The sequence below is a fragment of the Streptomyces sp. NPDC023481 genome (assembly GCF_055560195.1).
Genome location: NZ_JBVHJE010000016.1, coordinates 167,774 through 225,444, shown reverse-complemented (window position 1 = coordinate 225,444; position 57,671 = coordinate 167,774). Strand labels below are relative to the sequence as shown.

41 protein-coding genes and 7 pseudogenes (2 of these 48 running past the window's edge) are annotated in these 57,671 nt (G+C 69.2%); 15 read left to right on the top strand and 33 right to left on the bottom strand.

Annotated features, from left to right (window positions below):
• Positions 1-1,251, bottom strand: the 5' portion of a protein-coding gene (locus tag ACZ3ZD_RS28515; protein WP_467403097.1) for an FG-GAP and VCBS repeat-containing protein. 105 nt of this gene lie to the left of the window's left edge; 1,251 of the gene's 1,356 nt are visible here — the first part of the coding sequence; its start codon is at positions 1,249-1,251; its stop codon lies beyond the left edge, outside the window.
• Between the two features lie 291 nt (positions 1,252-1,542).
• Positions 1,543-2,533 (bottom strand): annotated as a pseudogene (locus ACZ3ZD_RS28510) (IS5 family transposase).
• Between the two features lie 727 nt (positions 2,534-3,260).
• Between ACZ3ZD_RS28510 and ACZ3ZD_RS28505 the strand changes: the two are divergent.
• A pseudogene (locus ACZ3ZD_RS28505) lies at positions 3,261-4,673 on the top strand (helicase associated domain-containing protein); the annotation flags it as partial.
• A gap of 64 nt (positions 4,674-4,737) precedes the next feature.
• On the opposite strand, the gene ACZ3ZD_RS28500 reads toward ACZ3ZD_RS28505, so the two are convergent.
• The 3 genes and pseudogenes from ACZ3ZD_RS28500 to ACZ3ZD_RS28490 all read right to left on the bottom strand — a co-directional run bounded on the left by ACZ3ZD_RS28500 (position 4,738) and on the right by ACZ3ZD_RS28490 (position 6,188).
• Positions 4,738-4,923 carry a DUF1918 domain-containing protein gene (locus tag ACZ3ZD_RS28500; RefSeq protein WP_467403094.1) on the bottom strand — a complete coding sequence of 62 codons (186 nt, stop codon included), beginning with the start codon at positions 4,921-4,923 and terminating at the stop codon, positions 4,738-4,740.
• Positions 4,924-5,034: 111 nt separating this feature from the next.
• Positions 5,035-5,520, bottom strand: a complete 486-nt coding sequence (locus tag ACZ3ZD_RS28495) for a hypothetical protein (RefSeq protein ID WP_467403089.1) — start codon at positions 5,518-5,520, stop codon at positions 5,035-5,037.
• Positions 5,521-5,958: 438 nt separating this feature from the next.
• A pseudogene (locus tag ACZ3ZD_RS28490) lies at positions 5,959-6,188 on the bottom strand (hypothetical protein).
• Between the two features lie 880 nt (positions 6,189-7,068).
• Here ACZ3ZD_RS28490 and ACZ3ZD_RS28485 point away from each other — a divergent pair.
• From ACZ3ZD_RS28485 to ACZ3ZD_RS28475, 3 genes are all read left to right on the top strand, one after another.
• Positions 7,069-8,760 carry an acyl-CoA dehydrogenase family protein gene (locus ACZ3ZD_RS28485; RefSeq protein WP_467403085.1) on the top strand — a complete coding sequence of 564 codons (1,692 nt, stop codon included), beginning with the start codon at positions 7,069-7,071 and terminating at the stop codon, positions 8,758-8,760.
• 109 nt (positions 8,761-8,869) lie between these two features.
• Positions 8,870-9,157, top strand: a complete 288-nt coding sequence (locus tag ACZ3ZD_RS28480) for a hypothetical protein (protein WP_467403083.1) — start codon at positions 8,870-8,872, stop codon at positions 9,155-9,157.
• Between the two features lie 264 nt (positions 9,158-9,421).
• A complete protein-coding gene (locus tag ACZ3ZD_RS28475; RefSeq protein WP_467403080.1) occupies positions 9,422-9,673 on the top strand; it encodes an EF-hand domain-containing protein in 252 nt (83 codons plus the stop codon).
• A gap of 197 nt (positions 9,674-9,870) precedes the next feature.
• On the opposite strand, the gene ACZ3ZD_RS28470 is transcribed toward ACZ3ZD_RS28475, so the two are convergent.
• Together ACZ3ZD_RS28470 and ACZ3ZD_RS28465 are read right to left on the bottom strand one after the other, a co-directional pair.
• On the bottom strand, positions 9,871-11,517 hold the full coding sequence (locus ACZ3ZD_RS28470; protein WP_467403078.1) for a prenyltransferase/squalene oxidase repeat-containing protein: 1,647 nt from the start codon (positions 11,515-11,517) through the stop codon (positions 9,871-9,873).
• Positions 11,514-12,551 (bottom strand): terpene synthase family protein, encoded by a 1,038-nt coding sequence (locus ACZ3ZD_RS28465; RefSeq protein WP_467403076.1) that lies wholly within the window; start codon positions 12,549-12,551, stop codon positions 11,514-11,516. The genes ACZ3ZD_RS28470 and ACZ3ZD_RS28465 overlap by 4 nt, the downstream gene beginning before the upstream one ends.
• Positions 12,552-12,797: 246 nt before the next feature.
• Between ACZ3ZD_RS28465 and ACZ3ZD_RS28460 the strand changes: the two are divergent.
• Positions 12,798-12,937, top strand: a pseudogene (locus ACZ3ZD_RS28460) (IS5/IS1182 family transposase); the annotation flags it as partial.
• Positions 12,938-13,143: 206 nt separating this feature from the next.
• Here the strand turns inward: ACZ3ZD_RS28460 and ACZ3ZD_RS28455 are convergent.
• Positions 13,144-13,380 carry a hypothetical protein gene (locus ACZ3ZD_RS28455; RefSeq protein WP_467403074.1) on the bottom strand — a complete coding sequence of 79 codons (237 nt, stop codon included), beginning with the start codon at positions 13,378-13,380 and terminating at the stop codon, positions 13,144-13,146.
• A gap of 1,389 nt (positions 13,381-14,769) precedes the next feature.
• Here ACZ3ZD_RS28455 and ACZ3ZD_RS28450 point away from each other — a divergent pair.
• Positions 14,770-16,167, top strand: a complete 1,398-nt coding sequence (locus tag ACZ3ZD_RS28450) for an isopeptide-forming domain-containing fimbrial protein (protein ID WP_467403071.1) — start codon at positions 14,770-14,772, stop codon at positions 16,165-16,167.
• Between the two features lie 312 nt (positions 16,168-16,479).
• Positions 16,480-16,797 (top strand): annotated as a pseudogene (locus ACZ3ZD_RS28445) (IS5 family transposase); the annotation flags it as partial.
• 175 nt (positions 16,798-16,972) lie between these two features.
• Here the strand turns inward: ACZ3ZD_RS28445 and ACZ3ZD_RS28440 are convergent.
• The 8 genes from ACZ3ZD_RS28440 to ACZ3ZD_RS28405 all read right to left on the bottom strand — a co-directional run bounded on the left by ACZ3ZD_RS28440 (position 16,973) and on the right by ACZ3ZD_RS28405 (position 28,040).
• The gene (locus ACZ3ZD_RS28440; RefSeq protein WP_467403160.1) at positions 16,973-17,197 is read right to left on the bottom strand and encodes a hypothetical protein; all 225 of its coding nucleotides are present in this window, start codon (positions 17,195-17,197) and stop codon (positions 16,973-16,975) included.
• A 752-nt stretch (positions 17,198-17,949) separates the two neighbouring features.
• Positions 17,950-18,339, bottom strand: coding sequence for a hypothetical protein (locus ACZ3ZD_RS28435; protein WP_467403068.1), 390 nt, complete (start codon positions 18,337-18,339; stop codon positions 17,950-17,952).
• 217 nt (positions 18,340-18,556) lie between these two features.
• Positions 18,557-20,092, bottom strand: a complete 1,536-nt coding sequence (locus tag ACZ3ZD_RS28430) for an APC family permease (protein ID WP_467403065.1) — start codon at positions 20,090-20,092, stop codon at positions 18,557-18,559.
• 379 nt (positions 20,093-20,471) lie between these two features.
• Positions 20,472-22,055 carry an FAD-dependent oxidoreductase gene (locus ACZ3ZD_RS28425; RefSeq protein ID WP_467403062.1) on the bottom strand — a complete coding sequence of 528 codons (1,584 nt, stop codon included), beginning with the start codon at positions 22,053-22,055 and terminating at the stop codon, positions 20,472-20,474.
• 88 nt (positions 22,056-22,143) lie between these two features.
• Positions 22,144-23,931 carry a thiamine pyrophosphate-binding protein gene (locus ACZ3ZD_RS28420; protein WP_467403060.1) on the bottom strand — a complete coding sequence of 596 codons (1,788 nt, stop codon included), beginning with the start codon at positions 23,929-23,931 and terminating at the stop codon, positions 22,144-22,146.
• Positions 23,932-23,944: 13 nt separating this feature from the next.
• Entirely contained in the window at positions 23,945-24,625 is a 681-nt protein-coding gene (locus tag ACZ3ZD_RS28415; RefSeq protein ID WP_467403058.1) for a ThuA domain-containing protein, read from the bottom strand.
• A 110-nt stretch (positions 24,626-24,735) separates the two neighbouring features.
• A complete protein-coding gene (locus ACZ3ZD_RS28410) occupies positions 24,736-26,322 on the bottom strand; it encodes a GMC family oxidoreductase (protein ID WP_467403055.1) in 1,587 nt (528 codons plus the stop codon).
• A 212-nt stretch (positions 26,323-26,534) separates the two neighbouring features.
• Positions 26,535-28,040 (bottom strand): PucR family transcriptional regulator, encoded by a 1,506-nt coding sequence (locus ACZ3ZD_RS28405; RefSeq protein WP_467403053.1) that lies wholly within the window; start codon positions 28,038-28,040, stop codon positions 26,535-26,537.
• 176 nt (positions 28,041-28,216) lie between these two features.
• Between ACZ3ZD_RS28405 and hisD the strand changes: the two genes are divergently transcribed.
• A complete protein-coding gene (gene hisD / locus ACZ3ZD_RS28400) occupies positions 28,217-29,533 on the top strand; it encodes a histidinol dehydrogenase (RefSeq protein ID WP_467403050.1) in 1,317 nt (438 codons plus the stop codon).
• Between the two features lie 108 nt (positions 29,534-29,641).
• Here hisD and ACZ3ZD_RS28395 read toward each other — a convergent pair whose 3' ends face one another.
• Positions 29,642-30,778 carry a LacI family DNA-binding transcriptional regulator gene (locus ACZ3ZD_RS28395; RefSeq protein ID WP_467403048.1) on the bottom strand — a complete coding sequence of 379 codons (1,137 nt, stop codon included), beginning with the start codon at positions 30,776-30,778 and terminating at the stop codon, positions 29,642-29,644.
• 26 nt (positions 30,779-30,804) lie between these two features.
• Entirely contained in the window at positions 30,805-31,566 is a 762-nt protein-coding gene (locus tag ACZ3ZD_RS28390) for a DeoR/GlpR family DNA-binding transcription regulator (protein ID WP_467403046.1), read from the bottom strand.
• An 89-nt stretch (positions 31,567-31,655) separates the two neighbouring features.
• On the opposite strand from ACZ3ZD_RS28390, the gene ACZ3ZD_RS28385 reads away from it, so the two are divergent.
• The 3 genes from ACZ3ZD_RS28385 (at position 31,656) to ACZ3ZD_RS28375 (ending at position 34,638) form a co-directional block, all read left to right on the top strand.
• Positions 31,656-32,894 carry an MFS transporter gene (locus tag ACZ3ZD_RS28385; protein ID WP_467403044.1) on the top strand — a complete coding sequence of 413 codons (1,239 nt, stop codon included), beginning with the start codon at positions 31,656-31,658 and terminating at the stop codon, positions 32,892-32,894.
• Between the two features lie 102 nt (positions 32,895-32,996).
• Positions 32,997-33,989 (top strand): LLM class flavin-dependent oxidoreductase, encoded by a 993-nt coding sequence (locus tag ACZ3ZD_RS28380; RefSeq protein ID WP_467403042.1) that lies wholly within the window; start codon positions 32,997-32,999, stop codon positions 33,987-33,989.
• A gap of 37 nt (positions 33,990-34,026) precedes the next feature.
• Positions 34,027-34,638: an HAD family hydrolase gene (locus ACZ3ZD_RS28375; RefSeq protein ID WP_467403040.1), complete on the top strand. Its 612-nt coding sequence runs from the start codon at positions 34,027-34,029 to the stop codon at positions 34,636-34,638.
• A gap of 598 nt (positions 34,639-35,236) precedes the next feature.
• Here the strand turns inward: ACZ3ZD_RS28375 and ACZ3ZD_RS28370 are convergent.
• A complete protein-coding gene (locus ACZ3ZD_RS28370; RefSeq protein ID WP_467403038.1) occupies positions 35,237-36,145 on the bottom strand; it encodes an AraC family transcriptional regulator in 909 nt (302 codons plus the stop codon).
• A gap of 128 nt (positions 36,146-36,273) precedes the next feature.
• On the opposite strand from ACZ3ZD_RS28370, the gene ACZ3ZD_RS28365 reads away from it, so the two are divergent.
• The gene (locus ACZ3ZD_RS28365; RefSeq protein ID WP_467403036.1) at positions 36,274-37,053 is read left to right on the top strand and encodes an MBL fold metallo-hydrolase; all 780 of its coding nucleotides are present in this window, start codon (positions 36,274-36,276) and stop codon (positions 37,051-37,053) included.
• A 195-nt stretch (positions 37,054-37,248) separates the two neighbouring features.
• Positions 37,249-37,710: a hypothetical protein gene (locus tag ACZ3ZD_RS28360; RefSeq protein ID WP_467403033.1), complete on the top strand. Its 462-nt coding sequence runs from the start codon at positions 37,249-37,251 to the stop codon at positions 37,708-37,710.
• Positions 37,711-37,719: 9 nt separating this feature from the next.
• Here ACZ3ZD_RS28360 and ACZ3ZD_RS28355 read toward each other — a convergent pair.
• Positions 37,720-37,917, bottom strand: a pseudogene (locus tag ACZ3ZD_RS28355) (hypothetical protein); the annotation flags it as partial.
• A gap of 8 nt (positions 37,918-37,925) precedes the next feature.
• On the opposite strand from ACZ3ZD_RS28355, the pseudogene ACZ3ZD_RS28350 reads away from it, so the two are divergent.
• Positions 37,926-38,831 (top strand): annotated as a pseudogene (locus ACZ3ZD_RS28350) (PAS domain-containing protein); the annotation flags it as partial.
• Between the two features lie 436 nt (positions 38,832-39,267).
• Here the strand turns inward: ACZ3ZD_RS28350 and araD are convergent.
• The 9 genes from araD to ACZ3ZD_RS28305 all read right to left on the bottom strand — a co-directional run bounded on the left by araD (position 39,268) and on the right by ACZ3ZD_RS28305 (position 52,364).
• Positions 39,268-39,990 (bottom strand): L-ribulose-5-phosphate 4-epimerase AraD, encoded by a 723-nt coding sequence (gene araD / locus ACZ3ZD_RS28345; protein ID WP_467403031.1) that lies wholly within the window; start codon positions 39,988-39,990, stop codon positions 39,268-39,270.
• A gap of 31 nt (positions 39,991-40,021) precedes the next feature.
• Positions 40,022-41,539 (bottom strand): L-arabinose isomerase, encoded by a 1,518-nt coding sequence (gene araA / locus ACZ3ZD_RS28340; RefSeq protein ID WP_467403028.1) that lies wholly within the window; start codon positions 41,537-41,539, stop codon positions 40,022-40,024.
• 14 nt (positions 41,540-41,553) lie between these two features.
• Positions 41,554-43,242, bottom strand: a complete 1,689-nt coding sequence (araB, locus tag ACZ3ZD_RS28335; RefSeq protein WP_467403026.1) for a ribulokinase — start codon at positions 43,240-43,242, stop codon at positions 41,554-41,556.
• A gap of 149 nt (positions 43,243-43,391) precedes the next feature.
• The gene (locus ACZ3ZD_RS28330; RefSeq protein WP_467403023.1) at positions 43,392-45,197 is read right to left on the bottom strand and encodes an RICIN domain-containing protein; all 1,806 of its coding nucleotides are present in this window, start codon (positions 45,195-45,197) and stop codon (positions 43,392-43,394) included.
• A gap of 87 nt (positions 45,198-45,284) precedes the next feature.
• Positions 45,285-47,450, bottom strand: a complete 2,166-nt coding sequence (locus ACZ3ZD_RS28325; RefSeq protein ID WP_467403021.1) for a beta-galactosidase — start codon at positions 47,448-47,450, stop codon at positions 45,285-45,287.
• Between the two features lie 64 nt (positions 47,451-47,514).
• The gene (locus tag ACZ3ZD_RS28320; RefSeq protein ID WP_467403017.1) at positions 47,515-48,462 is read right to left on the bottom strand and encodes a carbohydrate ABC transporter permease; all 948 of its coding nucleotides are present in this window, start codon (positions 48,460-48,462) and stop codon (positions 47,515-47,517) included.
• Positions 48,459-49,394, bottom strand: coding sequence for a carbohydrate ABC transporter permease (locus ACZ3ZD_RS28315; RefSeq protein ID WP_467403148.1), 936 nt, complete (start codon positions 49,392-49,394; stop codon positions 48,459-48,461). Before ACZ3ZD_RS28315 ends, ACZ3ZD_RS28320 begins: the two co-directional genes overlap by 4 nt.
• Before the next feature lie 84 nt (positions 49,395-49,478).
• Entirely contained in the window at positions 49,479-50,873 is a 1,395-nt protein-coding gene (locus ACZ3ZD_RS28310; protein WP_467403015.1) for an ABC transporter substrate-binding protein, read from the bottom strand.
• Between the two features lie 357 nt (positions 50,874-51,230).
• The gene (locus tag ACZ3ZD_RS28305) at positions 51,231-52,364 is read right to left on the bottom strand and encodes a LacI family DNA-binding transcriptional regulator (RefSeq protein ID WP_467403011.1); all 1,134 of its coding nucleotides are present in this window, start codon (positions 52,362-52,364) and stop codon (positions 51,231-51,233) included.
• A gap of 354 nt (positions 52,365-52,718) precedes the next feature.
• Between ACZ3ZD_RS28305 and ACZ3ZD_RS28300 the strand changes: the two genes are divergently transcribed.
• On the top strand, positions 52,719-53,114 hold the full coding sequence (locus ACZ3ZD_RS28300; protein WP_467403007.1) for a hypothetical protein: 396 nt from the start codon (positions 52,719-52,721) through the stop codon (positions 53,112-53,114).
• Between the two features lie 537 nt (positions 53,115-53,651).
• On the opposite strand, the gene ACZ3ZD_RS28295 is transcribed toward ACZ3ZD_RS28300, so the two are convergent.
• From ACZ3ZD_RS28295 to ACZ3ZD_RS28280, 4 genes are all read right to left on the bottom strand, one after another.
• On the bottom strand, positions 53,652-54,422 hold the full coding sequence (locus tag ACZ3ZD_RS28295; RefSeq protein WP_467403005.1) for an SDR family NAD(P)-dependent oxidoreductase: 771 nt from the start codon (positions 54,420-54,422) through the stop codon (positions 53,652-53,654).
• A 31-nt stretch (positions 54,423-54,453) separates the two neighbouring features.
• Complete coding sequence (locus ACZ3ZD_RS28290; protein ID WP_467403002.1) at positions 54,454-55,455, bottom strand: transketolase family protein; 1,002 nt, start codon at positions 55,453-55,455, stop codon at positions 54,454-54,456.
• Positions 55,452-56,336 carry a transketolase gene (locus ACZ3ZD_RS28285; protein ID WP_467403000.1) on the bottom strand — a complete coding sequence of 295 codons (885 nt, stop codon included), beginning with the start codon at positions 56,334-56,336 and terminating at the stop codon, positions 55,452-55,454. The genes ACZ3ZD_RS28290 and ACZ3ZD_RS28285 overlap by 4 nt, the downstream gene beginning before the upstream one ends.
• Before the next feature lie 97 nt (positions 56,337-56,433).
• Positions 56,434-57,671: the 3' portion of an MFS transporter gene (locus tag ACZ3ZD_RS28280; RefSeq protein WP_467402996.1), read on the bottom strand. The gene runs 124 nt beyond the window's last position; 1,238 of the gene's 1,362 nt are visible here — the last part of the coding sequence; the start codon falls outside the window, past its right edge; it ends in the stop codon at positions 56,434-56,436.

Below are 57,671 nucleotides of genomic sequence, written 5' to 3'. Positions count from 1 at the left end.
GTACAGGTCGGCCTTTCCGTCACCGTCGGTGTCGCGCAGCCGTACCAGGCCGCCGAACTGCTCGTCGGCCGTCAACGCACCCGGGACGCCTCGGGTGTTGCGGGCGAACCACTGTGAGCCGGCACCGGTCAGACCTCCCGCCCGCCCCTTGAAGATGTGCACGCCGCCCGCGTACTCGTGGTCATCGATCTCCTCGCCCGGCACGCCGACCGCGAGATCCGCGTAGCCGTCGCCGTTGACGTCACCCGCCGAAATGGATGAGCCGAATCCGTCCCGGTTCTCGGGAGATCCGGTGACGCCACTGGTCGACTGGGTGAGGCGGGTGCTCCGGGACGGGCCGGCGGACGAGCCGTACCAGACGCTGACTCGGCCTTTGTGCTTCGAGTAGAGGGGTGTGCCGACGGCGATGTCGCCGTAGCCGTCCTTGTTGAAGTCGGCGATGACACCGTCGCCGCCGCGTTCGGAGCTGCCGCCGTTGCCGGATTCCGACTCCAGGCGAAGGCTCTTGCCCGGGGTGAGTGAGCTCGCGCCTCCCTTGATGAACCAGACGTCGGACGCGATGTATTCGCGGCTGACCACGTCACCGATGATCGCGAGGTCGGTTCTCTTGTCGCCGTTGACCTTGCCGGAGATCAGCGCGGCGGCGTAGAAGGACGATGTCTTGTCCAGCTTGGTCACGGTGCCGGTGGTACCGGTGCGCTTGAAGGGGCCGCGGTAGACGTAGGTCATGGACTCGTTGATGACGGCCAGGTCCTGCTTGCCGTCCCCGTTGAAGTCGCCGGTCGCCAGGTCCTTGCCCATGTAGTTGTTACGACCCGGGTTCTTGTTCGGCAGGGCCGTACCCGTGGACAGTCCGGAGGGGGACCCCCAAAGGATCGTCACGGCGCCCTGAAAATGGTTCTCGCCGGTCGCTGACACCGCGAGGTCGCCGTAACCGTCGCCGTCGAAATCCGCGGCGGCCCGCACCTCGCCGAACATGTCGTCGGCCTCGTCGGATCCGGGCACGCCAGGGCTCGCCTGAGTAATGCGCTGCTGCTTGGGGCCGGGCCCGGTTGCCGTGCCGAAGACCACGGTGACACCGCCGCCCCCTCTTGCGCTGAAGCTCGAGTACGCGTAGTCGCGGTACCCGTCGCCGTTGAAGTCGTCGCCGTGCCGCGCGGGCGCGGCGCTCGCTGCCGCGGTGGGCAGAGCGAGGGGGATGAAGCCCGCTACCACGAAGGTGGCGAGCGTAGCCGTTGTGCGGACGGGCATGAGTGTCGGGGCTCCTTGTGATCGCGCAGGCAGGCGGCTCAATCGGCAGGCGCACGGGGTGGCGCGGCCGCTGGTTCTCCGGGGCCCACGTCGTTCGCTGAAAGTCTCCCGAGTGACGCGGGGGGTCCACCGAACAAGAGACCAGTAAGGGGGCCGAAAGGTTGCACGTTGACGCAGAAGCACCACTCCCCCGTTCGGCACGAGGGCGGGGGTGTGCGCGCCGACCGCGCGGCGCACCGGGCAGGCTGTGCGGGCGGTGCGGTACCTAGGGAGCGTATTGCGTTGTGATCATTAGGTGGTCCGGGTGAGCTCTCTGAGCCAGATCATCGAGCCGCGGAGGTGAAGGCCGGCGAGGTAGCTGGCGGCTGTCTTGTCGTACCGCGTAGCGCTGCCTCGCCAGGCCTTGAGCTTGTTGATCAGCCGCTCGACGGTGTTCCGCTCCTTGTAGAGATCAGCGTCGTGGCTGACGGGTCGGCCGCCTCTGGAGCCCTTCTTCTTCCGGTTGGCGGCCTCGTCCCTCTTCTCCGGGATGACCGCCTTGATACGGCGTTTACACAGGTGGGCGCGGTTGCCGCGGGACGAGTACGCCTTGTCCCCGGCGACTGCGCCCGGCCGGGTGCGGGGGCGGCCGACAGGCCCACGCACCCGCACCTCCCCCAGCACGGGGATGAACTGCGGGCTGTCGGCGGCCTGGCCCGCGGTCAGGATGAAGGCCAGCGGGCGGCACTTCCGGTCGCCGGCGACATGGATCTTGCTGGTCTGCCCGCCCCTGGAGCGTCCGAGGAGGGCGGCCTTCAGCCGGAGTTTCCGCCGCCGGATGCGCTGTCGCTCTTGCTGCTCGGGGTTGCTTTCGTTCCCCTGCCCGGTTTGTTCGTCGCAGTCACCCCCTTTGACCTGGCCTTCTCCGCTTCGGCGGCAGCCTTCTCCAAAGCGATGAGGACCTCCTCCTCCAGGTGCATGCCAGCCGCGTCGTGGTGGGCCCGGGCGGTGGTGGAGTCGATGCTGTGAAGTCCACCTCACCGCGCTTCGCGGCTTCCGCGATCAGGCCCTCCAGCAGGGCCTCGAAGACGCCCGCGTCACGCCACTGCCGGAAGCGGTTGTGGACGGTCGACCAGGCGCCGGTCTCTGTCGGCATCTCCCGCCACTGGCCGCCCGCCTTGAACCGCCAGATCACGCCCTCGCACTGCTGCCGCAGCCGCTCGGGGTACGGGCCGTACTCGCCAATCGGCAGATACGGCTCGATGAACTCCCACTCCGCATCCGTCAGTTGCACGCGAGTCATCCAAGAAGGTCTACCTGTCCAGGCCCCGCCCCACAGACAGAACTCGAAGATTGATCACGACCCAATACGCTCCCTAGCCCTCTACACCCGCTTGCCCTGGGCGAGCCTGGAGGACCTGCCCGCTCCAAAGGGCCTCACCTCCCTATCCCTGGGCGGCTGGATCGGCACACGCCTGGCCGGCGTCTCCAAATGGCATCAACTGCAAGACCTGGCCATCAACTCCGCACCCGACAGCACAGAATGGCAAGAGATTGCCACGCTCCCCCATCTGACAGAACTCTATATTTCCGACTACGACCTCAACCATGCCGTTCCATAAACAGCGTCACATATCTCCGACTAGCACCCGAATCCGACCCACAACTGGACCTGGTGCCAGACCTCTTTCCGAACCTCGAACGCCTCTTCATCAACTGCCGAGGAACGCAGTCCGACACAATCGACATCACTCCCCTGGGCCGGATCAAGGGGCTCCGGATCTCCATCAGCTACGCAAGCAACGTCATGGGCCTCGAAGGATTCACCAGAGACGCAGTCGGGCTGTACCCACGACCCCGCATAGCGGGTACTTGACCCATTCGGCTCAGATACGCGCGAAGAAAGCTCTACCTGCCCGTGAAGACCCCGTCAGGCTGCGTGACCTCTACTCGCCCCGCTCTCTGTCAGGCATGCATTCTCCCAACAACCAGAACAAACGTCACTCATGCTCTCCCCCCACCTCTAGATAATAGACATCACCGGCGAGCGGGGAGTCGAGGCCGTCTGCTTCGCCGACACCCGCGGCTCCCAGGTGGAGATCGTGCAGAACATCGGCCGCGCGCTCCGGCTCAACAAGGACGGCAGCACGAAGGTGGCCCGGATCATCGTGCCAGTGTTCCTGGAACCCGGCGAGGACCCGACCGACATGGTCGCCAGCGCCAGCTTCCGCCCCCTTGTAGCGGTCCTCCAGGGCCTGCGCTCGCATGATGAACGACTCGTCGAACAGCTCGCCTCCCGCGCCCTCACCAGCGGCAAACGCAAGCTCCACCTCCAGGGCGACGAGGACGGGCAGATCGTCGGGGCCGACGGCGAGGACCAGGAGCACGACGACACCCAGGCCGCCGCCGAAGCCGCCCTGCCTCACTTCTCCAGCCCGCGCGACGCCACCACCATCGCCGCGTTCCTGCGCACCCGGGTCTACCGGCCCGAGTCCCTGGTCTGGCTGGAGGGCTACCAGGCCCTGCTCCGCTGGCGGAAGGAGAACGAGATCACCGGCCTCTACGCCGTGCCCTACGACGTCGAGGTGGAAGTGGGGGTCACGAAGGATTTTCCGCTGGGGCGCTGGGTGCACCAGCAGAGGAAGGCGCTGCGGGCCGGGGAGCTGGAGGAGCGGCGCAAGACGCTGCTGGACGCGCCGGAGGCCGCAATGGTGTGGGAGCCGGGCGAGGAAACGTGGGGGAACAAGCTCGCCGCGCTCCGCTCCTACCACCGGGCCACCGGACACCTCGCCCCCCGCCAGGACGCCGTGTGGGGCGAAGGCGAAGCGATGATGCCCATCGGGCAGCACATGGCCAACCTCCGCCGGAAAGGCGGCCTCGGAAAGAACCCCGACCGGGCGGCGGAGCGCGCAGAACAGCTGGCCGCGATCGACCCCGACTGGAACAGCCCCTGGCCACTCAACTGGCAACGCCACTACCGCATCCTCGCCGACCTCGCCGCCGACGAACCCCACGGCCGGCTCCCCGACATCGCACCCGGCGTACTCTTCGACGGGGATGATCTCGGACGATGGCTCCAGCAGCAGCGCAAGCCCGGCGCCTGGGCCCGACTGTCGGCCGAGCAGCAGAAGCGGCTGACCACGCTGGGCGTGCAGCCGCTTGAGGCACCGCCTCCCGACCCAGCCGCCGAGGGTGCGACGAAGGGCCAGGGCAAGGCACAGCAGGCCTTTCAGCGCGGCGTACAGGCTCTTGCGCAGTACATCGCCCGGGAAGGCCACCACCGCGTCCCCAGGGCCCACACAGAAGAGATCGCGGTAGAGGGCGAGTCCGCCCCAGTAGCGGTCCGGCTTGGGGTGTTTATGAGCAACACCAAGACCCGGCGGGACAAGCTCAACGCGGAGCAGCTGGACGCACTACGGAAGCTGGGCATCGACTGGGCATGACGGTCCAGCGCTGAGCCGGAATGTGCGAGACCCCGGACCGCAGATGCCCGGGGTCTCGTCCTATCTATTTGTCCGGTTGGATCACGGTGTCCGGTCCCGGAAAAATCAGGGACTCGTGCCCGTCACCGAAACGGACCACGTAGGGAGGTGCTCCGTCCGCGCCTCGCACCTCGATGATGTCTCCCGTTTGCTCCGCAAGCCCCACGGCCCTGCTGTGAACGATGATCCGGTCTCCAACATTGGCTCGCACGCTGTCACCCTTCCCTCGGCCTGTGCTGGCCGTGGTCTACCCACTGGCCCGTTGTCAACGATTCACGATGCAGGGCCGTCACCGACCTATCAGACACGGCCTAACCGCGTATCAGATGGACCGCACGACGATGCCGTTGGCGCGCGCGACGAACTCGCCCTCACGGACCCTTGCCGCCTCACCGAGGCGCTTCTTGAACTCCTGGTAGCCCTCAACCGGTTCGCCGTCCACTTCGTACGCCCACTCATCAAGCGGGGCGTCATGAAGGGCGGCCTCCAGGCCCATGAGGATCTTGCCTCCGACAGGGGTCGGGGTCGCGGACGGGTCGACCGGGTACTCAACTGCCCAGTTGGTGTGTGCCATGCGGTGGACGTTAGTCGGTGCGCTGGCACACGACTCAGACCGGCTGACGGTGGTGCGACGCGGGACGGTGACCCGGATCTCCACCAGGACGATGCCGGTCGCCGACTCGCGGTACACGGGGACGTACAGGCCCCAGTCGGCGTCACTGGCCGTGAGCCAGCCTCCGGCCCACGGGGCGTCGGCGGTCTCCAGCACGCGACCGGCGAGTGGGCCACCCAGGAGTCGGACGATCACAGCGGTACCTCCATCCGGCGAGACCTTCCCGCCTCACCCCTTGGTGGGGCTCGGCACCGGAAGGACAGCACCGGGCGCCGGCGACTTCCGTCCCGGCTCCGCCGCCGGGCCGGCGGCGGCACGGGCGCGGCGGCCCCGGCCGACGCGCAACCAGCTGAGCTCGCCCCGATCCCCGGTCCCCGGTCCCCGGCCGCGGCCGCGCCGCCCATCCCGCCCGTCCCTTCCTCCTTCACACCAGCCAAGGGACATGGGCAGAGCGGCCGCAACGGGGATGCCAGCGGGCCGACCACGGCCAAACCACGTGGTGACCTGCACGGACACGGGGACGGTCCTGCGGGCCGCGCAACACCTAGCGCAACCCTTGGCGCAACATCCAGCGCAACAGATGGGCGCAACCCTTGGCGCAACCCCGTGCTCCTGGTCGACCGAGGCGCGCGGTCACGCCGCCTGGACGGCCCGCCGGGCGCGGGCCAGCTGCCGCAGCTCGGAGCGCGCCGCAGGCGCCGAGGGGACGGTCTCCCAGTAGGGGTGCCACCACAGCCGTACGGACAAAAGCAGCAGACGGCGGCGCAGGGCGGTGGTGTGCGGGTGCGGAGTGCGGCGAGCGCTTGGTAGGTGGCGTTCCAGGCGGCTTGCGTCTGCACCAGGTCGTCGGGGAAGTCGGTCACGTCCGTACCAGCATTAGATCGCTTGTTCGAAGCGCGTGTCGCTTCGGACACGCCCCACCCGGCGCCGTGGTCGGGGGTCACGCCCGGCATGGTCGGGGCGACCACGCGGGCTCAGCGGTGGCGGAGTTCCTCAGCTCAGTTCCGAAGCGGTCCGTCGAGGACCAGGTTGTCTCCGCGGGCCACGGTCTGGAGCAGCTTGGGCGCACACGGTCGCTTCGGCGGCGAGGCCGGCCGGACTGCCCAGCACGGGGAAGGCGGTGCGGACGCGGGCGGCAGTGTCCGGCTGGAGCAGCGAGTAGGCGTAGAGCGTGGCGGCGTCGCGCCTACCAAGGCTTGTGACCAGGCGCTGACTGACCCTGCAGGCACCCGGAGCCTTGCCGCTCAGTGACTGGGTGTTGCCGACGGGCCGATGGTTGCGGGAAAAGACGCTTTTCGAAAGCGGTCACTCCGAACAGCAGGGCCATCATCGCCACGGGATGAGCAGGGCAAACAGGATCACAGCACCTCCCAGAGGGTCGGTCTGTGGCACCTGACGGAGCCGGGTCCAGGATGCGCCCGAACGGGGGAACACGCACCCGGTCCCACGGGCCGCACACCAGCAAGGCGCCAGTGCCAGGGTAAGAGCCGGCACTACTCGAAGTGGGCGGGCCCCGGCGGTGACCAGGCCAGGACCGCCGTCGTCGGGCCGCGTGATCTGAACGCAGGGCACGCTGTCCGGTCAAGATCAGTTCGGAGTGGTTTCCGTTCGCGGGTCTGGGTCGTTGGTTCGAACGTGATGATCAACAGCAGTTCTGTAACCGACAGTTACCCGGATCTCGACAGTGCCAGGCTCGCCGACGTGCTCTTCGTAGACGGTCCTGCGGGCGCTGATGTCCACGGTATGTGGCGCAAGGCGGTCTCGACCGGCCTGTTCCGGTATCGCAGTGACGCCGGAACCGAAGACAGGTGGCATCTGTCCTACGACCGGCTGCGCGCCCTGAACGAGGAACTGCTGCGCCCCGAAGACCTGGCGCGGGACGCGCGAGGACTGGCGGCTCTCCACGAGTGGGCGGCGGTGGTGGATGGCGCGACGGCGACTGTGGCCGGCATCCACTACAACCTCTTCCTCGGGAGCCTGCTCGACGACCACCTCTCGCCGCCGCGCGACCTGAGCGCGTTCTTCGGCCTCGACCGCATCGGCACGTTCCTGTGCACCGAGCGCGCCCACGGCAACGATGCCGCCGCCCTGGAGACCTGGGCCCGCTACGACCGGGAACGCCAGGAGTTCGTGCTGCACACCCCGCACGAGGGCGCACAGAAGTACATGCCCAACACCAGTGCCGCCGGCGGGCCGAAGAGCGCGGTAGTGACAGCCCGGCTGCTGGTCGAAGACCAAGACCACGGCATCTTCCTGTTCCTCGTCCCGCTCAGCGACCATCACGGGACCCTGCCGGGCGTCACTGTGACCGTGCTGCCCGAGCGCGTCGGGAGCCCAGTGGACCACTGCGTCACCAGCTTCGACCACGTGCGCCTGCCGCGGACCGCCCTCGTCCAGGGTGAGCACGGGCGGCTGCTGCCGGATGGGAACCTCGTCAGTTCCGTGGGCAGCGCGCGCAAGCGGTTCCTGCACGCGATCGGCCGGGTGACAGTCGGAAAGCTGTGCATGAGCGCCAGCACCCTCGGCGGCTGCCGGGCAGCGCTGGCGATCGCTGTCCGCTACGCGCACACCAGGCACATCTCCGGCCCCGTCGCGGGCCGGCGCGTACCGCTGGCCGCGCACCGCACGCACCACGCCCGGCTGCTGGAGCGGGTGGCCACCGCCTACGCGATGACCTTCCTCCACCGGGCGGTCACCGCACACTGGATCACTCACGCATCGGAGGAACGGGCGGCAGCCGAGCGTCTCGTGGCCCTGGCCAAGGGCTGGATCACCTGGCAGGCCCGGGAGATCGTGACCGAGAGCCGGGAGCGCTGCGGCGCCCGCGCCTTGTTCCCGGTGAACGGGCTCGCGGAGTGCCCCGCCAACACGGACGGGGCGATCACCGCCGAGGGAGACAACCTCGCCATCTGGTGCAAGGCCGCAGCCGAGATGATCTTCGGTCACACGCTCGCCTCCAAGCCCCGGCCGGCAACCGGCACGGAGAGTCTGACCAACCCCGCTTTCCTTCGCCGCACCCTCACTGCCGCCGAGCACTTCTGGCACACCAGCGCACGGCATGATCTACGACACGGCGAGGCCGACGACCCACTCGGGCGCTGGAACAACGCCTCCGCCGCAGCCCTGAACCTCGCCGAGGCCCACACCGTCGCCCAGGCCGCCGACGCCTTCGCCACGGCCATCGCCCACGCCACCGACCCCCGCACCCAGGCGGCATTGAATGACCTGCACGTCCTGTTCCTGCTGAACCAGGTCCACTCCCGCAGCGGACTACTCCTGGCCGACGGTGCCCTCACCTGCGAGCAGGTCCGCGCACTGCCCCAGACACACCATGTCCTGACCGCTCGGCTCGCCCCACATCTGCCGACCCTCACGGACGCCTTCTCGATCCCCGAAGAGCACCTGTCCTCCCTGCCGATGCTGACAGCCCCCTAAAGGGTGTCGCGGAGATCGGCCGATCCGGGCCCGTGCGGCAGGTTGCGGCCGTGCGCCACTGGATCTCGGAGGATAGCCAGCTCCCTTGCTACGACCCGCCCGTTGCGCAATGAGAAGGCCGAATGGCGGCGGGCGCTGGGGCGACGACCTCACCGACGACGAGCTGGAGGAGCTGCAGCGGAACGCGGCCGGCGCAGGGCGGGGCACCCTTCGCGCCGAACTCGCCGCGCACTCCCAGGCGGCGGGCGAGCCCGACGACTGCGCGGCCGTCGGTTTGGGGAACGGTCACCGTGACCGTTCCCCAGACCGGGACGCCGAGGCCAGCGCGGTGTGGTCCGGCCTGGTGCGACGAGGTCAGAGCACGGCGACGGTGAACGGCCTGTCTGCGGACTTGTGAAGCAGTGCTTCCAAACAGCAATGGGTGCACCACCGGCGCACTCCGCACTCCCGGCGCTCCGGCCGACCGGCGTCCTCGTCTGCGGTGGGCGGGAGAGCCACCCGGAACTGACCAGCTTCTCTTTCGGGGGACCCGCTGGCCGAGTACACGGCCCGTGCCGCGTGAGCGGCACATGCTGAGCCGGCGGGACACGATCGGCCGCGTCCCTCGTGGAGCAGGTTCGGTCTGCCCGAGACACGCACGCCCCTACGGACGGAGACACATATGAACGCCACTCAGGTCGACCAGGCATTCAGCCTCATCGACGCCAACAAGAACGGAACCGTCACGCTGGCCGAGATCACCTCCGCGCTGGAGGACCGCCAGATCTCCCTGGACGCGGGTTCCCTGGACACCGCGTTCCGTGAGCTCGACAGGGACGGCGACGGCCGGCTCACTCGCGCCGAGTTCTCCGGCTTTCAGATGGAGCCCTACAAGTCGTCGGTCGGTACCACTCTGGCCAAGCTTCTGTCGTAGCTGACCGTCCACTCGGCTGGCACGGCCCCTTTGTGAGGACCGTGCCGGCCGAGTGCTGTCCGGTGCGGCCAGTCGCCCGGCAGGCGCCTGGGGCCGTTCACTGGCAGCTTCAGAACGGCTCCGGGTGGCTCGCAGGGTCGGATCCCTGTGCAGGCCGCAGCCGGTTCTGTCCTCGACTGCCACCTTCGACGGCGCGTTCAGGGACGGACTGCGGGCAGCCCGGCGACGGCCGGAGACGAAGCCGTGTCGGGTTCGCCCTTGTTGTCACTGACCGTGGGAGGGGTGCGGCATGGTGTGGGTTCCAGGCGGCGGGTGAGGTGGCTGAGGGCGAGCAGGGTGAAGACGTCGGCGAGCGCGGGGACGGTGAAACCGAACGGGCGGGGTCCGATGGAGTCCGCCACGCTGGAGATCGATCCGTTGGGGCGTTGCTGGGTGAGCAGGTAGGCGACGCCCCGGGTGGCGGGGCCGGGGGTGTTCTGCGTTGTGAGGGCCGTCAGGGCGTAGGCGGTACTGAGCGCGTCGCTCGCGTCCCCGTCCTGCTGGCCCCACCCTCCGTCGGCGTTCTGGCAGTCTGCCACCAGGGCCACGGCCCTTGCGATGATCCGCCGTGCGGGGCTGTCGGGGCTGGTTCCGGGGTGCCGGGATGCTGCGAGAACGGCGCGGAAGACGGTGTGCAGGCGGCTGCTGCTCCAGTCCGGCGGGAAGGAACCGTCGGGGCGCTGCTGTAGGGCGAGGTAGGCCAGGGCCGCTTCGACCTCGTGGCGATTGGTGGGGCCCTGAGTGCTGAGGGCGTTGACTGCTGCGGCTGTCATACAGGCTTCCGAGGGCGCGCCGGCCAGGTAGGTCGGGAAGCCGCCGTCCTTGCCCCGCAGGGCGTGCAGTGCGCCCAATGCGCGGCGCAGCGGAGCGCGGTAGACGCTGGGGTCGGCGAGGTGGAGGACTTCAACGGCTACCGAGGTGCAGTCCGTGTCTGGGAGTTGCACGCCATCGGCAAAGGACCAGCCGCCTGTGGGGTGTTGGAGAGCGACCAGGCGCCGGGCGATGAGGTCCACGACCGGTGCGCCGGCTCCGGCAGCGTGCAGGGCGACTGCGGCGGTTGCGGTGACCCAGGTGTCCTCGTCGCGGATGAACGGCATCCCGCCGTCGGGACGCTGATGCCGCAGCGCGGTCCGCACTCCCTCGACGACCAGCGGGGACTGGCCCGGGACAAGGACCAAGGCGTGCAGGACCGACAGGTGGATGAGGAGATTGGCCTCCCAGACGGTCCCGGGCCGCTGCGTGGAGCACAGCAGTTCCAGGTCGCCTTCGTCGATCAGGCGGTGTCCGAGGGCGTGGGCGAGGATCGTTTTGACCGCGGTGACCTGAACGCGTGCCCAGGTGTGCAGACCATGCAGACGGAAGGCCTCAGGGACGGGGATCTCCTCGGCTGGTACGGCGCCCAGGAGTGTCAGGACCGCGTGCAGCAGGGCGCGCTTGCGGGGGGCGGTGAAGTCCGGGGCCCGGGCGAGGAACCGTTCCACGTCCAGCAGGCCGTCCGGGTCGGGTTTGTGGCGCAGGGCGGCCCGGGCCAGAAGCCGGTCCAGTGGTTCGGGAGAGTCGCAGTGCCGGGACAGGTAGGCGGCTAGGCGGCTGCGGGCGGCGGGTTCCAGGCGGGTGCGGTCCAGGAGGGCCAGGAGCAGTGCGGATTCCAGGACGCGGCTGTGGCAGGGGCTGTGCAGGGTTCCGTCCGGCCGGATCATGTTGAGGAGATGAGAGCGCAGCCGTGCGGTGGCGGGGACCAGTTCGGCAGGCAGCGCGGAATGCGGCCAGCGGGGCATGTACGCGGCCGGGGCAGCGATTCTCATAGGGCTCGGTTCCTCCACATCGTCGTGTCGGGCCTGTGCCTGCTGCGCCCTGTCTGATGGTCCTTTTCCGGGTCAGAGCAGTGGTCCTGACGTGTGAGGGGGTGCTGGCGCCCGGGTTCGGGGGTGAAGCGTCCGGTGCGGGCCAGCCAGCGCAGCGTGGCGGTCATGAACGTCTGCGTCAGGTCCACGTACCGGCACACGTCTGCCTGCCGCTCGGGCGGCACACTGTGGCCTGCGCGCAGGGCGGTGGCGGCGGTGGTGAAGTCGCGGCGGCGTTCGGCGATCAAGGCTGCGGCCCGTGCACGGGCCGCGGTCAGGGAGCAGCCGTCCTGCCGGGAGAGGACGGTCACCAGGTTGTCCTGACCGGCAGCCGCGTCGTCGGCCGCCGAGGCCAGATCATTGGCCCATCCGGCCACATCGGCCAATGCCCGCCGCAGCTCGCCCAGTCGGGCACTGACCTGCCCACACTCCACCCAGGGGGCATTGCCGGTGCGTTCCAGCACGTCGAGAAGCGGAAGCAGGGTGATCGTGCGGCGACGCAACCGCACATACGGCTCGAAAGACAGCCGGACACCGTCACGGCGCAGGGCTACTTCCTCCTCGGTCGCGTCCAGGAAGTCGGTGTAATCCTCGGTGAACCGCTCCCGCCACCGGGCGGGCATCCCCTCGGCCGTGCGCTCCCACAGCCCCCTCAGCACGACGGCATACACAGACGTCGCCGCAGGCGGCACACCACTGCCGCCGGCCAGGACCTCACGCAAGGGAGCAGTGAACGTCTCCACCTCGCCGGGGACCAGCCCCATGCCTCGCCGATCGATCATGTCGTCCACCAGGCAGATGAACACCGCCCACTGGGCCGTTAAAGCGATATCACGGGTGCCGGCCCGCGGCAGAGCCGCTGCAGCGAGCTCCTCCAGCCTCATCGCGGCAAGCCGCCGCCGCTCCCCCTCATCCCCCACCAGCCCCACGGCCCGAGCCCACCGCAGCACCGCCTCGGACCCAGGACCGACCGGACCTATCTGCGGGTCGTCCATCTCCCCACCGTGACCGGACCGCGCCCTGAACTGCACTGCCAGACGCCGCAATTACCCCGAACGAGTGATCAGCGCCTGCCCGGCACTCGCATGCCGGGAGATGGCAGCGGGCCTGAGACACGCGACAACGGCGACGGGACGATCGACGAAGACGAACGGCCGAAGTGAGGCACGCGGAAGCGGCCGCGCGCAACTGCTGCAGACCTCGATGCCGGGACTTGTCGGCGAGGCTCTCGGTTGAGCCGGGCCGTCGACGGCACCTGGAAGCGGGTGTTCATGCCCTGGTGGCTCAGGCCGAGGCGGACGAGGACCTGAGCTGAGCCGTATCGGTGGACTCCACGATCGTGCGGACTCACCAGCACGCGGCCGAGGCTCGCAAAAAGGGACCCCGGCCGGCGAACCGGACGACCATGCCATCGCTGCCGCGTGGAGCAGGTTGAAATTTCCTGGCTCCCTTCGCCCCGCGCCATACGGCGGGGCGAAGGGCAGCCAGTCACTCGCACTCGTACCAGCCCCCGGCCTTCATGAGGAGGCCGGGGGCTGGTTCAGGGCGTCGGCGAGCCCGGACTCTCACGAAGAGCGGTGGGAGCACTCAGTTCCCCACGCCGATCCAGGTCACGTACCACTTGTAGGTGTTCTGTACCTGGTTGAGGGTGAGCGCGGCGCCGTCTGCCCTCTTCACGAACATCTTGAAGCTCGTCGGGGTCGGCTCGTACACCGACGAAGCTCCGCCGGTTGTCTCCCACATGTTCCCGCCGGGGCCGCCCAGCGACACCACGTAGTTCGGCGTCGTGGCGAAGTCTCCGGCGCTGGTATCCACGGTGATCACGACGCCGTTCCCGTGCTGCTGCCAGCCCACTCCGGGATCTGTTGCTCCGGAGACCGTACGCACGCTCGGCAAGGTTGCCTCCTCGGTTCGTCCGCGTCTGCTTTTCGCGACGTCACAGAAGAGGTTGCTCAGAAAGATCGAGGGTTACTTTCCTAGTCCGGGAGCGCATCGGAGCAGACGATGCCGGAATTCCGTGCGCTGGCGGTTATGGACCACGATCGCGCTTCCAGTGCCCCCTCCACGGGTGGTTTGGCGTCCGGAGCAGGTCAAGAGCTGACCCGGGGCAGTGGCACTTGGACGGCTGCGGGGGGGAATGACCTGCCATCGGGGCGGGAGTCGTCCACATGCCTTTGCGTCGGCAGTGAGCCAGAAGCACGGCGAACGAGTTGAAGTATGGAGACCATGTGCATGGTCGCTCCCTCCGTCGGTGGGCCTACGCAGCACTCGCCCGTACTCACCCGATAGGGACGCAGTTGCTGAAAGGGTCCAGCTGCGGATCGCAGCACCTAGCACACCCCAGTCCGCCGTCTGGCGCATCTGCCGTCCCGGCTCTGCGCCCCCATGGTGAGGCATATCGCGCGGATCGCAACTACTGCTGTAGTGCGGGTTGGGGCGCAGCCAGCAGTAGCGCCACTCCGCCTCCGGGTGCGGGTCCGCGCCGAACATCCGCAGCACGTATATGTCGCCGCGCAGTTCCATCCGGCCGGGCGGCCGCGTCGATGCCACTGGCGAACTGCCGCGGGCCCTGGCAGCGCAGCGGGAACGCCGAGCAGGACCAGGCGCACGAGCGGCCCGAGGGCGGCCCGCCAACCGTCGAGGTCGGCGCGGCGGCCGGCGCGCACCCATACGGTGAGGGCGTCGGTGCGGCGCTGCCGCACCAAGTAGGAGTCACGGACGAGACGGTCGGCGAGGCCTGCGCGGGCGGCCCACCAGGCGAGGCGGCTGCCCTTCAGGAACGCAGCTCGCGCCCCCCGGGCCGTCTCCGCAGGAACCGCGTCGATCTTCCTGGCGTGCAACGACACCGACGCCTTTCCTACTCGGCCGTGCGCCAGGAGCGTCAACGTCGCCGGTGGCCGATTCACTCTGGCCAGGGACAGCCGCAAAGGTTCAACGGGGACCTTCGGCCATGACGGGGTGGGCTGGAGAGAGTTGGGAGGCATGTGTGGTGGCTGCGATTGCCTTGACCTCATGCATGCCGGGCGTGGGAGGAGTGGCTGCGGGGAGGGGATTCCGCAAACGTGCTTCGCGGGATTGACCAAACGCCACTACTTGTCACTTTACGTGTTTGCCCGAATGCGATGCGCTACGGGGTGTTTCGGCTCCGCCACGGCACGCAGCTGCGGCCGGTCGGCGGCGCATTTCAGACGCGTCGATTCGAGGGGAAGAACCATGACCACACCGCCCGCTGCTCCGCTTCGCGTCGCCCTGGCCAACGGCAGCTTCGAACAGCCCGCCGTGACCGGTTACGAGGTCCTGCCGGACGCCTCGCAGACGCAGGCGTCCAAGCGGGTCCCGGGCTGGCTCACCACCGCCTCCGACCACAAGATCGAGCTGTGGCATTCAGGCTACGGGGGTGTACAGGCAGCCGACGGCGTCCAGTTCGCCGAGCTCAACGCGAACGAGGTCTCCACGCTCTACCAGGACCTGCCGACCACCCCCGGCACGAAGCTGTACTGGCGGCTGTACCATCGCGGCCGCCGGGGGGACGACACCATGGCGCTGGACATCGGCGCGCCGGGCTCCGTGCGGGAGCAGAGGCAATTCAACGACGGCAACACCGCCTGGGGCTACTACACCGGCACCTACACCGTCCCGGCAGGCCAGACACTGACGCGCTTCGCGTTCCGGTCCGTCTCCGCCGCCGGCGGCAACCGCGCCGTAGGCAACTTCCTGGACGGCATCTTCTTCGGCACTGCCCCCTATGTGGAACTCTCCAAGACTGCCATTCCCGCAGGGCCGCTGGAGGTGGGCGACGTCGTTACCTACCGCATCACCGCCAAGAACGAAGGCGGCGGCGGGGCCGAGAATCTCATCCTGAGCGATGTCATCCCGCCGGGCACGACGTACCTGCCCGGTTCCCTGCGCATCGTCGACGGCCCGAACGCCGGAGCAAAGAGCGACGCGCAAGGCGACGACCAGGCGTACTACGACGCTGCGGCGAACAAGGTCGTCTTCCATCTCGGCGACGGCGCTTCCGCCGTGGCGGGAGGCAGCCTGCCCAACACCGAGACCCTGCCGGCAGGCACCACGGTGGAGTACCGGGCCGTCATCGACCGGGCCAGCGGCGGCAAGCAGATCAGCAACACCGCAACCGCCTCCTACGACAACCGCCTCGGTGACACCCCCGAGCCCCTGACATCCACCTCCAACGAACAGGTCACACAGGTCAAGCCGGCCGCCGACCTGAACGTGACGAAGGCAGCCGACGCCACCACCGTCACCGTCGGCCAGACCGTGACCTACCGCATCACCGTCCACAACACCGGCCCGAACGACGCCACCGGCGTCACCGTCACCGACCAGCTCCCCGAGGGCCTCACCTTCCTGTCCGCCGAGGGCACTCCCGCAAGCTACGACCCGGCCACCGGCCAGTGGGCCGTGGGCGACCTGGCCGACGGCGCCACCACCACCCTCGTGCTGCGAGCCAAGGCCACCAAGGCCGGTCTGATCAGCAACACCGCCACCGCCACCAGCAACGAAAAGGACCCCGACACCACCAACAACACTGACGCCGTCAGCGTCTGCGTCGAACCCGCCCCCTCCTGCTGTGACCCCTGCGCCGGCTAGGAGCTGCCCGGTCGACCATGGAGGGCTCAGCAGTAACGAACGCTTGGCGGGACCGTTGGTCACGGCATGAACCAGACCAAACGGCTCATCGCCACTCTCGTACTGACCGGAGCGACTGTCGCTCTGACCAGCGCGACTTACGCAGCAACAGCGGTCGCTCAAGCACAAGGCACTCGCGCGCCCGTTGTGGCTCCCACCCCGCCCACCCCACCCTCCGCGCCCGCGGCCCCGAAATACGCCATCCTCAAGTTCAATGGTGTCCTCGCGCAGGACTAAGACTCCTCCAGCCCATCGTGCGACCACTTCGCAGTCATGTCGTTCATCTGGACATGGGGCCGGGGTGATCTGACAGATGCCGAGTGGGAACGGCTGCGGCCGTTCCTGCCCGTGAGCAACGGGCGTTGTGGTCGGTGGCGTGATCACCGGCAGGTGATCGACGGGATTCTGCACCGGGTGCGGACCGGGGTGCAGTGGCGTGACCTGCCCGAGCGGTTCGGCCCGTGGAAGACCGTCTATGAACGCCACCGGATCTGGTCCGCGGGCGGCACCTGGGAGCGACTGCTCCAGCAGGTCCAGGCCGAGGCCGATGCGGTGGGTGAGATCGACTGGGGCATCTCGGTCGACTCCACCACCGTCCCAACATGCGGCCGGCGCCCGCACCGGCCCTCCGCCTGCGCGAGGGTTCCCGATCCGGCCACGCGTGGAACTACTCGCGGTGGGGGCCGGCCGGACGTCGTTCACGGTCTCGGAGCCGGCTGGGGGCTTGATTCATACCTCGATGTAGGCCACGACCACGATGAGCGCGTCAGGCCGGAAGGTGTGACGGCTTGTCTTCGGCGCGAGCGCCGGCACCGAGCATCCGCCGTGGAGCAGGGGCTGGCGCCGGGTGGGCACCGAGCACGCCGCGGCCCCGCAGTTCGTTCAGGTCGGGCAGACGGATTCCGGGGATGTCGTCGAGCAGGTCGGCCTGGGCGGCGCGGATACTGCGCGCGGCCTGAGGGCCTGCGCCAAGAGCGCGGCGGGCTGTCATTCGGGCATCGTACGGACCGTGCTGCCGGCGTGGAAGGTGCTTGTGGTCAGTGAGGGCGGGCCAGTTGGTCCAGGCGGCCGTCGCGGTCGAGGTACGGAGGGTTGTGACAACGCGGCGCGCGCCCGAATCTGGGCGGGACCTGGGCTTTCCCCGTCCGGCTCGGTGCCGGGCACCAAAGTGGGTTCCTCAGTGGCCTCCCGAGTGCGCACCACAGGAGGCCGGGACGGCTTGCCCCCTGGCGGTCGGTCCTGTGGTCGGGGCGGCCGCGCCGGGCGCCTGCCGGGGTTCGGTGCGTGGTCATCGCGGTGGCTCCTTCGCTTCGGGCCGCCCTGGTGGGCGGTGACACGAGGGAGCAGCGTGCAGGGGACCCCCTTGTCCGCGGTCTGACGGCGGCCGGTAGCGGTCGTGGTCAAGGAGAAACGCGGCGGTGGTCGGGGCGGTAGCAGAGGTGGACAAGGGGTCGTGGTCGGTTTCGTGGTCGGGCCGATCACGCTGGACAAGGGGCCGGGTTTGGTGCTTGCAGCCCCTTTTCGTCCGGTTCGAGTTGGAGGGAGAGTTCTCTGTCCTCTGTCCACAGGCCAGGACGCCGACCATGCGGGAACGACGTCGCGAGTCGCGCGGCGGCCATTGTGAGGAGAGCGTGATGCCGCACCTGATCCCGTCTCATACCCCGCTGACGCCCGAGCAGGTGGAGCAGAGCTTGCGCTCGCGCCGAGCAACAGCCGATCAGCTGAACTGCGACGGACCAGCCCTCACCGAACGCTGCCAAGGTCGCCGAAGACTCGCACGATCCACTGATCCATCCTGGCTGCGAAGTCCGCGGCCGATTCGATGTCCGAGGCAGGGAGGGAACCGGCATCATCGAGGCCGTCGAAGAAGTCCACGTCGGCCCAGCCACCACGAAACAGGACTACCGACAGCTCAGCCTCTGCCGAACCGGAGATGACCAAACCAAGCGAATCGGGATCATGCACCCGAGCCCTGTCGGTCTCCAACGGCCGCGGCCACTCAGCCTCCCAATCCCTCCAGGTCATCTCTCCAACCGAAAGGCCGGCTGACCTCCAGCGCGCGACTCGCTCCATCAGCACGGCAGCCGCCTCGTCGAGATCAACAACTCTGTCCATGAGGGGATCATCCCTCATGGACAAACCCTGGCAGTCCCAGGGCGTCCGGCCATCGGATTGCGCGACACCAGCAGCCCAGCGTTCCTACTTCTCAGCAACATTTCCCGAGCCACACCCCAGCGGTCGTTCCCCGAATCCGCCAACAACCGTTCCCGCTTGTGACCTACGCAGCCACACGCTCGCCCGTGCGTGGCCGGTGATGTCGTAGCGACTGCAGCGAGGCTGATGACCAAGCTCACGCCTCGGCCGCTCGTGTACCACGGTTGTCGGCCGAGGGGGCGGCACTGACGTCTGTCTCGTCGTCGGGGCCCCTGACCTGATCGGGCATGTCCTCGCCGTCGCCGGTGCCCGTAGCGGTGTTCTCGCGGGCCGGGTTGCAGCGGTAGAGCACCAGACCGGCGATCGCGGCGATGAGGAGGCCGAGGCCGACCTGCTTGGGGTTCTGGTAAATGAGTACGACGGCGAGCAGGACGGACCACACGATCCCGACCGGGTAGACGACGCGCCAGCCTCGGACCCGGAAGGCCGCAGTCGGGACGGTGCCCCGCAGCTTGCCGATCCACATCACTGTCAACAGCACGCCGTAACCGGCGACCCACAGCACCACCGTCATGGCGATCAGTACCACGTACAGGGAGCTCCAGATGGTGGACAGGACGGCCACCACCGATGTGACCCAGACCGCGAACGACGGGACGTTCTCCTTGTTGAGTTTTCCGAAGCGGGCGTTGAGGACCAGTTCGCGGTCACGTGCCTGGGCCCACAGGACTCGGGCGCCAGCCATCTGGAGCACCACAGCGCTGACGAACAGTCCGTAGACGGCGAGCACTTCGAAGATCTTGGCGAGCGTGTGCCCGAGAACGGGGTTGAGGATGTAGGTGACCGGCTGGACGTCGGCGAGCGTGTTGGTGACGCTTCCCATGGCGAGCAGCAGGAGCAGGATGACGACCGTACCGAAGGCGTATGAGCTGAGGTTGGCTATCACCATGGCCTTCGGAATGGCCCGTGAGGCGTCCTTGGTCTCCTCGCCGGCGTTGCCGCTGACGTCGAAGCCGTTGAGGACGATGCACGGGAGCAGGGACGAGTACAGCAGGGGCAGGATGATCGAGCCCTTGACCGTGCCCTGGGTGGTGAAGAGGTAGTCGACGCCGTTGACGTGGTGGTCGCCGAAGCCCAGGGCGCCCATGACCACCACGGAGACCAGGACGCAGGCGGCCAGTGTGGCGATGACGCCGACGTTGACGAATCGGCTGCTGAGCTTGACGGAGCCGACGTTGAGCAGAGTGGAGATGAGGATCAGGACGGCTGTGACACCGACCAGCCCCCAGTGTCCGACCGAGATGCCCCACCACGCCAGAATGACGGGCGCGATGGCGATACAGGAGGAGGCGAGCGAGAAAATGTGCGCCAGTTCGATCCACCAGCCGGTCTGCCAGCCGAGGAAACCTCCTCCGAGTCTGGAGACGATGTTGTAGGCGGCCCCCGCCACGGGATAGGCGGAGCAGGCTTCGGCCACACAGAAGGCGATGAGTATCTGGAGGGCTCCGGCGATCACCCAGGGCCACATCATCGCGGGGCCGGCGGCCGAGAGGCCCACGGCGAAGGTGAACACGATACCGCCGATAGGAGCGATCATGCCGAATTGCAGAGCGAAGTTCGAGAAGACCCCAAGCTTGCGGCTCAGCTCCGGCTTGTAGCCGAGTTCCTTGAGGTATTCGTCGTCGCTGACGTTCCGCGCGTCGAGCGCGGCGTCATTGGTTTTGTTGGGCATCGTCTTCCCCAAAGTCCTTCCAGACATCATGCTCCCCAGAGGTGAGGCGCCGGGAGGTCAGACGCCCCGCCTGTTCAGAGGGGCGGCGCTGCCAAAGAGAGTTGTGGGATGCAGGGGGGTGGCCCCGAATGTGATGGGCGGTGCGCTGTCGATGATCCGGTTTGCGAAGCGTCCGGTTTCCGAAGCGGATGGGGTGTCGTCGCCCGTGCAAGTTTGTTCTTGCGTACCCTGATGGTGATACGGTTCACCGAGGTTTGGTGAACCGTATCACCAGAGTTGATGCTGTCAATAGCTTTCAGCGATCCGAAATTTCGAAGTTACGCGACGTTCATTGCTGATCAAATTTCAGTGCGCTGTATTTCGTGTGCCGGTGACCGGCTCAGTGCTGCGCGGCGACGATCCTCGGCGCGACTCGCAGCGCGTTCGCGGCGATGGTGAGTGCGGGGTTCAGGGCGGCGGACGAAGGGAAGAACGAGCCGTCGACGACCCAGAGGTTGTCCACTTCGTGCGAGCGGCATTCCGGGTCGAGGACGCTGGTGGCCGGGTCCGTGCCGGCCACAGCGGTGCCGCACATGTGTGAGTTGGTGGCGATCCCCATTCGCTCGGTGAGGATGACGGGATACCCGGCCCGACGGACCGCCCTGGTGACCCGACGGACCAGTTCCTCGTGGGGCACTGTGTTGTTGGGTGTCCAGTCGACGATGATCTTCTCGCCGTCCACACGTACCCGGTTGTCGCGGCTGGGCAGATCCTCGGTGGTGAGGTAGATGTCGAGACTGCGGTCGGTGACCGCTTTGAGCGCCCACGCGGGCGCCCAGGGACGGCTTCCCTGCACGTGCGCCATCTGCAGCTTGCCGAGCATCTGCAGGTTGCCCAGCGGGAACTCGTTCTCCGGGCCGGGCAGGTACCAGTCGTTGAGGCCCAGGGTCTTCTGCCAGCCCGTTCGGTTCCTGCGGAAGGGGCTGACCCCCATGAAGAAGGTGCTGTTGTGCACCATGTAGTTGCGGCCCAGCAAACCCGATGAGTTGCCCAGGCCCTGGGGGTGCTTGTCGCTGGTGGAGCGCAGCAGCAGTGCGGCGGTGTTGACAGCGCCACAGGACACCGCGAACTGTGCGGCTTCGACGCGCAGGGTCCGGCCGTGGTGCTCGACCTCGGCTGCCACGACCGTGGTGCCGTCGTCCGCGGCGATCAGCCGGGTGACCTTGGCCTCGGTCAGCAGCCGGACGCTGTTCGACGCCAGTGCCGGGCGCAGGGCCCGGTTCTCGGCCTCGCTCTTGACGTCCGTAGGAGAAGGGGTGCCGTCCGCGGCGGTCGCGGCCTCCCGCTCGGCCTGGGTGCGCAGATTCATGCCGTTGGGCATGTGGAAGGGATGGAGTCCCTGTGCGCGCAGGGACCGGGCGAAGCGTTCGACCGCCGGTTCGTGCGGAAGCGCCGGGGCCGGGTAGGGGGTCGAACGCGGCGGCTCGGTGGGATCCTCGCCGGGGGCGCCGTGGACCTGGTAGAGCCGTTCGGCTTCGGCGTAGTGCGGTTCCAGGTCCTGGTAGCTGAAGGGCCAGGCGGGCGAGACGCCGTCGTAGTGCTGGACCTCCTCGAAGTCGGAGACACGAAACCGGGGCAGACATGCGCCGTAGAATTTCGTGTTGCCGCCGACCCAGTAGTAGACGCCCGGCTGGAACGGCTTGCCGGTGGCCCCGTCGTACCAGGGTTCCGCGGTCTTGTAGCGGCCCTTGACGAACATCTCCGCCACGACCGAATTCTGTGCCTCGCGGGGAAGGAATCGGCCGCGTTCGAGGACCAGCACGTCGAGGCCCTGGTTCCTGAGGGCCCAGGCGAGTGTTGAGCCTCCCATGCCGGAACCGATGATGACGACATCGGCGGTCAGTGTGTCCTTGTCGCCGGGATCGACGACCGCGCCCTCGCGCAGCGGAGAGTAGGCGTCGACTCGGGGCTGCTGATTCTTCATGTCTGCCCTTGGAAGCTCGGTGGGGAAGGCCCGGCAGGGGCCGCCGGTCGGGGAGGTGCCGGTGGCCCCTGCCGGAACGGGGCGCGCCTTACAGGTGCTGCTCCTTGGCGCGCGTGGCCCAGTACTCGTCCTGGCGGTCGTCGGTGATGTAGGCGGGCACCGGGAAGTCCCACCAGCCCGGGACCCACGGGCCGGCGGCATCGCGGTCGGTCGGGACCTCGATCAGCACCGGCGCGTTGGCGGTGAAGGCCTTGCGGTAGGTGCTCTCCAGGTCGGCCGGATCGTCGACCCGGTAGGACTCCAGGCCGAACGCGGCCCCCACGGCGCGGAAGTCGGGGCTGTAGGGTGTGCCGTCCGGGCGGTTGAACTCCGTGCCGATGTGCCGGCTGGTCTGCTTGCGCTGCCCGCCGCGGATGGACATGAACCCGGCGTTGTTCTGCACGACGAAGACCACAGGGATGTCGTGGGTGACACAGATGCCGATCTCCTGGGCAGTCATCAGGAAGTCGCCGTCGCCGAGCACGCAGGCGACCTGGCGCTCCGGGGCGGCCAGCTTGGCGCCCATAGCGGCGGGCACGGCCCACCCCATGGAGGAGAAGCCTCCCGAAGTCAGGTGCGTGCGCGGAGAGTAGACCGGGAAGGTCTGCTTGACCGCACCCTGGGTGTTGCCCGAGCCCGCGACGATGATCCCGTCCCGCTCCATGACATTGCGCAGTGCGCCCAGCGGTCGCTGAGAGGTGAAGGGGAACCGGTCGGAGTCGCGGCGGCCGGCGAGCTGCCGCTCCCACTCGTCCTTGAGCCCGGCCAGCTCGGCCAGGTAGGTGTCGCGGGCGGGCGAGGAGTCCGGCAGGGAGTCTGCGATCGCCTCGACGGTCGGCTTGGCGTCAGCGACGATGCCGACCTCGGCGGGGTAGTTCTTGCCGATCTCGTGCGGGTCGATGTCGATCTGGACGAGCTTCGCCGACGGGATGGAGAACGTGACGCCCTGGGCGTAGCTGGAGGAGGACCAGTCGGTGAAGCGGCAGCCGATCGACACCACCACGTCCGCCCGGGAGGCGATCGCGTTGCCGACGGGTGTGCCGGTCTGGCCCACGCTTCCCGCGAACAGTGCGTGGTCCTCGGGGAAGGCGCCCTTGCCGTTCCACGTGGTCACGACCGGGATCTGCCACTTCTCGGCGAGGCGGAGCACTTCACCGGCCGCCTCGGAGGTGACGGCTCCGCCGCCGACCACGATGACGGGCCGACTGGCGCCGTGCAGGACCCGTGCCGCCCGGTCCACAGCCTCCGGGTCGGGCTGCGGCTTGCCCACCGGAAGCCGCTGCACCAGGTCATGCAGCTCGACCTCGGCGGCTTCCGCCTGCACGTCCATGGGGATCTCGATGTGGGCGGGACCGGGACGGCCGGTCAGCATCGCGCTGAACGCGCGGTGCATGATGAATGGCAGCTCCTCGACCCGGGTGGCCACCCAGTGCCGCTTGGACACGGCCTCGGCGACCTTGGGGAAGTCGTTGTCGGTGTAGCGCTCGAGTTCCTGCAGCAGGCCGTGGCCGCGCATGTGCGTGGGAGGCCCGCCGGTGATCACCAGCACGCTGGTCGAGTCGCTGTACGCCGTCGCCAGGCCGAGCACCGTGTTGGCCGCGCCGGCGCCGATCGAGGTGGTGGCAGCCATCGGCTTGCCGGAGACCCGGTAGTAGCCGTCGGCCAGATGCACCGCGCTCTGCTCGTGGAACACCTGGATGAACGGGATCTGCGAGCCCTCCTCCAGGAAGGCGTCGGTGAAGGACCAGATTCCGTGGCCGGGGATGCCCGCCACGTAGTCGACCCCGTACTGCTTGAGGAGTTGTGCGACGACTTGGCCGCCGGTGAGCTTCGGCATTTTCCGATCTTCCTTAGCGAGTGGGTGAGGACTTTGCGGCGCGCGCCGCGTACTTAAGGCCCTGCCTGGTCAGCAGACGCACGTTCGGGTCGGCCAAGTCCTCGGGCGAGTGTCCGACCGAGTGGTAGAAGACACGGCCCGCCCCCCAGCGGCGCACCCAGGCCACGGGGCTGCGGTGCCCCTCCAGCCAGGGCAGGTGCTCACCGGTGAACACCGTCTCCGCGAGCACGTGGTTGTTGGGGTCGACGTGCATGTAGTACTGCTCGGAGGCCACCTTGAAGTCGCTCACGCCGGCGGTCACGCAGTGGCCCCGGTCGGTGATGGAGACCGTGTACGGGTAGGGGAACCCTTCTCCGGCCGGGTGCTCGATGAAGTCCCCGCCCAGCAGGAAGTGGTACTTCAGACTGGCGCGGAACGCGGCTCCCGCGCCGTGCCAGGCGGCGAATCCGGTGCCCGCTTCCACCGCGTCGAGCAGGCGCTGCTCCTGCGCGTCACTGAGGTCCTCGGTGGTCAGGGCGTTGTTCCAGCCGAGAACGATCAGGTCGTAACCGGTCAGGTCAGCGTCCAGGCGGAAGATGTCCTGCGTCTCCTCGACGTCGAAGCCGAGCTCGTCGAACAGCCCCCTCGCCCACTCGGCCACGCCGTAGGGCTGGTGTCCGGGCCAACCGCCGTACAGATAGAGGACCTTGGTCATTGGCTTCCTCCTGGAAAGGGATTCCATAGTGATTCGATTCACCAATGATTAGTGAATCGTATCACCAGGGTTTGGTCAGTCAATGGGTGAATTCGGGGTTTCTGCGGGGCTCAGGAAGCCGGGATTCCCCTGATCAGGGCCGCGGCCCGCTCACCGATCATGATGGCAGGGGCGTTCGTGTTGCCGGTGACCAGCGTGGGCATGATCGAGGTGTCGGCCACCCGGACGTTGTCGAGGCCGAAGACACGCAGTTCGTTGTCGACGACCTTGCCCATCATGCAGGTGCCGGACGGGTGGTAGAAGGAGAAGGACTGCGTGCGGATGTAGTCGTCGAGGTCCTTATCGCGGTCCGACACCGGAGCGAGTCCCGCCGCGGCGGAGGTGCGCAGATCCCCGTCCAGCATGCTGGTCAGCCGCGACTCGCGGGCGATGCGCAGACAGATCCGCAGGCCCTCCCGCAGTCGCGCGCGGTCGTCGGCGTCGTCGAGGTAGTTGTGGCAGATGCGCGGCTTCGCGTACGGGTGGGAGTGCCGCAGCGTCACGCTTCCGCGGCTCGCGGGCCGGGCGACGTAGGGACCGAACGACACCCCGGGTTCGAGCGGGGCGGCGAGCCCCTGGTCGCGGACGATGCCCAGCGCGGCGTGGACCTGGATGTCGGGCGCCGGCAGGTTGTCGCCGGACCGGAAGAACCCGCCGACCTCGGTCCAGGCCATCGGGCTGCTGCCCTGGGTGCGCAGCCGTTCCTCCTCCGCACTCGTGTCCGGTCCGAGGACGGGTGGGACGCTGCTGACGAAGCTGAGGAAGCATCCGGCGTGGTCCTGCATGTTGCGTCCGACGTCTGGAAGGTCGTGCACAGGGGCGATGCCGTGGGCGGTGAGCTCGTCCGCGGGACCCACCCCGGACTGGAGCAGCAGGTGCGGGGAGTTGTACGCGCCCAGGGACAGCACGATCTCGCGGTTGACGTGCAGCGTCCGGACCGAACCGAGGTGGTCCACGTCGAGCCCGGTCGCACGCGCGCCGTCGAACCGCAGGCGCAGGGCGAGCGTGGAGGGCAGGACGGTCAGGTTCCCTCGCTCGGCGGCGGGCGCCAGGAACGCCACGGCGCTGCTGCATCGCAGTCCCCCGCGCTGGGTGACCTGGTAGTACCCGACGCCGTCCTGACTGGCCCCGTTGAAGTCCGGGTTGGCGGTGTGGCCCGCCTTCTCGGCCGCCTCGACCCAGGCCGTGAGCAGCGGATGGACGGAGACCGGGTCGCTGACGGTCAGGGGGCCGCCGACGCCGTGGAACTCGTCCGCGCCGCGCTGGTTGTCCTCGGACTTCTTGAAGTAGGGCAGGACGTCGCTGTAGCCCCAGCCCTTGTTGCCGAGCCGCTCCCATGTGTCGTAGTCGTAGCGGTGGCCGCGCACGTAGAGCATCGTGTTCATGGAGCTCGTGCCGCCGACGGCCCGCCCGCGCGGAAGGTAGGCGCGGCGCCCGCCGAGCTGCGGCTCGGGTTCGCTCTCGAAGTCCCAGTCGTAGGCGGTCTTCAGCTGCTGCGAGAACAGCGCCGGAATCTCGAAGAGCCGCCCCTGTGCCTGCGGGCCGGCCTCTATCAGGGCCACGCTGACGCCGGGGTCCTCGGACAGGCGGGCGGCGAGCGCGCATCCCGCCGATCCCGCGCCGACGACGATGTAGTCGTAACTGTCTACGAGTGGCACTGCTGGCCTCCTCCGTTGTCGTGCCGTGCCGATGGCACCGTCGCCGGGGCCGCTGAGCGGCCGGAAGGCCGTACGTCGATGCGAACCGATGCGGCACATGTGCAGATGCCTCCAGAGGCTAGGCACTGCCGATGAGCCCTGCGCATGCACAGATTGAGCGGTAAATGAGTGCCGGGCTGCTCACTTCGTGCACTGGTCTGCCGGTGGGTGCCTCACGGGGCGCCTTCCATCAGATCCAGGCCCTTGAGCGCAAGGAGAAGACTCTGGCGTACGGAGACCTCGTCCAGGCGCCGGCCCAGGATCGCCGCGATGCGGTCCAGCCGGTTGTAGAGAGTGCGCCTTTGGACATGGAGGTCCTGGGCGGCGTCCGACTTGTTGCCGTCGGCGCTCAGATAGGCGCGCAACGTGGGCAGCAGAGGGGTCGCGGCCCTGGCGTCGTGGGCGAGCAGGGGACCCAGCTCGTCCTGCACATAGCCGGCGAGTTCGGGCCCCTGGGCGAGGGTGATGAGCAGGCGCTCGACTCCGAGGTCGTCGAAGCGCACCAGCCGGTTCGTACCCAGCGACCGGGACACCCCCGCGGCACTGCGAGCCTGAGTGATCGCCGTCGGGAGCAGCGCGGCCGGCACCTCGCGGCTGACCCCTCCGCCCTGGGCCTGCCACTCGTTCCGGCCCACGGAACTCTCCTGCTTCCACGAGGATGCGAGCGTGATCAGTACGAGGTAGTCCCCCATGTCCGCCTGGATGGCGTTGTCGGACGGCGGCTGCGCGGCCCGCGGCGGTTTCTGCTGTGATCGGAGGTCCTTGTTCACGACCACCACGACCAGGTCGCCCCTCCCGATGCGGTGTCCCAGTCGAACCGCGCGGTCGATGAACTCGGGCCCCGTCAGATCGCCGAGGACGAGCCGGGTGATGAGGGCGGTGGCGCGCTGTCCCTCGCGGGCTTCGCGGCTGTGGTCGCTCAGCAGGGAAATCGCGACCGCGGCCGCGGCGCGGTCGGCGGCGAATCCCGCGTGCTTCTGCCCCGGACCCTTGGCATCCATGACGTGGATCCACCCCCACGGATGCCCGCGGGTCAGCACGGGGCGCATCAGGCACTCGTCCTCGGTCGCGTGCTCCGTGTGCGCGTGACGGTCCCAGTGCTCCAGCTCTTCGGTCGTGCCGCCGACTCCGGCCACCACCTGGTGCGCGAGGTTCTCCAGCACCACGAACGCGGAGGTCAACTGGGCCAGTTCGCGAAGGATCGACAGATGGTCTCCCCCGGCGAGCAGCAACGAGGTGAACGCCGAATCGATGTTGCGCTCCTCCACGAGCGACCGCGTACGGACCTTGGTCAGGACCTCGTGGACCTGTGCCGACACCGCCGCGAACGGAATCTCCCGGCCGAGGGCCACGACCGGCAGACCGCAGCGCGCGGCCTCATCCACGACCGCCTCGGGGACCTGGTGGAACCTGCGACCGGACTCCTCGATCACCAATCCGGTGGCTCCGGCGGCCTGGATCGCGCGAACGTACTCGCGCTGTTCCTGTTCGGTCGAGCCGATACCCAGGCCCGCGGTCAGCAACAGCTCGCCGCCGGACAGGAACCGGGCGACGTCCGGGATCTCCGAGGAGTGCACCCAGCGCACCTCTCGGTCGAGGTTCTCCTCGCCCGCCAGGACGCGCGGGTCCGCCCCGTTGAACGCTTCCAGGCACAAGGTCTGGGCGAAGGTCAGAGTCATGGACCTCACTCTAGCGACCACAGTGTGAACCATCCTGTGAAAACACTGCACACTGTGTGTCTCCCCTGTGTCGGCGCCCCTCACCATCCTGGGGGTGAAAGCCGGGGCCGATCGTTTCGACGGTGCTCGTCGGAGACCTCCGCCTTCGGCTGCCACGAGATCCAAGGAGCCCAGACATGGCGTACACCCTGAAGGCGGCCGTAGCGGCGACGAGGCGAAGGAGCAGCGATCCCGGTATCGCCGATGCCGTGGCGTCGATCATCAGCAATGTCCGGTCCAAGGGCGACGAGGCCGTACGGCATTACTCGCGGACCTTCGACGGCTGGACGCCCGAGTCGTTCCGTCTGGCTCCCGACGAGGTCCGCAAGGTTGTCGCCGGGATACCGGAGACGGTGTTGGATGACCTGCGCTTCGCACAGCAACAGGTCCGCCGGTTCGCGCAGGCCCAGCGCGAGTCGTTGCTCGAGTGCGAGATCGAGACCCTGCCCGGCGTGTTCCTCGGCCAGCGGCACGTCCCGGTCCAGGCGTCCGGCGCCTACGTGCCGGGCGGCCGCTATCCGCTGACCGCGTCCGCACATATGACCGTCCTGACCGCCAAGGTCGCCGGTGTCGAACGCGTGGCCGCCACCACTCCTCCCAACGAGGGCGCTGTGCCGCCCATCAGCGTGGCCGCCATGCACCTCGCCGGTGCCGACGAGATCTACGTGCTCGGCGGCGTCCAGGCGATCGCGGCGCTGGCACTGGGCACCGAGACCATTGACCCGGTCCACATCCTCACGGGTCCGGGCAACGCCTACGTGGCGGAGGCCAAGCGCCAGCTCTTCGGCGAGGTGGGCATCGACCTGTTCGCCGGCCCGACGGAGACCCTCATCGTGGCGGACGAATCGGCGGACCCGTTCACGGTGGCCGTCGATCTGCTCAGCCAGGCCGAGCACGGGCCCGATTCTCCGTGCGTCCTCGTCACCACCTCCGAGGACATCGGCGCCGCGGTGCTGCGGCACATCGAGGTGCTTCTGCCGGGACTGCAGACCAACGCCATCGCGGGTCCCGCGTGGCGGGACCACGGTCAGGTGTACGTCGTGGACGACATCGCCGCGGCATACCGGCTCGCCGACGAGTTCGCCTCCGAACATGTGCAGATCCTGACGAGGAACCCGCGCGAGGCACTCGAGGCGATGCACAACTACGGCGCCCTGTTCCTGGGAGAAGGCACGTGTGTCCCCTACGGCGACAAGGTCATCGGGACGAACCATGTCCTGCCGACCCTCGGCGCCGCCCGCTACACCGGTGGTCTGTGGGTGGGCAAGTTCCTCAAGACCCTCACCTACCAGGAAGTCCGTGATCCCGCCAGCAGCACCGTGCTCGGCGAGGCATGCGGACGACTGTCCCGGCTCGAACGCTTCGAGGGCCACGCGCGGTCCGGCGACCTCCGCGCGGCCAAGTTCGGCGGCGTCGACCTGCCCTGGGACCCGTACGCAGCCGTCAGGCCCTGACAGGCAGGAGCGCGTCGCACTTCTCCGCCCGCACCCCCCACAACGGCCTGTAGCACGCCGCTCCACAGCTCGTCTCGCGGCTGCCGATACGCCTCCGGCCGCTTTACCTCACGCGTCCGGCCCGGCGCCGGTCGTCTTGCGTACCACCAGTTCGGTCGGCAGGATGACGCGCTCCGGCTTGCCACCCGCGAGCTGCTCGAACAGCAGACGTGCCGCGAGCCGGCCCTTCTCCAGCATGGGCTGGCGGATCGTGGTCAACTGAGCGGCCCTCGCGGCCGGGGCGTCGTCGAAGCCGATCACCGAGACGTCCGCGGGGCACTCCAGACCGCGCTCCGCCAGGACGTCCAGCGCCGCCAAGGCCATCACGTCCGAAGTCGCCGCGATTGCCGTCACCGGGCCGAGATCCAGCAGGAGCCGAGCCGCCTCCAGGCCGGAACTGCGGTTGAAGGCCCCCGCTTCCACGACGTTGACGCTGTTCCAGGGGACGCCGTGTGTGCGGCAGGCGTCCTCGTAACCCCGCAGCCGTTCCCGGACCACTCGCTCCGAACATGCCCTCAGGCGCCGCGTACTCACCCGCCCTTTGCGGCCGTCCGGCAGCAGCCGGTCGGCGACGACACCGATCCGCCGATGCCCGATTTCCAGCAGGTGCGACATCTGAATCTCGGCGGCCCTGCGGTCCTCGATCCCGATCAGACCTACGCCCTCCATGACCGGCGCGTCCACGACCACCGTCGGCAGCCCTCGGCTGACGACGGCCTCCAGGAGCGGATGTCTATCCGGCAGGCTGTGCACCAGGAGTCCGTCGACAAGTCCCCGCAAGGCGGGGTGCCCGATGCCGCCCGCCGTCAACGCCTGTGAGTCGAGCGACAGGGGCAGCAACGTCATGGCGGTGTGGGACAGCTCCCCCACCTCGACGATGCCCTGCAGGAGCAGAGTCGTCGAAGGGTCCTCCAGGGCGTAGGCGAGGGAACCCATCACCATCACACCGATCGCCCCGACATGACCGGACCGAAGGCTGCTGCCGGCGATATGCGGCCCCATGTAACCGAGTTCGGCGGCGGTCGCCAGGATGTGCTCGCGCTGGGCCGGGGACACCTTGGGCGACTGCGCGAAGGCGTACGAGACGGCGGCCCGCGAAACCCCCGCCGCTTCAGCCACTTCCTTCATCGTGACCATGCGATGTGCCCCGTCCCCTCTGGCTGCGCACCCCGATGAGCCAGTGAATCGTATCACCTGGTCCAGCACCGCCAGGATTGTTGCCGGTGGAGCGCTCAGGCGATGTCGACGACGGTGCCGCCGGCCTCCAGCGCTGTGACCTCGTCAGCGGGTGCGGTGGCGTCGGTGACGAGGGTGTGCAGAAGGTCGGCGGGGCCGACGTGGGCGTAGGCGGTATGGCCGAGTTTGCTGCCGTCGGCGGCGGCGATGACGCGGCGGGCGGAGGCGATGCCGGCCTTCTTCACCGCTGCGTCGTCGAGGTCGTAGGCGGTCAGGCCGTCGGCCGCGGTCAGCCCGCAGCAGCCGATGACCGCGGTGTCGAAGCGCAGGGCGGCCAGGGAGGCGAGGGTGAGGGGGCCGGTGAGGGCGCCCTCGGCGGCACGGGGCTGTCCGCCGGGCACGACCAGTGTGGCCGGGCCCGGTGCCTCCGCGAGCAGATGGATGGCCTGCAGGGACAAGGGCATCACCGTCACGGGCCGTTCGCGCAGGAGACGGGCGACCTCCAGGCACGTGGTGCCGCTGTCCAGCAGGACGCTCTCGCCGTCGGCGATCAGAGCGGAGATCTCGGCGGCGATTCGCCGTTTGGCGTCCACCGCCTCGCGGACACGCAGCGCGAAGGGGGGCTCCTCGCCTCGGAGCAACAGGGTGCGCGCCCCGCCACGGACGCGCTCCAGCACGCCCTGCGCGGCAAGGAGGTCCAGGTCGCGCCGGATGGTCATCTCCGAGGCACCGGTCAGTTCCGCCAGTTCCTGGACCGTGGCGCCCCCAGAGTCCCTGACGGCCTTCGCGATCAGCCCGTGCCGGTCTGCGTTGCTCATACCGTGATTGAACACCACCAAAAAGCAAACATAAATTATGTTCGTAAGTCGAGTTTCGAACGTCAGAAATGTTCGTTACGGTGTTCGGTATGGAACGTTCCCTGCAAGCCGCCCGCGTGGCGACCTATGTCTACTTCGTCCTGTACGGCACTTTGCTGGGCACCTGGGTGGTGCACATCCCGGCCATCGAGGAACGCGTCGGCATCAGCCACGCCACACTCGGCGGCCTGCTGGTGGTGCTCGGGCTCGGGGCCTTCGTAGGCATGCAGGTGGCGGGTCCTTTGACCGACCGCCTCGGCACCCGCGTGGTGGTGCCCGCCGGCGGCGTCCTCTGCGGCGCGACCCTGTCCCTGCCCGGTCTCGCCCACGATCCGTGGACCCTGGCCGGCGCGCTGCTGGTCTTCGGGTTCTGCAACGGCTGCCTGGACGTGAGCATGAACGCCCATGCCGTGCACGTGGAGAAGGCGTACGGCCGGCCCGTCATGTCCGGCTTCCACGCCACGTTCTCCATCGGCGGTGTCCTCGCCGCGCTCGCCGGTGCGGGCGCGGCGAGCGCCCGCCTGAACCCGGCCGCGGGCATGGCCGCCATGGGAGTCGTGGGCATCATCGTCGCCCTGACCGCGGCACGCGCCCTGCTGCCCGCCGCTCCCACAGCCGAGAGCCCCGGCTCCACGCAGGAGTCCGAGACGTCACCGGCCGTCGAGCACAAGGCCAGCCCGGGCCGGGTCTGGCTGCTGGCCGTACTGGCCCTGATGGTCATGCTGTGCGAGGGCGCCGCCAACGACTGGAGCGCCCTGCACGTGAAGGACGTCATGGGTGCGTCCGCCGGCGCGGCGGCCTTCGCGTACGGCACCTTCGCCGCCGCCATGACCGTCGGCCGCCTCCTCGCCGACCGCTTCGCCGCACGGTTCGGGTCCCGGGCGATCCTGCGCAACGGCGCAGCCATGGCCGCCGTCGGCATCACCCTTGTGGTCCTGGGCCCGTGGATGTGGGCCGTGTTCACCGGCTGGGCGCTGTTCGGCCTGGGGCTGTCCGGCTGCGTTCCGCAGCTGTTCAGCGCGGCCGGACACGCCGACCCCTCCGCCGCCGGGGCCAATGTCTCCCGCGTCGCCGGACTCGGCTACGTCGGCATGCTCGCCGGTCCTGCCGTGATCGGCTGGCTGACCCACCTCGTCGCCCTCAACCACGCCTTCGTCCTGTTGGCCCTGCTGTGCGTGACCACCGCCGTGGGCGCCGGCGTCCTGCGCACCGGATCCAGTGTCGTCCACGGGGGCGGAACGGCAGCCGACCGCACCCGCGAGGCCGGGATGGCAACCGGCAACCACTGACCGCTTGTGCGGCACGGTCCCTGACAACCGTGCCGCACAAGCTCCCCTCCCCCGGTCACCGAGACCGGAAGGTACGCCCTCAGCCCACACAAGGAGCCCCAGATGTCCGAGTCCCCAGCACACCCGGCCCGCGGCCAGGTCGGTGTCATGCTGCCGCTCGATCTCCCCGTCGCCGAGGTGCTGCCGTATGTCCGGCGCGCCGAGGAGCTGGGGTTCGACCAGGTCTGGGTGGTGGAGGACCTCGGTTGGCGCGGCGGCGTCGCCCAGGCCGCCACCGCCCTGGCCGCCACCACGGACCTCACCGTCGGGATCGGGATCATGCCCGCCGGCGCCCGCAACGTGTGCTTCGCCGCCATGGAACTGGCCACCCTCGCCCAGCTCCACCCCGGCCGGCTCATCGCGGGGATCGGCCACGGCATGCCCGGCTGGATGCGCCAGGCCGGGTCCTGGCCGCAAAGCCCCCTGACGCTGATCAAGGAGTACGCGAGAGCGCTGCGCCTGCTCATCGCCGGCAAGCCCGGCCCCGAGAACGGCCGCTACGTCCGCTGCGAAGGCGTGGTCCTCACCGAGATCCCCGACGTCGTCCCCCCGGTGATCCTGGGTGTCCGCGGTCCCAAGTCACAGGCGGTCGCGGGCGGGGTCGCCGACGGACTCCTCCTGGCCGAGCCCGCCGCACCCGGCTACATCACCGCCTCCCTGCGTCACCTGGGCGCCTCCGCCTCCACGAACCCTCCGGAAATCGTCGTGTACGACGCCGCCGCAGTGGACGACGACGAAGAAGCCGCCCTGACCCGCGTCCGCACGGTCCTGGAATCGGTCGGTGAGCCGCAGTGGGCCGCGCACATCGACCCCCTGCCCTTTGCCGAGGAACTGCGCGCCCACCGCGCCGCCAGCCCCGACGCCCAGTACTTCGCCCGGACGATGCCCGCGGACTGGGTCCGTGAGTTGAGCATCGCCGGCACCCCCGCCCAGGCTCACGCGGCGATCTACGCCCGCCACGCGGCCGGCGCGACCAGCGTCGTTCTCGCCCCGGTAGGCCCCGACCGCCTGGCCGCACTGGACTCGCTCGCCCGCGCCCTGCCCCACCGCCACTGACCCGAACGCCCCCGAAACCCCAAGGGAACGGCACCCCATGTCCACCGACCGCCGCCGCATCGTGCTCTTCGACCTCTTCGGCGTCATAGCCCGCCACCAACGCCCGGGCGCCCTGGAGAAGATGGCCGCCCGCTGCCACACCTCCCTCGACGCCTTCACCACGGCCTACTGGACCCATCGCCCGCCCTATGACGCCGGCCGGCACACCGCGGCCGCGTACTGGACCGCCGTCCTGCACGCACTGTCCCGCCCCGCCGACGCCGACACGATCGAGGAGCTGCAGCTCACCGACATCGACAGCTGGTCCCGCGTCGACGACCGCATGGTCACCTACGTTCGGACCCTACGGAAGCGCACCCGGGTCGCCCTGCTGTCCAACATCCCCGCAGACCACGCGGACGCCTTCCTCGCCGCCCAGCCCTGGCTGCACGACCTCGACCACGTCGCCTTCTCCGGGAAGATCGGTGCGGCCAAACCCGACCCCGCCGCCTTCCAGCACTGCGTCGTCGCCCTGGGCGCGGCCCCCGCCGATTTCCTCTTCGTCGACGACCGCGAGGAGAACATCCGCGCGGCCCAGGCCGTCGGAATAAACGGGCACATCTTCAACGGCCAGGACAACCTTGCGGCCGCCGTCGATGTATGGCTGTGAACCCGGTGAGAAGCCGTTGTGCTTCTCTACGATGAGTCTTGATGTCCTCCCCCTCCTGAACGAGGGGGATTCCCCTATGAGGGGGTTCGGCCGGTCGCCCGGCTGACGGGTTCCTGCTTTACAGACTGGCTGGCGCCGAGGTGACACGGCATGCCCTGCCGCGTTTCGGATGTGGATGGCCGCGTTCACGTCTGCGTGGGCGCGGTGTCCACAGTCTGCGGCTTTGCACACGAAGACCGCTTGGCTCTCGCGGTTTCCTGACCGTCACCCCGGTCTCGGCTGGATGCCGCAAAGGCTTGGCAGGGTCGACGGTGTACCCGGCGCCCCGGCCACTCGCTTTCGGCTCAGATAGCCGGCCTGTTCGACGTCGGCCACGATGTGCTGGGCGGTGCGCTCGGGAATTCGCAGACAGCCCGGACACTGCACCTCTGCTCCGCATCTACGCCAAACTCGACATCGACGACCGTACCGGCGCCGTCACCGCAGCCCTGGTGCAAAAAACCATCGGCATTGCCCGACGGCCACTGACCAACTGTCGGTTCCTCCGCCCGCCGCTGCCGCAAGCGGCACTTCTGCCCGTCCCTGGGCGATGGCACCGTCATGATTGTCCCTGGTGTGTCTGCCTGAAGGCCCCCGGCGTCACCCCCGTGTGGCGGGTGAAGAACTTGCCGAAGTTGGTGGCTTCGGGGAAGCCCAGTCTGCGGGCGATGGTGGCCACCGGTTCGTCGGTGTGGGCCAGTAGCCGCTGTCCCTCTAGGGCGACCCGACCGTCGATGACGTGTTTCACGGGCTGCCCGGTGGCCGCGGTGCAGGCGCGGGTGAGGGTCTTGACGGTGTATCCAAGGCGGTGGGCGTAGTCGGCGGCGCGGCGGGTGGTGGTGTAGGAGCGTTCCAGCTCGGTACGGAAGCGGGCGTACACCTCCCCGCCCGCGTACGGGCCTCCGCCGCCCTCCGGGTGGGGCAGCCGGTCGATCTGCAACAGCACGGTGGCCAGCAGGAGTTGGAGGATCTCCGCCGAGACGGGCGGTTCCGGACGCTCGTACTCAGCCCGTAGCTGGCTCAGCAGCGTGGACAGTACGGCGTACGCGGGACGTGCACCCAGCTGCCAGCATGCCGAGCCGTACCACTCGTTGACCAGGCGGTCGGCGCTGCTGCCGTGTGGGGGAAACGCCGGCGTGAACAGCAGATGAGTGCCGTTCGCCGTGCCGGGACGGACGAAACGCTGGACCTGGCCCGGCCGGACCCACAACAGGGTTCCGGGTCGGCAGGGATAGGTGACGAAGTCGATGGCGTGCTCCCCGGTGCCCTCCGTGATCAGTGTGAGGGTGTGGAAGTCCACCCGGTGCACCAGGTCGGGCTGCCGGCCCTGCCGCTGCCGTCGCTCGTGCAGGGTGGCGAGGTCGATGATCTCGAAGCCCGGGACCCGCTCCTCGGGCGGGTGGAAGTCCAGCCGAAGGATGGCGCCGCCCCCGGAGGGATCACCGTCACCAAGTTCCGCGGGAAGCATCGCGATCTCCGGATGTCCTCGAATTACCATGCCGCGTCTTCAGCGTATCTCGTCTGCCTGCTGTTCCACGGAGAGAGTGGAGGTCGTCAAGGCGGCGCGAAGCCGCCTCAACCTCAGGGAGCATCCTCATGAACGGCACGGTCACGGTCCTCGACAAGGGCGCGGTGCGCATCCACAGCTACATGTCCCCGGCGGACACCTTCCACACCACGACCCAGCTGATCGAGACCCCGGCGCGGATCGTCGCGATCGACGCCCAGCTGCTGCCCGCCCACGCCGACGAGGCCATCGCCTATGCCAAGGGCCTCGGCAAGCCGATCGACCGGCTCATCGTCACCCACGCCCACCCTGACCACTACAACGGCGCCGCCCGCTTCGGCGTCCCCGTCCACGCCCTGGCCCAGGTGCGCGAGCAGATCATCGCCCGCGGCGACAGCAACCTGCCCACCGGAAAGGTCATCCCCGTCTTCGACTTCACCCCGTCCGTGGCCATCGTCCCGGGCACCGAGGACATCGACGGCGTCCGGTTCGTCTTCGAGGCCGTCTCCGGTGGCGAGGCCGCCGATGAGCTGCTCATCAAGCTGCCCCAGCAGGGCGTCCTGATCGCGCAGGACCTCGTCTACAACGACGTCCACCTCTACCTGGGCAACAACGACATCACCGGCTGGCAGCAGGCCGTCGACGCGCTGGCCTGCGAGTCCGGTTACGACACGATCCTCGCCGGCCATGGCCTGCCCACCGGTCCGGAGGTCTACGAAGACGTCCGCCGCTATCTGGCTGACGCCCGCGAACTGCTCGGTGACGACGGCGACGCATACAAGAAGGCGATCGTCGACAAGTACCCGGCCCACGTCGGCCCGTTCATCATCGACATCGCCAACCGGTCGCTCTTCCCGGCCGGTAACTGAACACCCTCGGCGTGCACCGTCCGCGCCGCGCGGATCCGGGGGCGTTCGCGCGGCCCCGCATGCCCTCAGCTCATCGTCCCCGCTTGTTGATTACCCGCTTTGCCAACTCCCGCATCTGCTACGGAGATCCGTGATGTCACACGCCCTCCTCCCCGTTCCCGTGTCACCGCCATAGCGGTCGCCGCCCTCCTCGTGGTGGGCGGCGCCGCCCCGGCCCTGGCCGCACCCGGAGGCCACCCGCACCACGCCACCGGCACCCACCACCGAGAACCGCTGCCGCGCAATTACACGATCCCCGGCGACAAGACCTACCCCGAGGGAATCGCCCGCCAGCAGCACACTCCTTACTTCTACGTCGGCGGCACCATCTACCGCGGCGACATCCATCAGGGCGCGACCAAGGTGTTCCTGCCTGGGGGTCTGGACGGACGGGTGTCGGTCGCAGGCATGAAGACCGACCGCGCAGGACGGCTCATCGTCGCCGCAGGCGCCAGCGGCAAGGTCTTCGTCTACGACACCCGCACCCGCGCCCTGCTGCATGGCTTCGACAACGGCCGCAGCGACTTCTTCCTCAACGACGTCGCCCTCGCCCCCAATGGCGACGCGTACATGTCGGACTCCACCCACCCGGCGCTGTGGCACATCACCGCCGCCTAGGTCGTGTTTTTAGAACTCGCTGACCTGTCGGGTTGGCCGTCCGGGGAAGTTGCGGGCGGCCATCCAGATGGTGAGGTCGCGGGCGATGTCGTTGATGCTGGTCGCCGTGGTGACCTCGTGCTCGTTGCGGGTGGTGTCGCGGCGGACGATCTCGTAGCCGCCTTCGTCCAGGACGGCCACGGAGGCGAACCAGACGGGGTCGTCCTCGCCCGCACGTGCTGGCCACGCTGCCCGCCCCCGCCAAGGCGAGCACCCCCAACCTGGGCAAGGCGTTCGTCGGCGGCATCGCCCGCGCAGACGACGGCACCCTCTACGTCACCGGCAGCGCCGACGTCACCGGTGTCTGGGCCGTCCGCCCCGGTGGCCGCCCGCACCGCATCGCCCCCCACGGCGGAGCCGCCCGGCCGGCAACTCCAGTCCCGTCTTGCCCTGCACCACCGACCGTACGACCGTGGACAGTGCCCAGGCACAAGGCAGAAGGGCCAGGTGCGCCATGCCTCGCACCGACGGGCAGCCCGGCCGACGCGCGACGGCTGGACAAGGCCCACCCCGTCGACTCCGTGACCATCGCAGTGACCGACGGGGACACACGCGTGGCCTACTGGAGTCGCGAGGCCCAGGAGCTTCTGGGATACGCCTCCGTGGAGATCATCGGCCGGCCCCTGGACGATCTGCTCTCCGCCGACGGTGCGACGCTGCGGCATCGCGACGGCAGCCTGCTGGACACGCGGGTCCACCTAAGCCCGTTGCTCGACGCCACGCAGCAGCAGAGCTTCCTCGTGACGACCGTCCCCTCACCGGGGACCGGGAAACTGCAGGACCTCATGTGGTGGCTGCTGGAGCAGCAGTCTCCGTCTCTGACGATCTACGACCGTGACGCGCGCCTGCTGTGGGCCAACGAGGCCACACGGCGGGCGGTGGACTTCGTCCAGAGTGAAGTCCGCGGGCGACGCCTGACCGAATTCCTCCCGGGACCCGCGTTCGAGGAACTGCAGCGCCGGATTCTCCGAGTCGGCGAGACCGGAGAGCCGGAATACACCGAACTGTTCCTCGCACTACCGCGTGAACCGAGGGCACATGCCTGGGCCGTGGACGTCTTCCCCCTCAAGGACGCGCACGGCCGGGTGCACGCGGTGGGCGTGGCCAACGACTACTCCGAGCAGCACCACAGCCGCGAACGCATGGCCCTGCTCGGCGAGGCCAGGACCCGCGTCGGTGCGAGCCGGGACGTGGCCGGAACCGCCCAAGAACTCGTCGACGTGACCGTTACGGTCTCCCGCTTCTCAGCGTCGATCTGTTGGAGGACGTCTTCCGTGGCGCGCTGCCCGGCCCCGGTGCCTGTACGGGCCCTCTCTTGCTCCGACGGGCGGCGCAAGGCGGTACTCAGCCTCTTCCACCTGAGGCCGCTCCTGGTGTCGGCGCGGTCCATACTCATCCGCAGTCGTCTCCCATCGTCCGCTGCCAGGTCACCGGCCGTACTGTGCTGGCCTACATACACGACCCGGACATCGCGCGCTGGCTCGCCGAGGAACCCGTGCACGGGCGTCTGCGGATCCGTCAACCAGATGGTCTCAGTGCTGAGTTGCCGTAATACGCGTCCGGGCCGTGTTTGCGGGTGTAGTGGCGGTTCAGGAGGTGCGCGGGTGGCGGTGATGCCGGGGACAGGGCCAGGGTGTGCAGGGCGATGTCGGCGACCGCCTCGCAGATGATCGCGTGCTCGAGGGATGCGCGGGCGGTGGCGCCCCAGGTGAAGGGGCCGTGGCCGGCGACCAGCGCGGCGGGGACCTCGACCGCCTTCCGGTCGTCTTTGAGCATGTCCACGATGACGCGGCCGGTGTTGTACTCGTAGTCCGTCGCGCACTGCGCCGGGGTGAGGTCGGGGGTGCAGGAGATCGGGCCGTTGAAGGTGTCGGCGTGCGTGGTGCCCAGGACGGGTATGTCCCGCCGGGCTTGGGCGAAGGCGACGGCGTGGGTGGAGTGGGTGTGGGTGACACCGCCGATGGAGGGGAACGACGCGTAGAGACAGCGGTGTGTCTCGGTGTCGGTGGAGGGACGGAGGTCTCCTTCGACGACGGCGCCGTCGAAGAGCCGCACGGTCACCAGATGGTCGATCGTGAGGTCCTCGTAGGGAACCCCAGAGGGCTTGATCACGAACAACCCTGCCTCCCGGTCGATCCCACTGACGTTGCCCCAGGTCAGGGTTGCCAGGCCGACCTGGCGAATGGCCAGGTTCGCCTCCAGTACCTCCTGGCGCAGGCCGTCGCGGACTCGTACGGTCATCGCTTGTCTCCCGCAATCCGGTTCTTGGCCGTCACAGTGCCTGGGCGAGACGGTGGTAGGCGGCGTTCCATCGGACCTCCTTGGCGAACTGCCCGGTGGTGGTGTTCTCGTCGATGGTGAGCAGCTCCACGCCGGTCATGGCCGCGTAGTCGGTCAGCGCCTCCAGGTCGACGGCCGAGCTGAGCACGGTGTGGTGGGGGGCGCCGGCCAGCAGCCAGTTCTCGGCGGACTCCGCGAGTGAAGGACGCGGCTTCCACACGGCCCTGGCCACCGGAAGGCGGTGCAGCGGCTCGCTGGGCGCTACGACGTCCACGACGTTGGCGGTCAGCCGGAAGCGGTCGCCGAGGTCGGAGAGACCCACCACCACGGCGGGGCCTTCGGCCGCGTTGAAGACGAGGCGGACGGGGTCCTCACGGCCCCCGATGGACAGGGGGTGGATCTCGCAGCTCGGGCGGGCGGCGGCCACCGACGGGCAGACCTCCAGCATGTGGGCGCCCAGGACGCGCGGGCTACCGGGGCCGAGGTGGTAGGTGTAGTCCTCCATGAAGGTGGTGCCGCCGGGGAGGCCGGCGCCCATGACCTTCAGGGTGCGCAGCAGGGCCGAGGTCTTCCAGTCGCCCTCGCCGCCGAAGCCGTAGCCCTCGTTCATCAGCCGCTGGACGGCGATGCCGGGAAGCTGCCGCAGGCCGCCGAGGTCCTCGAAGTTGGTGGTGAACGCGGTGAAGCCGCCCTCGGTGAGGAAGCTGCGCAGACCGAGCTCCAGCCGGGCCGCGTACAGCAGGGAGTCATGGCGGACGTTGCCCCGGCGCAGCGCCGGCACGACGTCGTACAAGTCGCAGTACTCGTCCGCCAGTTCGGCCGCGGCCTTGTCTTCGACGGCGTCGACCACGGCGACCAGGTCGTTGACCGCGTAGGTGTTCACGGAGAAGCCGAACCGGAGCTGGGCCTCGACCTTGTCGCCCTCGGTGACGGCCACGTCCCGCATGTTGTCGCCGAAGCGCGCCAGGCGCAGGGTACGCGCCGTATGACGGCCGACGGCGGCCCGCGCCCACGCCGACACCCGCCGGACGACGCGCGGGTCGGTGGCGTGACCGGCGACGATCTTGCGGTCGATGCCGACCCGGGATTCGATGTGCCCGAACTCGCGGTCGCCGTGGGCGGCCTGGTTGAGGTTCATGAAGTCCATGTCGATGCTCGGCCAGGGCAGTGACAGGTTGTACTGGGTGTGCAGATGCAGCAGGGGCAGGTCGAGGGCGCTCAGGCCGGCGATCCACATCTTGGCCGGGGAGAAGGTGTGCATCCATGCGATCACGCCCACGCAGGTGTCGGAGGCGTTGGCCTCCTGGCAGATGCGCCGGATGGCGTCGGCGTCCGTGAGGACCGGCTTCCAGACGATGCGCACCGGGACCTTGCCGGGTCGCCCGAGGGTCTCGGAGATGCTCCGGGACTGGTGGGCCACCTGCCGCAGCACGTCGTCGCCGTACAGTCCCTGGCTGCCGGTGAGAAACCAGATCTCGTGGTCGGGGTAGGGCGTGGTGTTCGTTTCCATGGGGGTTTTCCTGTTCAGGAGTGGGCTGACGCTTCGGTGCGCATACGGCGCAGCCGGTGCATGACCTGGTTGGTGCCGCGGCCGAAGTAGTCGTGCAGCAGCCGGTATTCGGCGTACAGGCGGTCGTACGCGGCGGCCCGCTCGGGTTCGGGCAGATAGACGCCCGGACGCGCCTTCCCCATGGCCTTGGCCGCGGCGCGGATGTCCGCGTGGGCGCCGGCCGCGACGGCCGCATGAATCGCCGCACCGAGCGCGGGTCCCTGCGCCGAGTCGATGACCCCGAGGGGACGGCGGGTGACGTCGGCGTAGATCTGCATCAGGAGCGCGTTCTTCGTCAGACCGCCCGCGATGATCAGTTCCCGCACCGGCACGCCGGAGGTCTCGAAGGCCTCGATGATGGCGCGGGTGCCGAAGGCGGTGGCCTCCAGCAGCGCCCGGTAGACGTCCTCGGGCCGGGTGGCCAGCGTCAGGCCGACCAGGGCGCCGCTGAGGTCGTGGTCGACCAGGACGGAGCGGTTGCCGCTGTGCCAGTCCAGGGCGATCAGCCCGTGTTCGCCGACGGCCTGTTCGGCCGCGAGAGCTGTCAGGTGTTCGTGCGGGTCGCGGCCCAGGGCGGCGGCCTGTTCGGCATGGGCGGCGGGGAGTCCGGTGCGCACGAACCAGCCGAAGATGTCCCCGACACCGCTCTGCCCCGCCTCGTAGCCCCACAGGCCGGGCAGGATGCCGCCGTCGACGACTCCGCACATGCCGGGCACCTCGGCCCACTGGTCGGAACTCATCACGTGGCAGGTGGAGGTGCCCATGATGGCGACCATCCGGCCCGGCTCCACCGCGGTGGCGGCGGGAGCCGTCACATGGGCGTCGACGTTGCCCACGCACACCGCGATGCCCTCCGGCAGACCCGTCCACGCGGCCGCCTGGGCCGTCAATCGCCCGGCCAGGTCGCCCAGTCGACCGATCGGGTGCTCCAGCTTGTCCGTCACGAAGTCGGCGAAGCCGGGGTTGAGGGCGGCCAGGTAGTCGCGGGAGGGGTAAGTGCCGTCCTGGTACTGGCCCTTGTAGCCGGCGGTGCAGGCGTTGCGGACGTACCTCCCGCACAGCCGCCACACGATCCAGTCCGACGCCTCCAGCCAGCGGTCGGTGCGTTCGTAGAGTTCGGGGTCCTCCTCCAGCAACTGCAACGCCTTGGCGAACTCCCACTCCGAGGAGATCTTGCCGCCGTACCGCTTCAGCCACGGCTCCCCGCGTTCCTCCGCCAGTGCCGTGATCCGGTCGGCCTGGGCCTGGGCGGCGTGGTGACGCCACAGTTTGACGTAGGCGTGCGGGCGGGCGGCGTACTCGGGGAGTTCGCACAGGGGTGTGCCGTCCGCCAGGACCGGCAGGACCGTGCAGGCGGTGAAGTCCGTGCCGATGCCGATGACTTGCTCCGGTCGCACACCGGAGCGCGACAGGGCCTCGGGTACGGCGTTACGCAGTACGTCGATGTAGTCGGAGGGCACCTGAAGGGCCCAGTCGGGCGGCAGCGGCGTGCCGTCAGGCAGTGCCTGGTCCAGGACGGCGTGGGTGTAGGGGTGCTCGGCGACGGCCAGTTCGGCGCCGTCGCGGACCCGGACGACCACGGCCCGTCCGGAGAGCGTTCCGTAGTCGACGCCGACGACGTAGGTCTCGTCACCGGTCTGTCGGCTGTTGTCGGCGTTGGCCATCACACCGCTTTCTGTTCGGTATCGCGCATGCTGTTCGGGTCGACGGTCGGGCGCACGGTGCGCCCCTGGGGCGAGGTCCAGTCGGAGCCCGGCTTCGCTGCCGGGCCCCGACCCCCATCCCCCCCGGGCAGGTCCGGAGGGCACGTGGCCTAGCGGACGAGCTTCCACTCCTGCGAGCCGTCGGTGGTGCTGTTCTGCAGGGTCAGGGGCGCTCCCGCGGACGCGCCGGTCAGGTAGAGGCTGGTGTTCTTGACGGCCTGGAACCGGTAGTAGCCGTCGGAGGCCTTGACGAGGTTCCAGCTGCCGGTCGCACTGTTGTCGACCCACTGGCCGATGCGCTGACCGACGGTGGCGTTGCCCGTCCAGATGGCCGCCGCGCGGCCGCCCGACCTGTTCAGCAGGGTCGTACCGCCGTTCGGCTCGTCCACCACGTGCCACTGCTGGGTGTCCGGGTTCGCCTCCGCTCCGGCGTCCTCCAGGACCACGTCCGGGGTGTCCCCGTTGCCGAGGTTGGCGTCGTTTGTCTTGTTGCCGGTGCCGATCACCTGGCCGGTCTTGCGGTTGACCAGGCGGTAGTAGGTGCCCGCGGAGTCGCCGAGGTCGACCTCGGCGTAGGCGATCGTGGAGGTGCCCTGGTTGTTGAGGATCGCGATGCGGCCGGTGCCGTCGACGTACTGGAGGTTGCGGCTGTAGCCGGCCGGCGAGGTCGTCTGGTACTCGGTCCACACGCCGTCGCTGCGTCCGCTGTCGTTGACCCAGACGTCGCCGCTGTTCGCCGCGTTGTACACGAGGCGCCCGTCGGGCAGCCGGATGAGGACCGGGCTGCCGCCGCCCGCGAGCGGGCGGGAGCCGGCGACGACCGGGAGGGAGCCGACCGACATGCCGGTCTGGCTGCCGCGGAAGAACTTCAGCGGGTCGTCGGCGATGACATAGCGGGTGTTGGCGCCGCCGCCCCAGTACTCGAAGGTGAGCATCCACCTGCCGTCCGAGGTGGGGACGAGGTTGGTCATGCCCGGTCGGCCGCCGCCGATCTCGGTCTTGCCGCCGCCCATGTCCTGGACGGACCCGGAGACGTCGACGACGGGGTCGCTCCAGCTCGTGCTTCGGCCGTCCCAGGTCCGGTGCACGAGGATCTGCCCGTGGGAGTCGGTGGCCGTGTTGTTGGCGGGGTCCTTGGTCGGGACGCCGGTGACCGGGTCGAAGCCGATGTAGTCGTTCTCGTCCGAGTAGTAGCAGACCAGCTTGCCCTTGTAGACCATCAGGTAGGGCTCCCACAGCGGGTCCACCTGCCGGTTGGTGTTGGCGGCGGCGATGTTCTGCCCGATGGCGCCGGCGCTGCCGCCCTGCCAGCCTCCGGTGGCGACGATGTTGAGGACCTTCCAGCTGCTGCCCTGGTCGGTGCTGGCGTACAGGGCGATGGCGAGGTCGCTGCGGTCGCCGTCGTTGGAGGGGGTCCAGTTCGGGTCGGTCGCCTTGTGCTCCTTGTAGTAGGAGTCGTCACCGGAGACGACACTCGCCAGCAGCAGCGTGCCGGCCTTCAGCCCGCCGACGCTCCGCGGGAGCACGTAGAGGTACGGGTTGGTCCAGTTGCTGGTGTACCGCGCGTACCTGGGGTCCTTGGAGAGGTACGCCGGTGCCTTGGCCTCGGACAGCGGCTGCCAGCTCGTCCCGTCGTCGTCACTCTTGTAGATCGGCAGGGTCTGCCCGTCTGCGCTGCCCGACGCCGGTACGACGGTGGACTTCTCGAACGACGCCACCAGCCGCCCCCCGGGCAGCTGCGCCGTCTTCGGGTAGATCGCGCAGTTGCCCCGCCCCTTCAGGCACGCGTCACTGCCGAGCTGGTACAGGATCCCGCCGGTCGGGTTGTACGCCTGTGCGCCGGCCGCGGGGACGGCCAGCAGCGCGGTCGCCGCGCCGAAGGTGCCCAGCGCCCTGCCCAGGGTTCTTCTCCGCATAACTCCTCCTTCAGGAACGATCACGGTGATGCGGGGGGCTTCGGTCACCGAGGCGGCACTGCGCTGTGGGGCCGCCCGATGACCCGGTCAGAAGGCAGACGCCCGCTCAGGCGTGGGCGGCGGTGCCGTCGTCCTGGCGACGAGGACCCGGACGTCCCACGGGCCCAGGCCCACCTCCGCGCCTGCCGGTACGTCGCCGCCGCTGAGGACGTCGGACAGGTGCACCGGGGAGGAGACCCGGACGGGCTCCCAGCTCCAGTTGTGAACGACGTGGACGTGCCGCCCGTCCGGCGAGGTCCCGGTCGTGACGGTCACGGTCTCGGGGAGGTCCCGCCAGCCGCCGCGCGGGTCGGGCGCGATCCAGGCGGCCAGTGACCGGGCGAGGTCACGGCCGGGGACCGTGCCCACGCAGGTGACCCGGCCGGCGCCGTGCTGACGGGTGGTGACGGCGGGCCAGCGCCCGAAGTGCGGGTGCTCGTAGGAGGCCAGTGTCTCGGCGTCGACCGGGGTGAGGCATTCGAGCCAGTGCGTCGCGGTCGCGTCGGCGGGCACCCGGAGCGGGCCGCCGTCCACACCGCGGACCGGCACGGTCCCCACCAAGTTGCTGAACTCGTCGTAGTGCACACCCGCGGCCTCGGCGAGACGGCCGGGGGCCGTCTCGTGCCGGGCGCGGGCCTCGTGGTCGGCGTATCCGGTGCGGGGTCCCAGGACGAGGTGGCCGCCCGCGCGGGCGTAGGCGGCGAGCCAGTCGAGGGCGGCGTCGGTGGCGATGTACAGCGCCGGGACGACCATCACCGGGTGGCGGCGCGTGGCCTCCTCCGGTGCCACGTTCTCGACCAGTTGCGCGACATGCACGATCCGCACCTGGCGCCCGGCGTCGAAGGCGCCTCGGTAGAAGGGGTCGAAGACGCGGTGGTAGGCGGCGGGGTCCGGCTCGCCGTTGGGCTTGGACAACGGCGGATACTTCTGCATCAGCCACTTGCTCGGCATCGAGTAGACCATCGTGATGTCGGCGTCCGGCTCCAGCCCCGCGACGAGCGGACCGGCCTTGGCGAACTCGGCGCCCAGACGGGCGATTTCGGCATAGGTGCGGCCCGGCTGCCCACTGTGCGGGAGGACTCCGCCCCAGTAGGTCTCGGCGCCGAAGCGCAGGGTCTGCCACTGCCAGTACTCGATCATCCGGGCGCCCCGGGCCACATGTGCCCACGCGGTCTGGCGCCACTGGCCGTCGTAACCGGGACGGTTGTCCCAGGCGAAACCGATGGAGCTCGCGTTGGTCTCCGTGACCAGGAAGGGCTCCTGACGGGAGGAGTACATCCAGTCCGCCGTCTGGTACATCGACCACACGCCGGTGGTCTTCCAGACCTGCTCGTGCTCGTCCGGGGTGGGGTCGGGCAGCAGCAGGCCGTCCTGCATGTCGTAGTACGGATTGCCGGAGGCGATGTCGAGCCGCGCGGCCAGTTCGTCGTCCGCCACACCCTGGCGGGTGTAGGAGATGCAGGTGGTGACGAAGTGCTCGGGACGGGCGTACTCGCGGACGATGTCGGCCTGCCAGCCGATGAACTCGGTGACCTGCCGGGCCTGAAACTCCCGCCAGGCGACGTCGTACTGCGGCTGTTCGTTGCCGTCCGGGGTCCACAGGTCGGACCAGTCGGACAGCCGGTGCGACCAGTAGACCAGGCCCCACTCGCGGTTGAGGGTCTCGACGTCGCCGTACTTGTCGCGCAGGTGGTCGACGAAGCGCTGGAAGACACCGCGATTGTGGAAGAGGTGCAGGCCGGGCTCGTTGTCGACCTGCCAACCGATGACCGCCGAGTGGTCGGCGTAGCGGGCGACGATCTTCCGGATGATCCGCTCGGCGTGGAAGCGGAAGGCGGGGTGGGTGAAGTCCGCCTCCTGACGGGCGCCCCAGCCGATGCGCGCGCCGGTACGCCGCTCCCCCGTGATCTCCGGGTACTGGCGGGCCAGCCACGGCGGCACGGCGTACGTCGGCGTGCCGAGGATGACGGATATGCCGCGCTCGTGGGCACCGTCGAGGACCGGCTGGAGCCAGTCGAGGTCGAAGCGTCCGTTCTCGGGCTCCCAGGTGGACCAGACCGACTCGCCGACCCGGATCACCGTGAAGTTCGCCTCGGCCATCAGGTCCAGGTCGGTCTTCAGCCGTTCGTCGGGCCGCAGTTCGGGATCGTAGGCTGGCGTGTACTCGTGGTAGTACGCGGCACCGAAGAGGACGCGGGCGGGCAGAACCGCCATAGGGGGAACCTCCGAGGAGTCGATGGGGGTGGATCTGGGCGTCGGCTCTGTGGTCGGCGGGGTGTTACTGCTTGACGCCGCCGGCGGCCAGACCGCTCTGCCAGTACCGCTGCAGGAGCAGGAAGGCCACGACGAGCGGGATGATGGAAATGAGGGACCCGGTCACGACGAGCGCGAGCATGTTGCTGTTCGCGCCGCTCCCGCCGCCGAACGCCTGGGACGCCCAGGACGAGAGGCCGACCGTGACGGGATACAGCTTGGGGTCGTTCAGCATGATCAGCGGCAGGAAGTAGTTGTTCCAGGTCGCCACGAGCGTGAAGAGCACGACCGTCACCAGGCCGGGGGCCAGCAGCCGCAGCGCGATCGTGACGAAGATGCGCAGCTCCCCCGCCCCGTCGATGCGCGCGGCCTCCATAAGGCTGTCCGGGACGGCGTCCGCGGCGTAGATACGCATGAGATAGAGGCCGAACGGGCTGACCAGCGAGGGCAGCACGATGGCCCAGGGGGTGTTGACGAGGTCCACCTTCGCGAACAGCAGGTAGGTGGGGATGGCCAGGGCGGTCGTCGGGATCATGACGGCGCCGAGGACGAGGGAGAAGGCGGCGTTGTTGCCGCGGAAGCGGTACTTGGCGAAGCCGTAGCCTGCGGCGGCCGCCAGGAGCGCGGCGCCCAGTGCGCTGCCGACGGAGTACAGGACCGTGTTGAGCAGCCAGTGCGGGAAGACCCCGTCGTCGTGCGTGAGCGTCTCGTGGACGTTCTCCAGCAGTTGCGGCGCGTGGGAGAACCACAGGCCGAAGCTGGTGAACAGGTCGTGGGTGCTCTTGGTCGAGGAGACCGCGAGCCAGAACAGCGGCAGCAGGAAGTACGCCAGGACGGCCAGCATGACGATGGTCAGCGGGGCGCTGCGGCGCCCGGCCGCTCGCCGACGCTGCCGGCGGGCGGTCCGCGGTGTGCCGGCCGCGGTGGCGCGCGGGGCCTGCCGGGACGTGGAGGGGGGTGTCGTGGTCGTCACGAGGTCCTCCTGCGGTTCGCGATGAACAGGACGGCATAGGAGAAGATCACGATGACCAGGCCGAGGAAGAAGGACACCGCCGCCGAGTAGTTGACCTGCTGGCCGGTGAAGGCCAGGGAGTAGGCGTACAGGTTCGCGGTGTACGAGTTGCTGATGACGTCGGGCGCGATGGGCTGCAGCAGCTTCGGCTCGTTGAACAGCTGGAAGCTGCCGATCACGGAGAACAGCAGGGTGAGCAGCAGGGCGGGACGCAGCGCGGGGAGCTTGATGGACCAGGCGATCCGCCAGGGGCCGGCGCCGTCCATCGCCGCGGCCTCGTACAGCTCCTGGGGAACGGTCCGCAGGGCCGCGTACAGGATGATCATGTTGTAGCCGACGAACTCCCAGGTGACGACGTTCGCCAGGCTTGCAAGCATCCAGCCGTCGCTGAGGAAGTGCGGGACCGGCAGGCCGAGCTTCTCGCTCAGCTGGGCGAACGGCCCGAAGTCCGGCCCGTACAGGTAGCCCCACATCAGGGTGGCGACCACGCTCGGGACGGCGTAGGGCACGAAGATGCCCAGACGGATCACGCGGGCGAGGCGCAGCAGACCGCTGTCGAGCGCGAGGGCGAAGACCAGGGCCAGCACCAACATGAGCGGGACCTGGATCAGGAAGAACTCCGCGACCCGCACGACTCCTTCACGCAGCAGGGGGTCCTTGAGGGCCGTCACGTAGTTGTCCAGCCCGACGAACGCGTTCCCGCCGATGATTCTCTGCCGGAACAGGCTCAGGTAGGCGGCGTAGCCGAGCGGGGCGAGGAACATCAGCAGGAACAGCACCATGAACGGTGCGACGAACAGCGGGCCTGCCGCGCCTTGGCGCAGGCCACCGAGCCGGCGCCTGGGCCCCGCTCGGCGCGGCTCCTCGGTGGAGGCCACGGTCGTGGCAGTCATCATCGGGCCTTTCTTGGAGGAAGGGCTGGCCGGGGGCGGGTTCCGTACCCACGCGTGAGGCGCGGGTACGTAACCCCCCGCAGATCACGGAGACTTGACGGTGAAGCCCTGAGCCTTGGCGTAGGTGGTCAGACGCGTCTGCCATGCGCCGAGCGCGGCGACCGGGTCTTTCTTCCGGGTCAGGGCCGTACCCACGGTCTCGGTCCAGTCGGTGACGGCCTGGTCCAGGAACGGCGGCCACTGGAAGTCGGGACTGACCGTCTTGCTGACGTCGGCGAACACCTGGTTGACCTTCTGGCCGCCGTAGAAGGAGGGGGCGTCGGCGGTGAATGCCGCGTCCGCGAGCAGCTGCTTGGTCGCCGGGAAGAACGACTGCTTGGTGTTGAACAGCTTCGCGCTGGCCGGGTCGCTGTTGAGGAACTGCGCGAACACCGCGGCCGCGATCGGGGTCTTGGTCTCCTTGATGACCGCGCTGGTCGAGCCGCCCCAGTTGCCGGAGCTCGGCTTCGACGGGTCCCATTGCGGCAGCGGGGCGGCCCGCCATTTGCCGGCGGTGGACTTGGCCGAGCCGGAGAGGAAGACCGGCCCCCAGGCGGCGGTGATCCAGGTGGCGTACTTGCCCTTGTTGAGCGCGGAGAACCAGGAATCGGTGAAGTCCGGCTCGATGCCGATCACGCCTTCCTGGGCCAGCCCGCCCCAGTAGGCGGCGAGCTTCCTGGAGATGGCGTCGTCGACGTCGATGGTGACGTTGCCTTTGCCGGCGGTCGCGTAGGGCTTGGCTCCCGCCTGCCAGAGCAAACCGTGCCAGGCGGCCGCCTCGTTGCCGGCCAGGTTGGTCAGGTAGACGTCCGGGTCGGCCTTGTGCAGCTTGCGCGCGGCGGCGGCGAAGTCGTCCCAGGTCTTGGGCGGCTCGATGCCGTGCTTGTCGAAGATGTCCGCCCGGTAGAGCATGCCCATCGGCCCGGTGTCCTGCGGGATCGCCCAGATTTCGCCCTTGGGGCCGCTGACCTGCCCCCAGGTCCAGTCGACGAACGTGTCCTTGAGCTTGGACGCGCCGTACGGGGCCAGGTCGAGCAGGCTGTCCGTGACCGTGAAGGTCGGGATGGCCTGGTACTCCATCTGCGCCACGTCCGGGGCACCGTTGCCGGCCTTGATCGCCGTACGCAGCTTCGTGTAATGCGCAATGCCCTGGCCCGCGTTGACGACGTTGACCTTGATGGCCGGGTACTTCGTCTCGAAGAGAGCGACCTCCTGGTCGATGTCCGGGACCCAGGTCCAGAACGTCAGCGTGGTCGGAGTCTTCATCGCCTTGGCGATGTCGGCTTGGCTGACCGGCTTGGTGGACGAGGAGGCGGAGCCGCCGCCGTCACCGCCGCCGCAGGCGGTGAGAGCGGCACCCAGCGTGACCGCTCCCGCGGCGGTCAGGAGGAGCCGACGGCTCATCTGGGACTGGCTGGGGGTGGAGTCGGTTCTGTGCATGAGAACTCCCGCCGATGGCTGAGGGAAGGGCACGCCGAGCACAGGCGTGCGGGATGAGGGTGATGGTGAAAAGAAGCTCGGACGTGTCGGCCGTCAGTGGGGTCGGCATGGCCGGGGTGCGCCTCTTCGCCTGCACCGCCCGGCGGGAGAGCCACCTGCTGTCGAGGGGAGGCCCGTGGGCGGGAAGGAACGGGTGGAGCGGAGAGGTGTGAGCGGTGACGGCGCTCGGCGCCTCAGGTGCCGCACCGTGCGGTGCCGCGGCTCGGGGCGAGGGGCGGGAACAGTGGCCGGTGGGGCGGCTCGCCTCACACTTCCCGCACGACACAAAGGGCTGGTCGATGGGTCGGTCGATGGTGATCAGTCGTGCGTGGCTGCACCTCCACCCAGGGGCGGTCCGGGCCGACCCTCATTCGGGGACGGTGCGGCGGACCGGCCGTGGCCCGGGGTCCTCCGGGACGGCGGAGGCGCGGTCGAGGCGCGGATCACCAGGTTGACCGGTGGTTCACTGGCCGGCAAGGGGGGCGCGTCCGGGTTCTCGATGGAGTGCACGAGACGCTTGAGCCCCTCCTGCGCCACGGCGTCGAAGGGCTGACGCATCGTGGTGAGCGGAGGGGTCACATAGGCGGCGACGGGGATGTCATCGAAGCCCACGACACTGACATCCTCGGGCACGCGTCGGCCGGCTTCCGCCAGCGCACGAATGAGCCCGATCGCCATGTCGTCGTTGGCGGCGAAGACTGCGGTCAGGTCGCCGTCGGCGGCCAGTTCACGGCCCGCCGTGTAGCCAGTGGATGCAGACCAGTCGCCCTCCACGACGGGCGGTATCCGCCTGCCGTGTGCGGCGAGCGTCGACCGCCAGCCCTCCAGCCGGTCCCGGGCGGCGTACCAGCGCTGCGGCCCGGCGAGGTGGTGGACGGTCTCGTGCCCCAGCTCCAGCAGGTACTCGGTCGCCGTGCGCGCCATCAGGTCGGCGCCGACGCCGGCGGTGAGCGTTCTCGGCGTTGACAGGGGCGGCGCCCCCAGGACGAGGACCGGTACATCGCCGCGGGCGGAGAGGTCCTCGCCGTTGCCGTCATCGATCGGCTCGGAGATGACGATGCCGTCCACGCCCTGGTCGAGCAGCGAGTCGACGGCACCGGCGACGCCCGTCGGGTCGCCCTCCACGGTGTTGACCACGCGGAGGGCGTAGCCGGTGTCCCGGACGGCACGCTCGACCCCCATGATCAGGGAGGCGGGTCCGTACAGGGCGGTTCCCAACGTCACCACACCGATGGAGCGAGTGCGTCCGGAGGCCAGTGCGCGGGCGGCATTGTTCATGCGGTAGCCGAGTTCCTCGCCGGCTTCCAGGACGCGGCGGCGGACTTCGGCCGAGACGTACGGCTCGTCGTTGTAGACCCGGGAAACCGTCTTCTGCGAGACGCCGGCCAGCCGGGCCACGTCCACACTGCGCGCTGCGGCAGAACTCCCGCCCCGCCCTGCACCTCGCCTCATGGTGACTCCGGATGCCTCGTGACCGATGACGGTCCTGGGACTGTCTGACTGCGCTGTCATGTCTACGCAGTCAGACGGCAGTCGTCAAGTGTCCGGCACGAATTCGTAACCCGGTGTAGATCCCGGCCCGGAGCGAGCTGGCCGATGACGGCGGCAGAAGCGTTGAGGTCTTCGAGCCGGCCGTCGGGCTTCTGTGCCCACTGGCCCGCGCATCCGCAAGGCAAGACGACCATTCGCTCACCGCGGCGACCGCCCGCCGGCACGGGGCGCCGTTCCACAGCCCCGTCAGACGGAACCCGGCCCGCTGAAACGCGGTCCCGCCTCACGGTCGAGTCTGCCCCTTAGGCCACAGCGGTGCCTGCTCCGCGTAAGAGGAAGACTGCGGGCGCAGCGGATGCGGGCCGCCGGTCGCCGGCCGGCAAGTCGGCCGCCCCGGCCCCAAAGCGCACCAGCAAGAAGAACTCCGAAGCGTCCCAGGCCGCGCAGTCGGCCGCGCCCAAGCTCGTGGATCTCGTCCGCGAGTACCTGGCCGGACAGCACGAGCCACGCTCCGCCGCCGAAATCTCCACCACATTGGAACAGCAGAATCCCGGGCGCGAGATCAAAGCCAAGATCGTGCGTCTCACGCTCGAAGGGCTCGTGGCCAAGAACCAGGCCCAGCGCACCAAGCAAGGCCGCTCCGTCTTCTACACCGCCCCGGAGAACACCGAGCCCGCCCCGCAGGACGAGCCGGCTGCTCCCTCGGCCTGACACTCCACAGGGGTGCCGTCTTCAAGCGCACCGCCGTGACGCTCGGGTGCCTGGGGGCCACGCAGATGTCCGCTGGCAGCGCCGAGGATGCCTGTGCGGCCTGGCCCCGCGCGCTCAACGCGATGGAAGACCGAATCCATGCCGGCAGCGCGTGGTGGAGGCGGCAGTTCCTGTCTCCGTATCGGCGCCGGGGCAGGTGGCGGGTCCTGGCCATCGCGCCAGGCGGCGAGCATCACGAGCCCATGCAGCTGGTACCCAGTCGAATGGGTCACCGCTGCGGTCGGTGACCTCCTCGAACCGCTGGCGAGCGCGCGCCTCATGGCCCGGCAGATCGACGGCGTAACTGCGGTGGCCGAGCAACGCCAGCTCCCGCTGGATGGGCGCGCTGGTCAGGGTGAGTTGCCTGACACGGCGTGGCACGGAAACCGGGGGCTCCGGTGCTGATTGCGCCTGGCAGACGCGACCCGACCCATCGGACACCCCCTAATCGGACGATGTTGGCGATTCCCCGGCCGTGAACTCCTCGTGCTGGTCACTTCAGTGAATGTGTGACCCGCCGTTGACATCGTATGTGGCTCCGGTGACGTATCCGGAGCTGGGCCGTGCCAGGAATGCGATGACGTCCGCTACGTCCTCGACGCCGCCGATGCGGCGCATGGGGATGTCGGCCGTCATGGCGGCCTTGCGGGCCTCGTCCAGCTTGCCTTGGGTGATGTCGGTGTCGATCAGCCCGGGCGCCACGCAGTTTGCCGTCACGCCCGAGGGGCCGAGTTCGCGGGCCAGGGCCCGGGCGAAGCCGAGGAGTGCGGCTTTGGCCGCAGAGTAGGCGACTCCGCCGAAGACCCCTCCCCCGCGCTCGGCGGAGACCGAGGACAGGAAGACGATCCGTCCGAAGTCGCGCTCTGCCATGCCTGCGGCGATGCGCTGGGTGACGAGGAAGCTGCCGCGGACGTTGACGTCAAAGATCCGGTCCCATTCGCCGGGTGTGACGTCGAGGAAGGGGACGGGGGAGGTGATGCCGGCGTTGTTGACGAGGGCGCCGATCGGCGGGAGTGCGGCTTCGGCCTGGGTGATCGCTGCGTCGACGGCGTCGGCGTTGGTGACGTCCGCCGCGAGAGCCAATGTCTGGACTTCGTGGCGGGCCGCGACCTCGCGGGCGGTGTCCTCGGCGGCTTCCTTGTCCAGGTCGAGTACGGCGAGGTGGTAGCCGTCGGCGGCGAGCGCGTGGGCGGTGGCGCGGCCGATCCCGCGACGGGATCCGGCGCCGGTGACGAGGGCCGTGCGGGAGATGTCGTGCTGGGCGGTCATGCGAGCTCCTGGGTAGGGCGGCGTGGCGGGTTCACAGCTCTCGGCGGACGCGATCCTTGATCGCTTCGACGGACAGGCCGTAGCGGTCGTGCAGGGTGGGCAGCGCGCCGGCGGCGAGGAACTCGTCGGGCAGTCCGATGGGGACGATCCGTGCAGTCGTCCCGGCGAAGGCGAGGCTGGAGGCGACGGACTCGGCGAGGCCGCCAATGACGCTGTGGTTTTCGAGGGTGACGACGAGGCGTCCCTTGCCCGCCTCGCGTACGACGGTCTCGCGGTCGAAGGGCTTGATGGTCGGTACGTGCAGGACGGCGACGTCGATGCGGTCGCGTTCGAGGTCTCGGGCCGCCGACAGGGCTCGTACCGTCATCAGGCCGGTGGAGATGAACAACACCTCCCGCCCGCCGCGCAGTTGAGCGGCGCGGCCGAGGTGGAAGGTGTAGTCGTACTCGTCCAGGACGGTGGGGACCGCGCCGCGCAACAGTCGCATGTAGGTGGGGCCGGGGTGGGCCGCCAGGGCGGGAACGGCCTGTTCGATGTCGGTCGAGTCCGCCGGATCGACGATGGTCAGGCCCGGCATGCCGCGTAGGATCGCCAGGTCCTCCGTGGCCTGGTGGCTGGGGCCGTAGCCGGTGGTCAGGCCGGGCAGGGCGCCGACGACGTTGACATTGAGGCCCGGCTCGGCGATGTCCAGGCACAGGAAGTCGTAGCCGCGGCGGGTGGCGAAAACGGAGTAGGTGGAGGCGAACGGGATCAGACCCGATTCGGCAAGTCCGGCGGCCGCGCCGAGCATGGCCTGTTCCGCCATGCCCATCTGGAAGAACCGCTCGGGGTGTGCCTCGCGGAAGACATGCATGTCGGTGTACTTGGCCAGGTCGGCGGAGAGGCCGACGATGTCAGGGCGTTGCTCCGCGAGTCGGGCAAGGGCGTAGCCGAAGGGGGCCTTGGTGGTGTGCTGGCCCTCCTCGGCGATGGAGGCGATCATCGCGGAGGTGGTGAGCTTGCGCGCTGTCGCAGGGGCGCCGACGGCGTTCATGCGGTGGGTTCCTTGTCTACGGAGGCTGCGGGCACGGTGGTCTGTGGGGGTTCGCCGCCATGCCCGGCACGGAAGCGTTCGGTCAGCTGGTCGCGGGCGAGCTGCCACTCGTGTTCCTCGACTCGCATGAAATGCGCCTTCTCGCGGGTCTCCAGCATCGGCACCCCGCGCCCGATCCGGGTGTCGCAGACGAGCACGGCGGGCGATCCCCGGTGGGTGCGCAGGCTGTCGAAGGCGGTGACGAGTGCGTCGATGTCGTTGCCGTCGATGCGGATCGCGTGCCAGCCGAACGCCTCCCACTTGGCGGTGACCGGCTCGGTACGCAGCACGCCCTTCGTCGGCCCGTCGGCCTGCAGGGCATTGACGTCGACGATGGCGGTGACGTTGTCCAGGCCGTGGTGGGCACAGGCCAGGGCGGCCTCCCAGGTGGAGCCCTCATCCAGTTCGCCGTCGGAGAGGAGGTTGTACACGCAGGCCTGGCTGCCCTGGTGGCGCAGGCCGAGTGCCAGGCCAGCCGCGATGCCCAGGCCGTGGCCGAGGGAGCCGCCGGAGATCTCCATGCCGGGGGTGTAGGAGGCCATGCCCGACATGGGCAGGCGGGAGTCGTCGCTGCCGTAGGTGGCGAGTTCGGCCACGTCCAGGACACCGGCTTCGGCGAGGGCCGCGTACAGGGCGAGGGCGTAGTGCCCGATGGAGAGCAGCAGCCGGTCACGCTCGGGCCATTCCGGCTCGTCGGGGCGGTGGTTGAGGACGTCCTGGTAGACGACGGCGAGGATGTCGGCCACGCCGAGTGCCTGTCCGATGTAGCCCTGGCCCTGGACTTCGGCCATGTTCAGAGCGTTCAGCCGGATGCGGTAGGCGGACTCCTCCAGGGCGCGCAAGCGCCGTGCGTGGGGCGGAGGAGGGCCGGTCCGCCGGCCGCCGGCGGGAGTTATGGTGGGGGTTGAGGTCACGTCACTCCTTCTTCTGTGTTGAGCGTCAGTGGAGTTGGGCAGTGGGAGCGGTCGTACCGCGCGCAGCGGCCTGCGCCGCGAAGTCGGCCTCGCTCCGCTCGGGCGCGCCCCATGTTTCGCGGGTCAGTACGGCGGCGACGAGGCCGAGGAAGCCGTAGAAGCTGAAGAGGAGGGCCGGCCCAGCCCAGCCGACGGCGGAGTACAGGGCGGTGGCGAGAAGGGGCGTGAAGCCGGAAACGACCGCGGAGAGCTGGTAGGCGAGCGAGGTTCCGGCGGTTCGGGTCCGGGTGGCGAACAGCTCGCAGAACCAAGCCCCTTGGACGCCGGCCAGACAGTTCTGGCAGATGGCGTAACTGATGACGAAGGCGACCAGAACGAGCGCGGCGGTCGCAGTGTTGACCAGCAGGAAGAGCGGGACGCCCCACAGCAGGGTGATGGTGCAGCCCACCAGGTACACCGGCCGGCGTCCGACGCGGTCGGACAGCAGGCCCCAGCCGATGGTGGCGGCGATGCCCAGGGCCGCGGCGGTCACCAGGGCGGTGAGGGTAACGCCGCTGGAGACGTCGGGGGCGTGGTCGTCGTTCAGGTAGGACAGGACGAAGGTGACGGACACCGCGTACCCGGCGGTCTCCGCGATCCGCAGGCAGAAAGCCCGCAGCACGCCTCGCCAGTCCTCGCGGAGCACCTCCCACAGGGGGTTCTTCGCGACGTCGCCGGTCTCCTTCAGCTCCTCGAACTGGGGGGACTCGTCGATGCGGAGCCTGATGAAGATGCCTACCGCGATCAGTACGGCGCTCAGCAGGAAGGGCACCCGCCAGGCCCAGGTGTCGTTCAGGGTGTGCCGGCTGACGAGGAAGGCGAGGTTGGCCAGGAGCAGGCCGACGGGGAAGCCGGCCTGGGTGATCCCGGTGTACAGGCCACGCCGGCGCCATGGGGCGTGTTCGAAGGTCATCAGGATCGCGCCGCCCCATTCGGCGCCGAAGGCGAGTCCCTGGACGACGCGGACGGCCACGAGCAGGACCGGGGCCCACACGCCGACCATCTGGTACGTCGGCAGGCAGCCGATGAGGACGGTCGCCACACCCATCAGCAGCAGCGAAGCGACCAGGACCGGTTTCCGGCCGATGCGGTCGCCCAAGTGGCCAGCGATGACTCCACCGAGGGGGCGGGCGGCGAAGCCGATGCCGAGTGTGGCGAAGGACAGCAAAATGGCGGACAGAGGATCGGAGCTGGGGAAGAACACGTCGCCGAAGTAGAGCGCGG

Coding starts and splice junctions, on each gene's coding strand:
- ACZ3ZD_RS28485 (WP_467403085.1), top strand. CDS start 7,069: ATGTGGCGCAAGGCGGTCTCGACCGGCCTGTTCCGGTATCGCAGTGAC.
- ACZ3ZD_RS28480 (WP_467403083.1), top strand. CDS start 8,870: ATGAGAAGGCCGAATGGCGGCGGGCGCTGGGGCGACGACCTCACCGAC.
- ACZ3ZD_RS28475 (WP_467403080.1), top strand. CDS start 9,422: ATGAACGCCACTCAGGTCGACCAGGCATTCAGCCTCATCGACGCCAAC.
- ACZ3ZD_RS28470 (WP_467403078.1), bottom strand. CDS start 11,517: ATGAGAATCGCTGCCCCGGCCGCGTACATGCCCCGCTGGCCGCATTCC.
- ACZ3ZD_RS28465 (WP_467403076.1), bottom strand. CDS start 12,551: ATGGACGACCCGCAGATAGGTCCGGTCGGTCCTGGGTCCGAGGCGGTG.
- ACZ3ZD_RS28450 (WP_467403071.1), top strand. CDS start 14,770: ATGACCACACCGCCCGCTGCTCCGCTTCGCGTCGCCCTGGCCAACGGC.
- ACZ3ZD_RS28440 (WP_467403160.1), bottom strand. CDS start 17,197: ATGACAGCCCGCCGCGCTCTTGGCGCAGGCCCTCAGGCCGCGCGCAGT.
- ACZ3ZD_RS28435 (WP_467403068.1), bottom strand. CDS start 18,339: ATGAGGGATGATCCCCTCATGGACAGAGTTGTTGATCTCGACGAGGCG.
- ACZ3ZD_RS28430 (WP_467403065.1), bottom strand. CDS start 20,092: ATGCCCAACAAAACCAATGACGCCGCGCTCGACGCGCGGAACGTCAGC.
- ACZ3ZD_RS28425 (WP_467403062.1), bottom strand. CDS start 22,055: ATGAAGAATCAGCAGCCCCGAGTCGACGCCTACTCTCCGCTGCGCGAG.
- ACZ3ZD_RS28420 (WP_467403060.1), bottom strand. CDS start 23,931: ATGCCGAAGCTCACCGGCGGCCAAGTCGTCGCACAACTCCTCAAGCAG.
- ACZ3ZD_RS28415 (WP_467403058.1), bottom strand. CDS start 24,625: ATGACCAAGGTCCTCTATCTGTACGGCGGTTGGCCCGGACACCAGCCC.
- ACZ3ZD_RS28405 (WP_467403053.1), bottom strand. CDS start 28,040: ATGACTCTGACCTTCGCCCAGACCTTGTGCCTGGAAGCGTTCAACGGG.
- hisD (WP_467403050.1), top strand. CDS start 28,217: ATGGCGTACACCCTGAAGGCGGCCGTAGCGGCGACGAGGCGAAGGAGC.
- ACZ3ZD_RS28390 (WP_467403046.1), bottom strand. CDS start 31,566: ATGAGCAACGCAGACCGGCACGGGCTGATCGCGAAGGCCGTCAGGGAC.
- ACZ3ZD_RS28385 (WP_467403044.1), top strand. CDS start 31,656: ATGGAACGTTCCCTGCAAGCCGCCCGCGTGGCGACCTATGTCTACTTC.
- ACZ3ZD_RS28380 (WP_467403042.1), top strand. CDS start 32,997: ATGTCCGAGTCCCCAGCACACCCGGCCCGCGGCCAGGTCGGTGTCATG.
- ACZ3ZD_RS28375 (WP_467403040.1), top strand. CDS start 34,027: ATGTCCACCGACCGCCGCCGCATCGTGCTCTTCGACCTCTTCGGCGTC.
- ACZ3ZD_RS28370 (WP_467403038.1), bottom strand. CDS start 36,145: ATGCTTCCCGCGGAACTTGGTGACGGTGATCCCTCCGGGGGCGGCGCC.
- ACZ3ZD_RS28365 (WP_467403036.1), top strand. CDS start 36,274: ATGAACGGCACGGTCACGGTCCTCGACAAGGGCGCGGTGCGCATCCAC.
- araD (WP_467403031.1), bottom strand. CDS start 39,990: ATGACCGTACGAGTCCGCGACGGCCTGCGCCAGGAGGTACTGGAGGCG.
- araA (WP_467403028.1), bottom strand. CDS start 41,539: ATGGAAACGAACACCACGCCCTACCCCGACCACGAGATCTGGTTTCTC.
- araB (WP_467403026.1), bottom strand. CDS start 43,242: ATGGCCAACGCCGACAACAGCCGACAGACCGGTGACGAGACCTACGTC.
- ACZ3ZD_RS28330 (WP_467403023.1), bottom strand. CDS start 45,197: ATGCGGAGAAGAACCCTGGGCAGGGCGCTGGGCACCTTCGGCGCGGCG.
- ACZ3ZD_RS28325 (WP_467403021.1), bottom strand. CDS start 47,450: ATGGCGGTTCTGCCCGCCCGCGTCCTCTTCGGTGCCGCGTACTACCAC.
- ACZ3ZD_RS28315 (WP_467403148.1), bottom strand. CDS start 49,394: ATGACTGCCACGACCGTGGCCTCCACCGAGGAGCCGCGCCGAGCGGGG.
- ACZ3ZD_RS28310 (WP_467403015.1), bottom strand. CDS start 50,873: ATGCACAGAACCGACTCCACCCCCAGCCAGTCCCAGATGAGCCGTCGG.
- ACZ3ZD_RS28305 (WP_467403011.1), bottom strand. CDS start 52,364: ATGAGGCGAGGTGCAGGGCGGGGCGGGAGTTCTGCCGCAGCGCGCAGT.
- ACZ3ZD_RS28295 (WP_467403005.1), bottom strand. CDS start 54,422: ATGACCGCCCAGCACGACATCTCCCGCACGGCCCTCGTCACCGGCGCC.
- ACZ3ZD_RS28290 (WP_467403002.1), bottom strand. CDS start 55,455: ATGAACGCCGTCGGCGCCCCTGCGACAGCGCGCAAGCTCACCACCTCC.